The 50,970-nt window shown below is 69.9% G+C and carries 48 protein-coding genes and 3 pseudogenes; 18 read left to right on the top strand and 33 right to left on the bottom strand.

The annotated features are described in order from the left end of the window. Positions 1-329: 329 nt before the first annotated feature. From ETD83_RS07785 to ETD83_RS43555, 8 genes are read right to left on the bottom strand one after another with little or no spacing between them, the layout of a single operon-like run. Positions 330-764, bottom strand: coding sequence for a RidA family protein (locus ETD83_RS07785; RefSeq protein WP_138644378.1), 435 nt, complete (start codon positions 762-764; stop codon positions 330-332). A gap of 7 nt (positions 765-771) precedes the next feature. Continuing rightward, positions 772-1,515, bottom strand: coding sequence for an SDR family oxidoreductase (locus tag ETD83_RS07780; protein ID WP_138644377.1), 744 nt, complete (start codon positions 1,513-1,515; stop codon positions 772-774). A gap of 41 nt (positions 1,516-1,556) precedes the next feature. Then, positions 1,557-3,047 (bottom strand): aldehyde dehydrogenase, encoded by a 1,491-nt coding sequence (locus ETD83_RS07775; protein WP_205717543.1) that lies wholly within the window; start codon positions 3,045-3,047, stop codon positions 1,557-1,559. After that, entirely contained in the window at positions 3,044-3,868 is an 825-nt protein-coding gene (locus tag ETD83_RS07770) for an alpha/beta fold hydrolase (RefSeq protein WP_138644376.1), read from the bottom strand. Before ETD83_RS07770 ends, ETD83_RS07775 begins: the two co-directional genes overlap by 4 nt. 1 nt (position 3,869) lies before the next feature. Further along, complete coding sequence (locus ETD83_RS07765; protein ID WP_138644375.1) at positions 3,870-4,262, bottom strand: hypothetical protein; 393 nt, start codon at positions 4,260-4,262, stop codon at positions 3,870-3,872. Next, a complete protein-coding gene (locus ETD83_RS07760; protein ID WP_171064070.1) occupies positions 4,259-5,461 on the bottom strand; it encodes an acyl-CoA dehydrogenase family protein in 1,203 nt (400 codons plus the stop codon). The genes ETD83_RS07765 and ETD83_RS07760 overlap by 4 nt, the downstream gene beginning before the upstream one ends. Next, positions 5,448-5,771 carry a copper amine oxidase gene (locus ETD83_RS45875; protein ID WP_205717542.1) on the bottom strand — a complete coding sequence of 108 codons (324 nt, stop codon included), beginning with the start codon at positions 5,769-5,771 and terminating at the stop codon, positions 5,448-5,450. The genes ETD83_RS07760 and ETD83_RS45875 overlap by 14 nt, the downstream gene beginning before the upstream one ends. Continuing rightward, complete coding sequence (locus ETD83_RS43555) at positions 5,753-6,274, bottom strand: flavin reductase family protein (protein WP_138644373.1); 522 nt, start codon at positions 6,272-6,274, stop codon at positions 5,753-5,755. The genes ETD83_RS45875 and ETD83_RS43555 overlap by 19 nt, the downstream gene beginning before the upstream one ends. Positions 6,275-6,346: 72 nt before the next feature. On the opposite strand from ETD83_RS43555, the gene ETD83_RS07745 reads away from it, so the two are divergent. After that, the gene (locus ETD83_RS07745) at positions 6,347-7,033 is read left to right on the top strand and encodes a GntR family transcriptional regulator (protein ID WP_138644372.1); all 687 of its coding nucleotides are present in this window, start codon (positions 6,347-6,349) and stop codon (positions 7,031-7,033) included. A gap of 16 nt (positions 7,034-7,049) precedes the next feature. Here ETD83_RS07745 and ETD83_RS07740 read toward each other — a convergent pair whose 3' ends face one another. The 6 genes from ETD83_RS07740 to ETD83_RS07715 form a co-directional block, all read right to left on the bottom strand. Continuing rightward, positions 7,050-8,153, bottom strand: coding sequence for an ABC transporter substrate-binding protein (locus ETD83_RS07740; protein WP_171064069.1), 1,104 nt, complete (start codon positions 8,151-8,153; stop codon positions 7,050-7,052). Between the two features lie 111 nt (positions 8,154-8,264). After that, a complete protein-coding gene (locus tag ETD83_RS07735; protein ID WP_138644370.1) occupies positions 8,265-9,182 on the bottom strand; it encodes a branched-chain amino acid ABC transporter permease in 918 nt (305 codons plus the stop codon). Then, on the bottom strand, positions 9,175-9,900 hold the full coding sequence (locus ETD83_RS07730; RefSeq protein WP_171064068.1) for an ABC transporter ATP-binding protein: 726 nt from the start codon (positions 9,898-9,900) through the stop codon (positions 9,175-9,177). The genes ETD83_RS07735 and ETD83_RS07730 overlap by 8 nt, the downstream gene beginning before the upstream one ends. Continuing rightward, positions 9,897-10,673 carry an ABC transporter ATP-binding protein gene (locus tag ETD83_RS07725; RefSeq protein WP_138644369.1) on the bottom strand — a complete coding sequence of 259 codons (777 nt, stop codon included), beginning with the start codon at positions 10,671-10,673 and terminating at the stop codon, positions 9,897-9,899. The genes ETD83_RS07730 and ETD83_RS07725 overlap by 4 nt, the downstream gene beginning before the upstream one ends. Next, entirely contained in the window at positions 10,663-11,607 is a 945-nt protein-coding gene (locus ETD83_RS07720; RefSeq protein WP_171064067.1) for a branched-chain amino acid ABC transporter permease, read from the bottom strand. The genes ETD83_RS07725 and ETD83_RS07720 overlap by 11 nt, the downstream gene beginning before the upstream one ends. 569 nt (positions 11,608-12,176) lie before the next feature. Continuing rightward, on the bottom strand, positions 12,177-14,489 hold the full coding sequence (locus tag ETD83_RS07715; protein ID WP_138644367.1) for an ATP-binding protein: 2,313 nt from the start codon (positions 14,487-14,489) through the stop codon (positions 12,177-12,179). Positions 14,490-14,731: 242 nt separating this feature from the next. Here ETD83_RS07715 and ETD83_RS07710 point away from each other — a divergent pair, with 242 nt between their 5' ends. Further along, positions 14,732-14,947 carry a hypothetical protein gene (locus ETD83_RS07710; protein WP_138644366.1) on the top strand — a complete coding sequence of 72 codons (216 nt, stop codon included), beginning with the start codon at positions 14,732-14,734 and terminating at the stop codon, positions 14,945-14,947. Positions 14,948-14,988: 41 nt separating this feature from the next. On the opposite strand, the gene ETD83_RS07705 is transcribed toward ETD83_RS07710, so the two are convergent. The 11 genes from ETD83_RS07705 to ETD83_RS07660 form a co-directional block, all read right to left on the bottom strand. Continuing rightward, complete coding sequence (locus ETD83_RS07705; protein WP_138644365.1) at positions 14,989-15,492, bottom strand: hypothetical protein; 504 nt, start codon at positions 15,490-15,492, stop codon at positions 14,989-14,991. An 18-nt stretch (positions 15,493-15,510) separates the two neighbouring features. Beyond that, entirely contained in the window at positions 15,511-15,699 is a 189-nt protein-coding gene (locus ETD83_RS07700) for an STAS domain-containing protein (RefSeq protein ID WP_138644364.1), read from the bottom strand. A gap of 50 nt (positions 15,700-15,749) precedes the next feature. Further along, the gene (locus tag ETD83_RS43550) at positions 15,750-15,977 is read right to left on the bottom strand and encodes an amidohydrolase family protein (RefSeq protein WP_205717541.1); all 228 of its coding nucleotides are present in this window, start codon (positions 15,975-15,977) and stop codon (positions 15,750-15,752) included. Beyond that, the gene (locus ETD83_RS43545) at positions 15,929-16,543 is read right to left on the bottom strand and encodes an amidohydrolase family protein (RefSeq protein WP_329602694.1); all 615 of its coding nucleotides are present in this window, start codon (positions 16,541-16,543) and stop codon (positions 15,929-15,931) included. Before ETD83_RS43545 ends, ETD83_RS43550 begins: the two co-directional genes overlap by 49 nt. Positions 16,544-17,309: 766 nt before the next feature. Next, positions 17,310-19,394 carry a S9 family peptidase gene (locus ETD83_RS07690; protein ID WP_205717539.1) on the bottom strand — a complete coding sequence of 695 codons (2,085 nt, stop codon included), beginning with the start codon at positions 19,392-19,394 and terminating at the stop codon, positions 17,310-17,312. A gap of 114 nt (positions 19,395-19,508) precedes the next feature. Continuing rightward, positions 19,509-20,876, bottom strand: a complete 1,368-nt coding sequence (locus ETD83_RS07685; protein ID WP_138644362.1) for an amidohydrolase family protein — start codon at positions 20,874-20,876, stop codon at positions 19,509-19,511. After that, positions 20,873-21,718 carry an ATP-binding cassette domain-containing protein gene (locus ETD83_RS07680; RefSeq protein WP_230420752.1) on the bottom strand — a complete coding sequence of 282 codons (846 nt, stop codon included), beginning with the start codon at positions 21,716-21,718 and terminating at the stop codon, positions 20,873-20,875. Before ETD83_RS07680 ends, ETD83_RS07685 begins: the two co-directional genes overlap by 4 nt. Further along, the gene (locus ETD83_RS07675) at positions 21,715-22,803 is read right to left on the bottom strand and encodes an ABC transporter ATP-binding protein (RefSeq protein WP_138644361.1); all 1,089 of its coding nucleotides are present in this window, start codon (positions 22,801-22,803) and stop codon (positions 21,715-21,717) included. Before ETD83_RS07675 ends, ETD83_RS07680 begins: the two co-directional genes overlap by 4 nt. Continuing rightward, complete coding sequence (locus tag ETD83_RS07670; protein ID WP_205717538.1) at positions 22,800-23,594, bottom strand: ABC transporter permease; 795 nt, start codon at positions 23,592-23,594, stop codon at positions 22,800-22,802. Before ETD83_RS07670 ends, ETD83_RS07675 begins: the two co-directional genes overlap by 4 nt. A 41-nt stretch (positions 23,595-23,635) precedes the next feature. Further along, complete coding sequence (locus tag ETD83_RS07665; protein WP_138644359.1) at positions 23,636-24,604, bottom strand: ABC transporter permease; 969 nt, start codon at positions 24,602-24,604, stop codon at positions 23,636-23,638. Further along, positions 24,604-26,202, bottom strand: coding sequence for an ABC transporter substrate-binding protein (locus tag ETD83_RS07660; RefSeq protein WP_138644358.1), 1,599 nt, complete (start codon positions 26,200-26,202; stop codon positions 24,604-24,606). The genes ETD83_RS07665 and ETD83_RS07660 overlap by 1 nt, the downstream gene beginning before the upstream one ends. Positions 26,203-26,818: 616 nt before the next feature. Here ETD83_RS07660 and ETD83_RS07655 point away from each other — a divergent pair. Beyond that, on the top strand, positions 26,819-27,970 hold the full coding sequence (locus tag ETD83_RS07655; protein ID WP_138644357.1) for a C45 family autoproteolytic acyltransferase/hydolase: 1,152 nt from the start codon (positions 26,819-26,821) through the stop codon (positions 27,968-27,970). 60 nt (positions 27,971-28,030) lie between these two features. Beyond that, positions 28,031-29,371 carry an aminotransferase-like domain-containing protein gene (locus ETD83_RS07650; protein ID WP_230420755.1) on the top strand — a complete coding sequence of 447 codons (1,341 nt, stop codon included), beginning with the start codon at positions 28,031-28,033 and terminating at the stop codon, positions 29,369-29,371. 13 nt (positions 29,372-29,384) lie between these two features. Here ETD83_RS07650 and ETD83_RS07645 read toward each other — a convergent pair. From ETD83_RS07645 to ETD83_RS42290, 3 genes and pseudogenes are all read right to left on the bottom strand, one after another. Beyond that, positions 29,385-29,618, bottom strand: a pseudogene (locus ETD83_RS07645) (leucine zipper domain-containing protein); the annotation flags it as partial. Between the two features lie 258 nt (positions 29,619-29,876). Then, the gene (locus ETD83_RS07640) at positions 29,877-30,248 is read right to left on the bottom strand and encodes a hypothetical protein (protein ID WP_138644355.1); all 372 of its coding nucleotides are present in this window, start codon (positions 30,246-30,248) and stop codon (positions 29,877-29,879) included. A gap of 15 nt (positions 30,249-30,263) precedes the next feature. Further along, the gene (locus ETD83_RS42290) at positions 30,264-30,437 is read right to left on the bottom strand and encodes a hypothetical protein (RefSeq protein WP_171064065.1); all 174 of its coding nucleotides are present in this window, start codon (positions 30,435-30,437) and stop codon (positions 30,264-30,266) included. Positions 30,438-30,945: 508 nt separating this feature from the next. On the opposite strand from ETD83_RS42290, the gene ETD83_RS45265 reads away from it, so the two are divergent. The 14 genes and pseudogenes from ETD83_RS45265 to ETD83_RS07570 all read left to right on the top strand — a co-directional run bounded on the left by ETD83_RS45265 (position 30,946) and on the right by ETD83_RS07570 (position 45,322). Further along, complete coding sequence (locus tag ETD83_RS45265) at positions 30,946-31,065, top strand: acyl-CoA dehydrogenase family protein (RefSeq protein WP_268920423.1); 120 nt, start codon at positions 30,946-30,948, stop codon at positions 31,063-31,065. A 389-nt stretch (positions 31,066-31,454) separates the two neighbouring features. Next, complete coding sequence (locus ETD83_RS07630; RefSeq protein ID WP_138644354.1) at positions 31,455-32,978, top strand: FAD-dependent monooxygenase; 1,524 nt, start codon at positions 31,455-31,457, stop codon at positions 32,976-32,978. An 85-nt stretch (positions 32,979-33,063) separates the two neighbouring features. Next, positions 33,064-33,402 (top strand): TcmI family type II polyketide cyclase, encoded by a 339-nt coding sequence (locus ETD83_RS07625; protein ID WP_138644353.1) that lies wholly within the window; start codon positions 33,064-33,066, stop codon positions 33,400-33,402. Next, positions 33,399-34,671, top strand: a pseudogene (locus ETD83_RS07620) (beta-ketoacyl-[acyl-carrier-protein] synthase family protein). Before ETD83_RS07625 ends, ETD83_RS07620 begins: the two are co-directional and overlap by 4 nt. Further along, complete coding sequence (locus tag ETD83_RS07615) at positions 34,668-35,936, top strand: ketosynthase chain-length factor (RefSeq protein WP_138644352.1); 1,269 nt, start codon at positions 34,668-34,670, stop codon at positions 35,934-35,936. Before ETD83_RS07620 ends, ETD83_RS07615 begins: the two are co-directional and overlap by 4 nt. A gap of 53 nt (positions 35,937-35,989) precedes the next feature. Further along, the gene (locus tag ETD83_RS07610) at positions 35,990-36,259 is read left to right on the top strand and encodes an acyl carrier protein (RefSeq protein WP_138644351.1); all 270 of its coding nucleotides are present in this window, start codon (positions 35,990-35,992) and stop codon (positions 36,257-36,259) included. Between the two features lie 27 nt (positions 36,260-36,286). Then, on the top strand, positions 36,287-37,072 hold the full coding sequence (locus ETD83_RS07605) for an SDR family NAD(P)-dependent oxidoreductase (protein ID WP_138644350.1): 786 nt from the start codon (positions 36,287-36,289) through the stop codon (positions 37,070-37,072). 89 nt (positions 37,073-37,161) lie between these two features. Further along, complete coding sequence (locus tag ETD83_RS07600; protein ID WP_138644349.1) at positions 37,162-38,115, top strand: aromatase/cyclase; 954 nt, start codon at positions 37,162-37,164, stop codon at positions 38,113-38,115. A gap of 6 nt (positions 38,116-38,121) precedes the next feature. Continuing rightward, positions 38,122-39,624 carry an FAD-dependent monooxygenase gene (locus ETD83_RS07595; RefSeq protein WP_138644348.1) on the top strand — a complete coding sequence of 501 codons (1,503 nt, stop codon included), beginning with the start codon at positions 38,122-38,124 and terminating at the stop codon, positions 39,622-39,624. Between the two features lie 27 nt (positions 39,625-39,651). After that, positions 39,652-40,716 carry a glucose-1-phosphate thymidylyltransferase gene (locus tag ETD83_RS07590; RefSeq protein ID WP_138644347.1) on the top strand — a complete coding sequence of 355 codons (1,065 nt, stop codon included), beginning with the start codon at positions 39,652-39,654 and terminating at the stop codon, positions 40,714-40,716. Continuing rightward, complete coding sequence (gene rfbB, locus ETD83_RS07585; RefSeq protein WP_138644346.1) at positions 40,713-41,702, top strand: dTDP-glucose 4,6-dehydratase; 990 nt, start codon at positions 40,713-40,715, stop codon at positions 41,700-41,702. Before ETD83_RS07590 ends, rfbB begins: the two co-directional genes overlap by 4 nt. Beyond that, entirely contained in the window at positions 41,689-43,239 is a 1,551-nt protein-coding gene (locus tag ETD83_RS07580) for an acyl-CoA carboxylase subunit beta (RefSeq protein ID WP_138644345.1), read from the top strand. The genes rfbB and ETD83_RS07580 overlap by 14 nt, the downstream gene beginning before the upstream one ends. Before the next feature lie 60 nt (positions 43,240-43,299). Then, entirely contained in the window at positions 43,300-43,566 is a 267-nt protein-coding gene (locus ETD83_RS07575) for an acyl-CoA carboxylase epsilon subunit (protein ID WP_138644344.1), read from the top strand. Then, positions 43,535-45,322, top strand: a complete 1,788-nt coding sequence (locus ETD83_RS07570) for an acetyl/propionyl/methylcrotonyl-CoA carboxylase subunit alpha (RefSeq protein WP_138644379.1) — start codon at positions 43,535-43,537, stop codon at positions 45,320-45,322. The genes ETD83_RS07575 and ETD83_RS07570 overlap by 32 nt, the downstream gene beginning before the upstream one ends. Positions 45,323-45,366: 44 nt before the next feature. Here the strand turns inward: ETD83_RS07570 and ETD83_RS07565 are convergent, their stop codons facing one another. The 5 genes and pseudogenes from ETD83_RS07565 to ETD83_RS07545 all read right to left on the bottom strand — a co-directional run. Beyond that, positions 45,367-45,939: an NADPH-dependent FMN reductase gene (locus tag ETD83_RS07565; protein ID WP_138644343.1), complete on the bottom strand. Its 573-nt coding sequence runs from the start codon at positions 45,937-45,939 to the stop codon at positions 45,367-45,369. 20 nt (positions 45,940-45,959) lie between these two features. Next, positions 45,960-47,120: a DegT/DnrJ/EryC1/StrS family aminotransferase gene (locus ETD83_RS07560; RefSeq protein WP_138644342.1), complete on the bottom strand. Its 1,161-nt coding sequence runs from the start codon at positions 47,118-47,120 to the stop codon at positions 45,960-45,962. A 19-nt stretch (positions 47,121-47,139) separates the two neighbouring features. Next, positions 47,140-47,769 (bottom strand): dTDP-4-dehydrorhamnose 3,5-epimerase, encoded by a 630-nt coding sequence (gene rfbC, locus ETD83_RS07555; RefSeq protein WP_138644341.1) that lies wholly within the window; start codon positions 47,767-47,769, stop codon positions 47,140-47,142. A 689-nt stretch (positions 47,770-48,458) separates the two neighbouring features. Then, positions 48,459-49,979 (bottom strand): annotated as a pseudogene (locus ETD83_RS07550) (MFS transporter); the annotation flags it as partial. A 15-nt stretch (positions 49,980-49,994) separates the two neighbouring features. After that, positions 49,995-50,970, bottom strand: a 976-nt coding sequence (locus ETD83_RS07545; protein WP_138644340.1) for a nucleotide disphospho-sugar-binding domain-containing protein, incomplete at its 5' end; no start/stop codon positions are given.

The raw sequence follows: 50,970 nt of genomic DNA, 5'->3' as shown, positions 1-50,970 counted from the left end.
AGAGGTGTATAAGAGACAGCCTCCCGGGGCGAGCGGCCCGGCGCTCTTCTCGGGGGAGACAATGGTGAGCCAGTATTCCTTCACGGACAACAACAACGCTCTCGATCCGAACGGCAACCACGCTCCTGAGTGGCGGGTCAACTATCTCATCACCGAAGAGACCCAGCCTGCTGCGCTCACACACGCTGACCTGCGCGCAGGCGGTGAAGCAACGTCGTCACATCGTGCTGGTCATGGCCACCCTGACCGGCTGGTGTTCATTGAGCACGCATCTTTGTTCCTCCGCCTCGTGGCTGGAGTCCCTCGCGGTGCTCCGCGACATGGCGCCGTCAGCGCCGCGGGACCACGGCGATCGCGGAGACCTCGACCAGATAGTCGGGGAGACCCAGACCGGCGACGATGACCAGGGTGTTGGCCGGGTAGTCCGCTCCGTCGAAGAAGCTTCGGCGCACCGCGGTGACCGGTTCGCGATAGGCGCGGTCGGTGATGTAGGTGGTGGTCGCGACGATGTCGCCGGGCCCGCCGCCGGCGTCGGCGAGCACGGCACGCACATTCTCATAGACCTGCCTGGCCTGTGCCTCGGGGTCGGCCGGCCCGATCAGCCGGCCGGCCGCGTCACGCGCGACCTGGCCGGCGATGAAGACCATTCCTCCGCACAGGACGCCGAGAGAGTAGGCGAATCGCGGCGCGTCGTGACCGTCTGGTCCGTACGGTCGCAGCAGCCGCCGGCTCGCGCGTGCGTCGGATGACTCTGGTGAGCTCATAGGAGACTCAGAATTCCTGCATCTGCGGCCGGATGACCAGTTCTGACACGTTCACCCTGCTTGGCTGGCCGACGGTGTACACCACCGCGGCGGCCACGTCCTCCGGCTGCAGGAACTCCATGTTCTGCTTCAGCGCCGCGATGCCGCCCTGGGCCTCCTTGTCGGTGATGTGGGTGGCCAGTTCGGTGTCCACGGCGCCCGGGATGATCACGGTGACGCCGATGCCGTCCTTGAGGACCTCGAGGCGGATGGATTCCGAAAGGGCGGTGACGGCCGCCTTGGTGGCGGCGTAGACGCCGCCGAGCGGGCGGCTGCGGCGGGCCGCGGTGCTGGAGATGTTGACGATCGCGCCCGATCCCTGGGCCTTCATGACTGGGAGGACGGCGTGGGTCGGGAAGAGCACACCGTGCAGATTGACGTCCGTCATCTGGCGCCACTCGTCGGTGAGTCCGCGCTCTATCCGGCTGAGCAGCATCACGCCGGCGTTGTTCACGAGAACATCGATACGCCCGTGGCGGTCCACGACGTCCTTGATCATCGCGGTGGCCTGGTCCTCGTCGGTGACGTCGCACGTGCAGGTGTCGGCGATGCCGCCGTCCTGGACGATTTCCTTGGCGACCGCGACGAGCCGGTCCTCCCGCCGTCCGGTGACCACGACGGTGGCGCCCTGGGCGGCGAGCGCCTTCGCGGTGGCGTGGCCGATGCCGCTGGAGGCGCCGGTGATGACGGCGACCTTGCCGGTGAGGCTCATGATTTCCTGCTTTCTTGGAGTGTTGAGGAGGGGCGCGCCGGTCAGACGCGCATGCTGAAGGGGTCGCCGATGTCCTCGGAGAGGTCGGCCATCACGTTCTTGACACGCAGGTAGTCGTGGAGCGAATCCAGACCGCGCTCACGGCCGAACCCGCTCTTCTTGTAGCCGCCGAAGGGGGCTTGCGCCGCGTTGGTGCGGTAGGTGTTGATCCAGACCGTGCCCGCCCGTATCTCCCTCGCGACGCGCACCGCCCGCGACAGGCTGCGGGTCCACAGTCCTGAGGCCAGGCCGTACTGGGTCGCGTTGGCGATGTGGATGGCCTCGTCCTCACCGTCGAAGGGCAGCACCGCGAGGACGGGGCCGAACACCTCCTCGGACGCGACCTTCATGTCGCTGGTGACGTCGGCGAACACCGTCGGCTGCACGAAGTACCCGGTCGGCAGTTCCGGGTCGTCGACGGGCCCGCCGCCGGCGAGCAGGCGTGCGCCGTCGCCCTTGGCGGCGGCGATGTAGTCGAGGATGGTGTCGTACTGGAGCTGGTTGGCGACCGGTCCCATCTCGGTGTCCGGGTCGAGGGGGTCGCCGAGGCGGATGGCGGCGGTGCGCTCGCCGAGCCGCTCAAGGACGGTCTCGTAGATGGGCCGTTCGACCAGCAGCCGCGAGCCGGCGATGCAGGTCTGCCCGGCGGCCGCGAAGATGCCGGCCAGCGCTCCGGGGATCGCGGTGTCGAGGTCGGCGTCCGCGAACACGATGTTCGGGGACTTGCCGCCGAGTTCGAGCGCCACGGCCACCAGGTTCTCCGCGGCCGCCTTGGCGACCAGGCGTCCGGTGCGCTGCCCGCCGGTGAAGGAGATGAGATCGAGATCGGGATGCGCGGTGAGTGCGGCTCCGACACGCCCGTCACCGGTGACGACGTTGATCACCCCGGGTGGGAAACCCGCCTCCTCGGCGAGCCGGGCGAGCTCGAGGGTGGTGACCGACGCGTGCTCGGAGGGTTTGATCACCACGGTGCAGCCCGCGGCGAGCGCGGGTGCGAGCTTGTTGGTCAGGAGCTGGATCGGGGAGTTCCAGGCGACGAGGAGCGCGGCGACTCCGGCGGGCTCGTGCAGGGTGAAGTCGAACAGATTGGCGTTGTCCAGGGGAATCGTCTGCCCGTAGAGCTTGTCGGCCTGCCCCGCCAGGAAGCGGTAGTTGCGGGCGGCGAAGCCCATCTGCCGCGTCGTCTCGCGGATCACCTTGCCGTTGTCGGTGGTCTCCAGCCTGGCCAGGTGCGGCGCCTCGGCGTCGATGAGGTCGGCGAGCCGCAGCATGAGCCTGGCGCGTTCCCCTCCGTTCGTCTTGCGCCATGTGTTCTCGAAGGCGGCCCGGGCACTGCGGACCGCGTGGTCCACATCGTCGTCGGACGCCTGTGAGAGGCTGGCCCACGGCTGCCGGCGGTACGGATCGATCGAGTCGAACCGCTCGCCGGTGGAGCCGTCGACCCACTTGCCGTCGATGAGCATCCGATACGGATCGGTGTCGGGGCGGTTCACCGTGTGCTCTCCTCGGTCGCGTTCAGCTCCAGGTGGTTTTTGGCGAAGCCCGGCCACAGCTCGTCGATGGCGTCCATCAGCCGGGCGGGCGCTTCGACGTGCGGAAAGTGTCCGACGTCGGAGAGGCCGTGGAAGACGGCGGGGCCGCCGATCTGCTCGCAGGTGCGACGGCCGAGCTCCGGTGGGATGGACCAGTCGTCGAGGCCGTGGACGGCCATCAGGGGCGTCGTCATCGTCGGCAGATCGCTTTGCAGGTCGGTTCGGGCGAACGCCTTGATGTCGCCTTGGACGACGTCGGGCGGGCATCGCAGGACGTCTCGGGAGATCTCGTCGACCCGTTCGGGGCTCGTGGTGGGGCCGCAGATCAGCCGGAAGTTGACCTCCATCCAGTCGGTGGGGTTGATCGCCACGAGATCGAAGGCGTTTCCGCCCCAGGCGGCCGATGGGCACCCGGTGCCGTCCAGCATGATCACGGCCGCCACCGAGTCCGGCCGGGCCCGGGCGAGGCTGAGTCCGAGGCCGCCGGCGAACGAGTGGCCCATGAAGACGTAGCGGCGGTGACCGAGCGCGGCCATGAGACCGTCGACGTACGGGATGTGGTCCGCGTAGTCGGCGATGGCGGCGCCGTCGGGGCGGCGTGCGCTCTTGCCGTGGCCGGGAAGGTCCAGGGCGATGACGGAGAAGTGGTCGGTGAGGCGGTCGCTCACGTACCGCCACGACAGGGTGTCCTGGCCCGCCCCGTGCACCAGGGCCAGCGGCGGGCGGCCGTTGTCGAACTGTTCGTAGTACAGGCGAGCACCGTCGATGTCGAGGTAGGACATGTCAGTTCCTCCGGTACGCGTCGGCCAGTGCGTCACCGAGTCGCCAGATGGTCTTCCACAGGTCGAGCAGCGCGACGGAGTCTCCCTCGAAGCGGAGCAGGTGATACCGCCACGCGCGGTGCAGCCCGCCGTGCAGGCCGGCCAGGATCGGTTTCCACTCGTCCGCGGTACCGACGATCCGGATCTGCTTGAGGTCGGCGCCGTCCTGGCCGTCGCCGGCCCGGCGGACGGTTCCGCGGTCGACCACCAGGAGCAGGTCCGGCCCGGGGGTTTCGCTCAGGCCGATGCGCGCCGACCTCCACCGGTCTCTCTGGGGATCCGCTTCCAGAAGGACGATGGCACGGTCCAGCAGATCACCGGTGAGGTGATGCGCGTCGGAGACGGCGGCGCTCACGACCGGCTCCCGACGGCCTCCGCCTGCAGCGGGTTGACCGGTGCGACCGGGAGCCCGAGCGAGGTCTTCCCGAACAGGTCGAGCGCGTCCAGGTTGTTGTAGGGCTGGATGGTGGCCGCGCGCACGTCCCGGTAGATGCGGGCCAGCGAGGACCGGTTGTAGAACGCCGCGCCACCGGCGATCTGCATGACCTTCTCCATGATCGCCACGGCGTTGTTGGCGCCCACGTACTTGGCCATCACGGCCCTGCTCATCCCGCTCTGGACGTCGAGATCGGTGAACAGGTGCCCCGACGTCATCTCCTGGGCGACATGGCGGATCGTGGCGCGGGCGGTTTCGGTGAGCACCGTGATCTCGGCCATCAGCGCCTGGATCTGCGGCTGGTCCGCAAGGCCGCGCGGCTCGATGATCTGCTGCCGGAGCCGTTGGACTCCGCCCAGTGCGGTGCCCAGGTACGTGGCGGCGAACGTCGGCTGCGCCCATCCCCAGACCGTCTTGAGGAGGGTGCCGTCCAGGGTGCCGACGGGGTACCGGTGAAAGACCGCTTCGTCCGGAACGAAGACGTCGTCGAACAGCACATCGTTGCTCTGCGTGGCCCGCATGCCGAGCGTGTCCCAGGTGCGCAGGATCTCGAGTCCCGGGGTTTCGGCCGGAAGCCGGTAGAAGATGATCTGCGGGCCTGCCTCCGGGTCGTCGAAGCGGGCCATGCTGGAGAAGTGCGTCATCACCGAGGAGCCGGTGCCGAAGATCTTCTTGCCCTTGATCCGGTACCCGCCGTCGACGCGGACGGCCGTGCACCGCGAATCGCGCAGAAGCGGCGCTCCGGGCTCGGCCGACAGCACGGCGTTGATCACCTTGCCCTCGGCACAGTCACGGAGCCACTGTTCGAGCCTGGGCCGCGGATCCGACCGCCACATGCTGGCCAGCTGGCCGATCGGCGAGACGTGCATGTTGACCACGAGAGCGGTCGCCGCGCATCCCATGGCGAGCCGTTCCTGTGCGGCGACCAGGTCGTTGAGGTCGGCGCCGAGCCCGCCGAGTTCTTCTGGGACGGTCAGCCGCAGGTATCCGGCTTCGCGCATGCGTTCAAAGTTCTCGAAGGGGAAGGTGTTGTCGCGGTCGTGTTCGTCGGCGCGTTCGGCGAAGTCGTCGGCCAGATCCGCCGCGAGTCGCACGAACCGCTGTTCACGTGAGGTCAAGAGGGTCTCCATGGGCATTCGTGTGGGCGGATGCCTCGCCGGACGTGGCCGGGAGGTCAAGGGCGGGGTGGCGGTCGAAGAAGCCAACGGGTTCGAGGGCGGATGCGGCGTACTCGACGGGCATCACCGGCCAGTCCTCCGTACGCGGAACGTGGGTGCTGCCGAGGGCGCGCCGGAGAACGAGGTCCTGGTCTTCCAGCGGCCGGACGACCGCAGCGAGGTCCTCGATCCGCCGGGGTACGGCTGCTGAGTGACGGTCATATCGGTCCTCTCCTTCTCGGGCTGCCGGCGTCAGGCCACGAGGGTGCACCGGCCGTAGGAACCGCTGAAGAACAAGAGCGGAGACCCCGGCCGGACCTGGCAGCTGAGCACCCGGCCGATAACGATCTTGTGGTCGCCGCCGCGATGAACGGCGTCGACCTCGCAGACGATCGAGCCGAGCGTTCCGGGAAGTTCCGGCAGGTGGTGCTCGTCCAGTGAGCAGCCCCGGTCGGCGAAATGATCGGCGCCACGGCGGGCGAACTCCCGGGACACCGCGGCCTGGTTCTCGGCGAGCAGGTTGACCCGGAACATTCCGCGGTCGATCACCGCACGCGACGTTCGGCTCGTCGACGACAGGCAGACCAAGAGCAGTCGGGGGTCAAGCGACACCGAGGTCAACGCGTTGAGGGTCATTCCGTACGGCACGCCCTCGTGGAATGTGGTGACGACGGTCACTCCGGTCGGAAAAGAGCTCATTGCCTCGCGGAACTCCTGCTCCTCGGGCGAGCTCTGTCTTTCGTTGGATGAACTCATGCGGCTGACCGATGTCATCGATCCTCCCAAGCTGTATGCCGTCAGTATACAGGGTGCGTCCCGGCGTGCAAGCCCCGGTATACTGTCTGTATGACGATCGGTGAATTCCCTGCGGGAAGCGGTTCTCACGAGGAGCCCAACCTGCGTGAACAGGCATATGACCGCATGCGCGAGCAGATCTTCACCCGCGAGCTGCCGCCGGGCGGGCTCCTGTCCGAGGTCCGCTTGGCCAAGGCGTACGGAATCAGCCGCACACCGGTGCGCGAGGCCATCAAGCAGCTCGCCCAGGTGGGTCTCGTCAGGCTGGTGCCCGGTCGCGGTGCCTTCGTGACCGAGCTCGCGCCGCACGATGTGGTCGAGATCTATGAACTGCGGGAACAGCTGGAGTGCTATGCGATCCGGATCGGAGCCCGCCGGCTCACCGACGAGCAGATCGCGGAGTTGGAGACGCTGGCGGACGAGGCCGACCGGCTGCGCGACGCCAACGATCTGAAGGCGGCGTTCGAACTGGCGGTGGCGACCCACCGCCGCTTCACCCGGGCGGCCCGCAACGTCCGCCTGGCCCGGATTCTGGAGCAGTTGGAAGACGAGTCCCGCCGGGTGTCGCATATGACCTTCATGCGACCGGGCCGGCTGGCCGCGGCACTGGCGGAGCACCGGGACATCCTCGCCGCGCTGCGGGCTCGCGACGGGGACGCCGCCGAGACCGCGCTGCGCGTCCACCTGCGTGCCGACCGGGATGCGGCCGTGGACCAGTTCGCGCCGGACACGTACTGAACCGACCCCGGATCGATCAACCCGCCGAAGGTGAGGGCGCCGGCGCGTTCTGCGACGAAAGGACCTCGGTGAGGGTGAAGGTCCCGGTGGGCGTCCATCGAACAATCATGTTGGACTCACTGGCCAGGCCCCTGTGGTTGGCCGGGGAGAAGCAGTACCGGCCGAGCACGCCTTCATATCCGCAGGTCTTCTCGATCTGCCGCGCAAGGGACTTGCGGTCGGTGCTGCCGGCCGCCTTTGCCGCCTGGGCGATGATCGCGACGGTGTCGGCGACATAGCCGGCGACCGTATCGGGGCGCTTACCGCCATGGGCCTTGACATAGGCGTCGGCGAACTGCTTCGCCTTCGCCGCGCCGGCCATTCCGGAGGGCACCTGATCGGGGATCAGAACGGGGCTGGCGTCGGAGAACAGGCCGCCCGGAGGCAGGTTCGGAGCCGCCAGGTGCGCGATGTCGTAGTTGACCGAGGCGTGGCCGGCGAACACCGGCTGCGCCATCCGGAGTTGCGCCATGCCCTTGAGGACCGCGATCAGGTTGGCGCCGGAGGAACAGGAGTAGACGACATCGGGCTTCGCCGCGCGAATCTTGGTGAGCTGCGCGGTGAGATCGGTGTCTCCCTGCTGGAAGGACTCGCTCGCGACGACCTTGAGGCCGTATTTCGGCGCGGCCTGGTTGATGGCGTCGGCATAGCCCTTGCCTCCGGCGTCCGCCGTGTAGATGCAGGCCACGCGCCGCCATCCACGCTTCTGCATGAACCGTGCGGGCACGTCGCCGACGAGCGTGACCCTCGGAGCGTCGACCAGGAACAGCGACGGCGTGGTCTTCTCGGGAAACGGCGTGATGCAGAACATGGGGGTACGGGACGCGTCGGTGAGCCGATGCGCCGGATCGCACAGCTGTGTCGGGGTCGGCCCGACGATCGCCGACACCTTGTCACGGAGGAACTCGCGTGTGATCTTCACGGCCGTGTCCGGGCTCGTCCGGGAGTCTTCGACGCGCGTCCGCACCCGTATGCCGGTGTCGCGCTCGGCCTGGGCGACGGCGAGTGTGAACGCCTGCCGCTCCGCGGTGCCGACCGGCGCGAACGGCCCGGTGAGGTCGAACATCGCGCCGATGTACACCGTTCTCCCGTCCTTTTCCGATGACGATTGACCGGCCGCGGAGCAGCCGACGGTGCCGGCGACCACGCAGGCGCCAACGGTGAGCAGGGCGATTCGAGACATGACGGACTCCTAGTCTGTGACGGAGTGAGAGGGCAGAGGGGCCTCGCGGCGATCATCGGAGACGCGGACGTTGCGGACGCGCCGCCGTAGGCGGATCGAGTCCTTGCCGAGCAGGACCAGCAACAGCAGGGCCAGGGACACGACGTCTTTGAGGTCGGAGGAGATGTAGCCCGCCGTGAGGGATTCCGTCAGGCCCAGGAAGAGTCCCGCCACCGTCGCGCCGAGAAAGCCCCAGCCGCCCAGGGCGGCGGCGATGAAACCCTTGAGCGACAGCAGGAATCCCGACGAGGCCCCCATCGCGGCGACGGGTCCGAGGAGGACCCCGGACAATGCCCCCAGAGCCGCGGCGATGATGAGGCCGACCGTCCGGACCGCGGTCGGGTGGATCCCCACCAGCATGGCCCCGGTGGGATTCTCAGCGCAGGCGCGCATGGCCTTGCCCCAGCGAGATCGCCCAGCGAGCACGAGCGCGGTGATGAGAACAGCGGTTGCGGCGACGATGAGGAGCTGCTGACGCTGCAGACTGGCCCCGAGAAACGAAACGGGGGGACCTGGCACGGCCGGCGCGAGCTGCCGCGGCTCCGGGCCGAACCCAAGGCTCAGCAACTCGTCCATCGCGAACGCGAGGGCGAGCATGACCAGTGTGCCGCTGAGCTCGGTCTGCCGCGCGATACGCCGCAGGATCAGAACGTCCACGGCGAACGTCACCGCTCCCGCCGACGCGACCACCACGACGACGGCGGGCGCCATCGGCCAGCCGCGCTCGGTCAGGGCGTTCGTCCCGAGGACCCCCAGCACGACCATGGAGCCGCTGAGGAAGAACAACTGGCCGGACACCTTCCGCACCAGCGCCCAGGTCAGTGACAGCAGCGCGTAGGCGGCACCGGCGACCACGCCGGTGATCAGGAACTGGGCGGTTTCAGACACTACCCCGTCCTCCCAGGTAGGCGTGGATCACCATCGGGTCGCTCATCAGCGTCCGCGCGGAGCCGGTCACGGCTATCCGGCCTCGCTGGATCACCGCCGCCCGGTCGCTGACTCCCAGGGCGAGCGCGGCGTTCTGCTCGATGAGGACGATGCCGATACCGTCATCGGCAAGCGCGCGCATGGCCTTCAGGATCTGTCGGGTCATGCCGGGCGAGAGCCCCAGCGAGGGCTCGTCCAGCACGAGATAGCGCGGATCGGCCATCAACGCACGGCCGATCGCCGTCATCTGCTGTTCGCCGCCCGACAGCGTTCCCGCGGAGCGCCGGAGCAAGGACGCCAGCGGCGGGAATATGTCCATGACGAGGGGCAGACGATCCACGGCGTGCCGACGGCCATGGCGGAACCCGCCGAGCTCAAGGTTGTCCGCGACGGTCAGGCCGCCGAACAGACCACGGTCCTCAGGCACCAGGGCGATGCCTCGGCGCACCCGCTGCGACGGGGCGAGACCGTCCAGCCGGTCCCCGTCGGCCGTGACCGAACCGGAACGCGGCTTCAGCAGGCCGGCGACGCAACGCGCGAGAGTGGTCTTTCCGGCCCCGTTCGAACCGAGAAGGCAAACGACCTCACCACCACCGACGTGCAGGTCGATGCCGTGCAGTACGTCCGCCGCTCCATATCCGGCGACCAGATCGCTGATCTGCAGCACGGGGGCGTTCATGCCGGCGTCCCGAGGTACGCGTCGACCACGGCCGGATGAGAGCGGACCACCGCCGGCGGCCCGGACGCGACCACTCCACCGCCGGCGAGAACGAGCACCTCGTCACACAGCTCCATGATCAGTTCGAGATGATGCTCGATGATCAGCAACCCGACGTCCCCGGCCGCGACCTGGCGCAGCGCATCCGCCAGGGCGCCGGTCTCGGTGTCGTCGAGCCCGGCCGCGGGCTCGTCGAGCAGCACGAACCGGGGGTCGCTGGCCAGCACGCGGGCCACCGACACCAGCCGCTGCTGACCCGTCGTGAGCGCGTGGGCCGGCGTATCGGCCAGGTGGCCGCATCCGACGAGGTCCAGCGCGTGCATGGCGCACTCGTGGAGACGGATCTCCTCGCGCCGATGGGACGGCAGCCGCAGCGCCGCGGACACGAGGCCCACCCGCCCGCGGACGTGTGCACCCACGAGCACGTTGTCGAGGACCGTGAGCTCTTCGAGCAGCCGGGCATGCTGGAACGTTCGCGACAACCCGGAACGGCACAGGGCATCGGGTGATCGTCCGGTCGCCCAGGCGCCGTTCAGCCAGATGTCACCGCCGTCCGGTGTGAGAGCTCCGGTCACACAGTTGATCAGGGTGGACTTGCCCGCGCCGTTGGGACCGATCAGCCCGACCACCTGACCCGGGTTCAGACGGAAACTGACGTCGCGAAGAACCTGGAGACCGCCGAAGCTTCTGGACAGCCGGGCGACCGTCAGCCCGCCTCGTTCGTCACCGCTCATCAGCGGTCCTTTCCGATGGTCCGGCCGTCACGGCGGCCTGCGCGGGCCGTGTCAGAGGCCGGATTCGCCATAGGCGGCCGAGTCCGGTGCCGGCCGCCGCCACGAGGCCCTGCGGAAGGAATCCGGCGAAGAGCAGCAACAGCAGCGGCGTGAAGAGTGCCTCCGGTTCAGAACCGAGATCCACGGTCTCGGGCAGGAGCTGCAGGACCATGAGCCCGACGACCCCGCCCCAGGGGCTTCTGGGTCCGCCGACGATCACCGCCGCGAGCAGGAGGATCGACTGTCCGACCCCGAACTGCTCGGGTGTCAGGAACTGGTTGTAGTACGCGTACAGCCCCCCGGACAGCCCCGAGCACAGGCCGCTGATCACGAAGGCCGTGCTCTTGGCCGTCGTCACGCGAACTCCCACTGAGCGGGCGAGATCCTCCCCGGCCGACAGCGCCTCGAAGGAGCGCCCTTTACGGCTGCGCTGGATGTTCGCGACCAGCACGCCGGCCACGATCACGGCGGCCCACGCGACCGCGTAGAAGGCGGTCTCACTGGCGACGTCGATGAATCCCAGACGCAGATTCCCTTCCATCGCGATCCCGTCGGCTCCGCCCGTGATCGGCTCGGCCACGACCGCGATCCGCTGGAACATCAGCGCGAGCACGAGTGTGGCGAGCGACAGGTAGAGGCCGCTGAGGCGCAGGAAGGGCGTCAGCGCGCACGCGACCGCACCGCCTGTGACGACCGCGGCGCACAGTGCGAGCTCCGGCGGAGCATCGAGCCGGACGCTCACCGACGCGGCGGTGAACGCCCCCACCCCGGCGAGCGCACCCTGTCCCAGGGAGACCAGCCCCGCCCGGCCGACCAGCAACGACAACCCCACCGCGCTGACGCTGGAGATCGCAACAGGCACCAACAGCGGGATCACCCACGTACCCAGCGCCATCGGGGCGACTGCGGCCACGAGCCCCAGCGCTACCGGCGCCCGCCAGCTCGGCCACGCCGGCCGCGCATCCGAGCGCCCGCGCCGCTCGGCGGCCGGGCCATCTATTCGGGTCATACATCCAGCCTGTATCCAGGCGGTATACCCTGTCAACCCTGCGATGACGTGCAGATCTGAGCAAAGAGGGTCCGATGCGTGCGAGGTCGCCCTCCGTCCCGGCTCGGCGGACGACGCTTGAGAGGCGACGCTCAGCCGGGAATGGAACGCGGCCCGGGCGGGTCATCGTCGCCCACGGCACGCTCGTACGGACCGGTCAGTGGCCGTCGTGTGTGCGGGCGCTTACTTCACGCCGGCGGCACTCTCCACGAGGCGCGTCCCGGCGCGACCGCCGTCCGGCACCCCGGCGAGTCGAGGAAGGCCCGGACTACCTCGACAGAGAATCTGGCGGCCGGGCTGCTCATCAAGTCTGACCGGCCGCTCACGAAGAGTCGCCAGATGGCCGACGGTCTCGTCCACCGCCGCGCCGGGGCCGCGATCCGCTTAACCCGGTGACCCGGTCGTAGCCGTGATCTTCAGTCGGCCTCGCTGTTCTTCGTGGCCCAGGAGGCGATCTGCGCCCGGGAGGCGAAGCCCAGTTTCTCCAGGATGTGTTCGACGTGCCCTTCGGCGGTGCGCTGGGCGATCACCAAGGTAGCCGCGATCTCCTTGTTGGTCATGCCCTGAGCGACCAGGCCGGCGACCTGCTGTTCCCGGGAGGTGAGGGCTGACGGAGCACGTGTCGTCCGCCGGGATCGCCGCGGGCTCTCGTTCAACGCGTAGCCGATGGCCTCGTCGGGGCCGAGAATCGCGCCACGCTGGAAGGCCGCGGCGAAAGCCTCGTCACCGAGCGTTTCGTGGAGATGAGAATCGCAGGGATCGTGGAAGTCCACGAACGGTGGAGTCCGGGGCATCGAGGTCCCCAGCGATCGCCAAAGTGTATGCGCCGCACCAAGAAGCGTGGCCGCGTGTTCATGCTGCCCGCCGGCCGACGCGATCCACGCCAGCACCTCCACGCACTGAGCCGTATTCCACTGGTCGTTGCTGTGCCGTTGGAGCCGCAGGCTCTCCCCGATCGTCGCGACCGCTTCGCGCAGGTCACCGCGCCGGTACTCGTTGAAGCCGAGTGCCCATAGCGCGAGAGGCCGGTACAGATGCGTGCCGTGGTTCTCGCAGATCGCGAGGGACTCCTTGCAGAACGCCTCAGCGCGGTCGGTTCTCCCGGAGGCAGAGGCGGCCAATGCCATTCGGTACAGCGCTACCGCGCAGGCACCGGGAGGCTCACCGATCACCCGATAGCGGCGCACCGCCTCTTCTTGCAGCGAGATCGCTTCTGCGTAGTTTCCCTTGAACAGTTCAGCGACGCCGAACAGTTCCATGGCATGTGCTTCCGCGGACGGGTCACCAAGTTTCTTCGCCAAATCGGCACAGTCCCGCAGAAGCAGTTCGGCCCCAGACAGATCACTCTGCAAGAGGGCGAGCCTGCCGGCGACCCACAATGCCTTCGCCCGCGCCGCCGTCGGTGTTGAATCTTTCTTGAGTGCCAGGCTAAGCCAGTGAAGACCCTCCCCCAAAATGCCATAGTAAATCCAGTAGGGCCAGTTCGCGGTGACCATCCGGAACACGGTCTGTGCCTCACCGGGCTCGGTCAGGCAAAAATCCATGGCCGCCCGGATGTTGGCGTGATCCAGGCGTAGTCGCGCATACCAACGTAGCTGGTCAGGGCCGAACCGTGCCTCTTTCGAGCGCATGACCACCCATTGGTAATGGTCGCGGTGCCGACGGCCGAGCGTCGTCTCCTCACCGGACTCGGCCAGCATCATCCGGCCGTACTGACGGATCGTCTCCAGCATCCGGTATCGCGCACCGTCCCGGCGCACCAACGATTTATCGACCAAGGCGGCAACCAGCTCGAATATGTCCTCGGATGCGATGGCGTCCCCGCCGCAGACCTGTTCCACGGCCGGCAGGTCGAACCCTCCGGAAAAGATCGACAGCCGGGCCCACAACGTCCGCTCGCCGGGCGAGCACAGGTCATGGCTCCACTCGACCGTCGCCCGCAGCGTCTGCTGGCGTGGCATCGCCGTTCGGCTGCCACGCGTCAGCAGCCCGAAACGATCGTCCAGGCGGTCAATGATCTGCACTATCGACAGAGACCGCAGGCGCACCGCCGCCAACTCGATCGCGAGCGGTATCCCGTCCAACCGCCGGCACAGACGTGCCACCGCTTCCCAGTCGCCCTCAGCAAGCGCAAGGTCCGGCACAGCCTCCGCGGCCCGCTCCATGAACAACCGCACGGCCTCGGACTCGTCGAGGTGGCGCTCCGACATAGGCCGGTCGGGTGCCGGGAGGGACATCGGAGGCACATCGAGAACGGTCTCACCCCCAACTCCGAGTGGCTGCCGGCTGGTCACCAGGATGCGCACATTGGCCGCCGCGCTGAGCAACCCGTCGGCCAACGCCGCGCACACGTCCAGCAGGTGCTCACAGTTGTCCAGCACGATGAGCAGGTGCTTGTCGGAGACGAAATCCACCAGCGAGTCCAGTGACGGCTGGACCGACCAGTCCGCCAGCCCCAGCGTCGCGGCGACCGTCGGAGCCAGCAGTTCCTCGTCCTGCAACGGTGCCAGGTCTACCAGCCACACCCCGTCCGGGAACGCGCGTCGCAAGTCAGCGGCCACCCGTCGCGCCAACCGAGTCTTACCGACGCCACCCGCCCCAACGAACGTCAACAGTCGCGTACGGCCCAGCAGACGACGCGCCTCCGACAGCTCCCTCCGGCGGCCTACGAAGCTCGTCACCTCGACTGGAAGATCACCACGGTATCGAGGCGTCGCGCGAACGGACATCTCGTCACCAGCCTACGCCCAATCGGCATATCCCCAGGTTATCCCCCAATTAGCCATGGGGACCGGTGCGAGCAACGTCGCGCCCGCACCGACCGGGCTGGCGCCCTGAACCCAAATTGATCAACCTGGAGGGACCCCCGATACCCGCTCTCTGGACCACATCCCCCGGTTGTCGCCCATCCGGCGGCCGACACCTCCGGTACATCGCCCGCGCGCTGCGCGGCAGCAAGACCACGGTCGACATGCGAAGCCTGGGCCCGATCTTCGCGGCGTCCCTGCCCGAGGTCGCGTTCATCCGCGATTGGCTCGGGTCCGGCGGTCTGCGCCCGCATATCAAGCTCGCGAGCGCGATAGACGTCGAACCGGAGGTCGGCGCGGAGGCGAGAAGGATGGCCGACGCGTGGGCCGCCTACGAAAGCCGCCTCACCGCGATCAAGCGCCACGGCGACAGATCCTGACCTGTCGGCGGTTCTGATCCAATTGTTGTGAGCCGTTCACATTACGTGGATAGATCCCGTTGCGCGTCCTGGGCGTTGGGTGCGGCGGCCCGCACAGCCTCGGCATACGCCCCACCGCGGTCGCGGCACACCATCTCGGGGCCGGGGTGCTCACGCAGCCAGGCGGCCAGGGGGGTTTCCAGGTCCAACAAGATCGTGGCGTACACATGACCCTTACGAGTGGCGAAATCGTCGACCCCCAGCACCCGCGGAGCCCTCGCCCGCGGCTGCTGGGGCCGACGACGCAGCAGCCGCAGCAGTGTGTTGGAGCTGACCGGAATCGCCAGATACTTGGGCAGCCGCGCGGCCGGGCGTCCGGCCAACACCAGCATGAGCCGCTCGAAGACGCGCCGGAGCTGCGGGGTTCGGCGGGCGAACCGCTCGGTCAGCCCGTCGATCTGTTCGGTGAACGTGCGCCGCAGGCACGCGTCGGCCGGGTAGCGAAACGCAAACGACGCTGCGTGATCGTTCACAACAAGTTGATCAGAACCGTGCGTGTCGGTCACGTCCGGTTGGCGAGCGGGTCATAGGAGATCGCGCAGGGCGCGTGCGGCTTTGTCCACGGCCTTGGTGAGGGTGTGCAAATGGGTGGCGAGCAGGTTGGCGACCTGCCGGGCCGGATTGAGCAGGATCAGCCAGCCGCCGAACCGTTTTGCCTGCTTCCAGGCGGCAATGATGGCGCGCAGTCCTGAGGAGTGACCCGTGTGCTCCATTGTGCTGGGAGGCGGAGCTGATGGCCAGCCGCCCGCTACCTTCGCACGGCTTACTGGAGTTGTCCGGCGAGGTAGGTCGCGAGGGGGTTCCGCAATGTGGTGATGTCGCGGGTCGGGTCGCCGTGCACGATCAGCAGGTCGGCGTCATGTCCGGCGTGGATGCCTCCTTTGCGGTCTGGCAGGCCGCATGCCTCGGCGGCGACCGACGTGGCGGCTCTCAGGGCAGCCGTCACCGACAGCCCGGCGAGCACGTACTCCTCCAGAGTGAAGGGCAGCAAACCGTGAGGTTTGGCCGGGGCGATGCCCCGTCCGAGCCTGCCACCAACCGGGCTCTGCCCTGATGAAGCCGCACGGCGGTCTCGCGCAGAGCGGCCTGGGTGATGCCGGCGCGCGCGGCCACGGCGATGATCTCCGGTGGGACCACGACGTCGGGATCGGACCCGAGCGTGGTGCAGAGGGCGATCCCGGAATCAGCCAGCGCGGTGAGCAGCGTGTCGTCGATGCGGACGCCGTCAGGAGTCAGGCAGGTGCAGTGCTCGATGCCGTCGACGCCTGCGGCCAAGGCCTGTCGGACCGCGTCGAGGGCGTGCGCGTGCGCGGTGATCGGCAGCCCGACCCGGTGGGCCTCGTCGACCGCCGCGTGCACCCCCGCATCGGTGAACTGGGGGCTCATGGTGTCGGTACCGGGCGTCAGCACACCGCCGCTCGCCATGATCTTCACGATGTCCGCGCCGCGTTCTGCCCGCAGCCGGACCGCCGCCCGCACCTCCGCCGCACCGCGCGCCTCCCCGCCCAACGATGCGCAGTGTCCGCCCACGCTGGTGATCGGCGTCCCGGAGGCCACGACCGCCGGCAGCCCGGGTCTGTCGCGTGAGCCATGACACGTTCGAGCGCCCCAAGGGTGCTGTCGGCGCACAGGTGCACGTGCGCGTCGATCAGGCCGGGCAGTGCCGTCCCCTCATAACGCCGCGTCGTCCACCCATCGGGGGCCTCCGTGCCCTGCTGAACTCCGACGACCCGTCCGTTCTCCACCAACACCAGGGCGGGTGCGTCCAGCAAACGTTCGCCGTCGAAAACCTTGTCCACACCAATCGCAAGTCTGCTCACTCCGGTGACGGTAGTGGGAGGTCCCGAGGCGCCGCGGGTCGTGCAGAGCAATCGGTACTGATCATGTGCTTTCTGGCGGTATCTGCGTGCTAGCCGCTAACACGACCGGCAGGGCCGGGGGCGCTGCAAGTCGCCCAGGCCCGCCCCCACCTTCCGACGGGCTCCGGCCCGGCCATGGGGCTGCCCTCGACGGTGGGGCCGCCTGGACGGATTCACCTAGATCGACGTCAATGCGGTCTTGGCGCAGCCAGACGTAGATGGTCTGACTACCCGGCTGGGCCGCTGCTGCTCGGCTTTTGGGAGGGTGCGACGGACGACGGCGCTGTTGATGCCGTCTGTGTGGCATTCGCTCCGATCGCCGCCAGTAGCAGCATGAGCGGTGGCACAAAGGCCCCCGCGCTGACGCTTCAATGAGCCATCCTGTGGGGTATTCCCATGGTCAATGAATAATCGCAGGTTGCGTAGACAACCGAGTTTTCGAGCCCCACCCGTGGTCTCCGTCTTCAGCGTCGACCCCGCCGCCTGATGTGCTGGCCGTCAGCGGTCGCCATCCGGGGCTCTTCGGGATGGTGACCATCGATGCCGCGCGAGGGCCGAACGCCTTCTCTCGCGCAGGATCCGATATCGCTGTCGATGTTAGGGTGCCCGTCGACGGTCTTCGCGTCGGGGGGCATGTGTGTCGTGAACCACGACACGATACGGGTAAGGAGATCGACGATCGCGGGGTAGGCGCGAACGCCGTGCCCCTCCTGCGGATAGATCGCCAGGACCGACTCCACGCCGCGGGCCAGCAGCGCCTGGTGGAACTCCCTCGCCTGACCGGGCGGCGTACATTGATCGTTCGCTCCCGCGACGTTGAGGCACGGTGTTCGGGCCTTGCTGGCCCGCAGTACTGGGCTGCGGGCGTGGGCCATCGTGCCCGGCTCTTCGGGATCGGAGCGCAGAAAGGTGTTCCCCCATCCACCTATATTGCTGGTGAAGGCCTGGCTGTACCAGTCGGTGATGGGGGAGATCGGCACCGCGGCGGCGAACCGCTGGTCCAGAGTGACCAGCCAGGACGACATGAAGCCACCGTAGCTCGCGCCGATCAGGCCGATCCTGGAACGGTCGGCCACGCCGCGTTCGGCAAGCGCGTCGATGCCGGAAAGGATGTCGTCCGCGTCGGCGCCACCCATGTCGCCGATGACCTGACAGGCGAACTCCCGGCCGCGGCCCCCACTTCCGCGGGGGTTCGGGTTGAGCACCGCGTAACCCATGGAAACCAGCAGCGGTACCCAGAGGGACTTCATCGACCATGCGTTGCGGAAGGCCCAAACCGGACCACCGTGGATGTTGACCACCAGCGGGAAGGGACCATCGCCCGCCGGACGGCACAGTATTCCTTCGATCCGCTGACCGTCCGGCGCCGACCAGGTGACCGCTTCGGCGCTCCCCGCGAGCGACGACAGATGGTCTGAGCCGGCGTGGTGCGTCGTCGCGAGCACATCGCCGGTGCCGCCGCCGAGCAGCGCGACCTGGGGCGGCAGGTGGTAGGCGCTCTGCGCGACGAGCACCCTGCCGTCCGAGGTGAACGCCCCCTCGGGATACAAACCGCCGCACGACAGTTCGGTGGAGACCAATTCTGTGAGAGCGCCGGTCCCGGCTTCGACGATTCCCGCGACCGAGTCCAGATGACGCTGGCCGAGATAGCCCAGCCGGTCGACATCGATCCACTGGGTGCAGGTCACATCGGTGTGCGCGGTGTTGACACGGGTGCTCGTCTTCGACGCCAGGTCGATGATGACGAGGTCGCCCGCCAGGAGCCCCCGGTCACTGCAGACGGCCTCCACGACGCTGGCGTACCTGCCATCAGGCGACCCGGCTGGCAGCCCGAGTTGGAATTGGCTGCGTACCAGTTCGCGGCTCTCCCCACCAGTGGTGTCGATCGATGTGAGGACCGATCTATACCAGGCGTCCTCGTCCGGTGCGTCCGATGTCACCGCCATCACGGTGGACGGACCGCCCCACCCCGCTTCCCAGCAGTTCATTCGCTCGGGCGAGAGTCGCGATAGGTCCCCGGAGCCCACGGTGTAGAGCCAGAGGCTGCGCCAGGCCGATCGCGTGCCCTCTTCGATCAGGGGATGCCAGGTCGGCAGGTCATCGATCGGACTGTTGGACATGGCCCCCTGGGCTGCGGCCTGGTCGGCGCCGAGGCCGGCCACGCCCAGCAGTATCTGCCGCCCGTCCGGGGACCAGTGCGCATATTCGACCGAGCCTGGGACGGTTGGCGCGGCGACCGCCTCACCGAGGGAGCCGATATCCAGCAGATAGAGCTGGAACACGTCGGGCTCGGCGCGGTCGGACAGGAACGCGAGGGTGGCGCCGTCCGGTGAGAAACGCCCCCATCGAGCCGAGCCGGTGGCCGTGGTCACCGCGGTCAACCGGCCTTCGTTCACGGTGTACAGCGCGGTCCGCGGCGCACCGGCGAGGTCGTCGAGGACCGAGCCCGTCACGACGACGTGCGCGCCGTCGGCGGTGATGTGCGGCTCCGCCACATCGTGCGGCCGGCCGAACGCCGCCTTGTGCTGGCGTCGTAGATACTCAGCCACCGCCGCGAATTGTGGGGTATCCCGTAGGTCGCCACGCACGAGCAGAAGTCCCTTCGTTGACAACGGACTGGCAGCGGGTCGGGGCGCCGCGTGGCTGGATCCGGCAGGTGCGAGCTAGCGCGTCAGCACCGGATGCTCGGGAAGGCGGTCGTGGTGGACGAACTTGCCATCCTTCACGATGTGCGCGATGCGGGCGTAGTTCTCGGGGTCGTCGAGGGGGTCGCCGTCCAGGATGAGCAGGTCGGCCCGCCTGCCTGGCCGGATGGTGCCCAGTTCGTCCGCCTTGCCGTACGCCTCGGCGATGTTGCTCGTCGTCGCGAGCAGCGCGTCCATCGGTGTCAGGCCGTGCTCGCCGGCGGCCCTCAGCCAGAAGATGTGCGAGCGTCCGAGGTGCGTAGGCACATCGGGAATACCGGCCTGGAACGGCCCCCACATGGGACTCGTCTCCGCCGTCGGCCCGTAGACCCCCATGTCGTTGGCCAGTAGCAGCTTGGCGCCCGCCTTGACCAGGTTCCGGTCGTTGGCCTCCTTCACGACCATGACCTCGCCCCAGGCGTTGTTGCCGTGCCAGTGGGGCTTGCGCTCCTGGAACGCGGCTGTGTGGCGACGCGTGTAGAAGAACGCGGCGCACGGTAGTCGCCGCTCAACGATGAGGTCGAGGGTTTCCTGCGGCATCGGCCGCAGGCCAGTGACATCGCCATGCTGGAGCAGGTCGACGCCTGCCTCGATGGCGAGCTTGAGGGCCTCCGGCGACTGCACGCACGCCTGCGCGGTCATCCCCGCCGCGTGCGCCTCCTCGACGATCGCGCGCTGCGCGTCGGGCGAGAGCGCGATGAACCTGCTGTGCGCGTGGGAACTCGCCGCGTACTTGACGAAGTCGATGCCCGCGGTGGCGATGTACTCGCGCACGGCCAGGCGGACATCCTCAGCGGACATCCACGTCAGTTCGGCGCCGACACCCTGCTCCCAGTGCTGGTTGATGCGGTCCACAACGGCCGAGCTCAGACCCGCGGCGAGGTCCGGGAAGAAGTCGGGGGAGTAGGGCCCGCCGTTGCCGATGATGTTGCCGGCGCAGAATATCCGGCTCCCGACCGTCTCCCTCGCGTTGATCCGGTCCCGGACGCGGCGCAAGGACTCCAGCGGGCCCCACGTGTCGAACACCGTGGTGATCCCCGCGCGCAGCGCCACTTGCGCCGCCTCTAGAACGAGCTCGTCGTAGCAGCCGGGGTCGTACCTGAGCAGGACGTCGGGATCCACATGGATGAGAAGGTGCACGTTGGCGTCCAACAGCCCGGGGATCAGATACTTGCCGCTGATGTCGACGATTCGCACATCGGAGGGGCGGTCAAGCTCCGTGGCTGACCCGGCCCAGGTGATGCGCTCGTCCTCGACCACCACCGCCGAATTCGCCAGAGGCGCCGATCCGGTGCCATCGATCAGGATGGCACCGATGAATGCGGTCCTGGTTGCCTGAACTGTCATGCGAGGCTGTTCCCTTCGTGACGGGTCGATCCGGACGTGAGGGTGGGGAGGGCGCTGATGAGGTCCCGGGTGTAGGGGTGAAGAGGCCGGTCGTAGAAGCGCTCGACCGGGCCGGTCTCGACGAGCTCGCCACGGTAGGCGACCGCGACGCGGTGGGAGACGTAGCGGACGGCGGTGATGTCGTGCGAAATGAACAAGGCGGCGAAGCCGCGCTCGGCCTGCAGGTCGCGGATGAGGTTGAGGACCTGTGTCTGGACCGAGACATCGAGAGCGGTGACGGCCTCGTCGAAGACGATCAGGTCAGGCTGGGTGATCATGGCCCGGGCGATGGCGACGCGTTGCCGCTGCCCCCCGGACAGCTGGTGGGGGTGCCGGTCGGCGAGGCCGGCGTCCAGACCGACCAGGATGAGCATGTCCTCGACGGCCGCGCGGCGGTCGCGCCTGGGGATCGCGCCGGTCACGGCGAGCGGTTCGGCGACCGATCGCCACACACGCAGGGTGGGGTTGAGCGACCAGTCCGGGTTCTGCAGCACGACCTGGAGGCGCCCTCGCAGGCGTCGGGCCGCGCCCCGGCCCGTGACCGGCCGGCCATCGAACATGACCTGCCCGCTGGTGGGGCGCACCAGGCCGAGCAGGACCCGGCCGAGGGTGGTCTTGCCGGAGCCGGATTCGCCGACCAGGCCGACCGTCTGGCCTGGCATGACGTCCAGCGAGACGCCCTTGAGGGCGTGCAGCGGTTCCGCGTTCCGGCCACGGCCGGTCCGGTAGGTGACGACGACATCCCGCGCCGCCGCCACCGGTCGCGGGCCGGCATCGATGATGTCCGGCTTGTTGGTCCTCACGTCGCGGTCCTCCGCCCTTGCCCGTGGTGGTCCCGGTCGGCGTCGTCGGCTGGATCACGGTCGGCACCGTTGCGGGCCGACGCCGCGGAACGGCTGGCCGTCCCGCCGGTGTGCAGGTGGCAGGTCAGCTTCCGGCCGCCGACGGCGGCGTACACCGGACGCGTACTGCGGCACTCCGGTAGGGCGTCGGGGCAGCGAGGGGCGAAAGCGCAGCCGGGGCATGCCGTGTGCAGCACGGGCGGGATGCCGCGGATCGCCTCCAACCGCTGGCCGGGCTTCTCCGCGCCCGGCAACGCGGCGACCAGGGCGCGGGTGTACGGGTGCGACGGGTGATCGAGCACCTCGGCCGTGGGGCCGTGCTCAATCACCCGGCCGCCGTACATGACGGCGATCTGTTCGGTGTGCTGGGCCACCGCGTGGAGGTCATGGGTCAACAGCAGCAGCGCGCATCCCACCTCGCGGCATCTGGACACGAGCAGTCGCAGGATCTGCTCCCGCAGCGTCGCGTCCACAGCCGCGGTCGGCTCGTCCGCTATCAGTAGCCGGGGACGCCGCCGCAGCGCCATGGCGATGCCGACCCGCTGCGCCATCCCACCGGACAGCTCATGCGGGTACGACCGCAGCACCCGTGACACGTCGCTCAGCCCGATCTCCTGCAGCAGCTCGGCGACGGGCCGCTCATGCCGGTCTTCCCGCCGACCGCGGCAGGCCAGCTCCATCTGCCGCCGAATCCGCATGGTGGGGTCCAGCGCGGTGACCGGGTTCTGGAACACGAAACCCAGGACGTCACGCCGCAGCGCCCGCAGCGGCTCACCGTCCACGGCGCCGGAGCCGTACACCGGCCGGCCGGCCAACGACAGCCGCCCGCCGACGTGCAGAGCGTTCGAGGCGAGCAGCCGGCCGGCGGCCATCCCGAGTGTGCTTTTCCCGGACCCGGACTCTCCGACCAGCGCCACGATCTGTCCTGGCGCCACGCTCAACGTGGCCTCGTCCAGAGATCGCAGACGGCCGTGCCGGGTCGCGTACTCGACTACCAGGTCGCTCAACGCCAGCACCGGGGCGGACGGGTCCGTTTCCGGATTCATCGGCGCACCTCCACACCACGCACGTCCAGCGCGTCGCGCAACCCGTCGCCGACCAGGTTGACGGCCATGATGGCCAGCGCGAGCAGGGCACCGGGGATCAGGACCAGCCAGGGCGCGATCGGCAGGTACACCGCGCCCTCGTGCACCAGTGACCCCAGCGAGGCGTTGGGGGGCTGCAGCCCCAACCCGAGAAAGCTCAGCCCGCTCTCGATCAGCATGCCGACCGACAGCGCGTACGTCGCCTGGACGACCGCCGTACCGGCGACGTTCGGGAGCACGTGCACCAGCAGGATCCGTACCGGGCCGGCTCCGCCCACCCGTGCGGCCACCACGAAGTCGCGGCCCACGACGGACAACGACGCGGCGCGCACCACCCGCACCATCAATGGGCTACAGATCAACACGATGCTGATCACCGCCCCCGGCGCGCCCGGCCCGGTGATCGCCACCAGCAGGATCGCGAGCAGCAGCGACGGGAACGCGAACAGCACGTCCGCGCCCCGGATGATCAGTTCCGCGATCGGTCCCCGGTAGTACGCCGCCAGCATGCCCAGCGCCACGCCGAGCGCGACGGTCCCCATCACGGCGACCCCCGCCAGCAGGAACGTCGTGCGGATCCCCTCGACCAGCCGGGGCAGCACCGATCGTCCCAGACTGTCCGTCCCCGTCCACCATTCCCCCGAGGGCGCCGCCAGCCGCGGCCCCACGTTCACCGCCGCCGGGTCGCCCAGCGGCAGCCACGGTCCGAGCACCGCCACCGCCAGGAGGCCGAGCAGCACAACCAGGCTCACGCGGGACAGGAGATCACCGTGAAACGGCATGCGCGGCCTCGTCATCTCCGGTGACCTTCCCGGACCCGCGGATCGACCACGGCGTAGGTGATGTCGGCCAGCATGTTGATCATGATGAAGGCCGCCGACGCGACCAGTACCAGTCCCTGCACCGTCGCGTAGTCACGGCCGCGGATCCCGTTCAGCACGGCCTGCGCCAGGCCCGGCAGGGAGAACAGGTTCTCCACGATCACGGCACCGCCCATGAGGTACCCCACATAGGTGGCCAGGACCGTGATCACGGGAATCGCGGCGTTCCGCAGAACGTGGTGCCGGATCACATGGGCCATGCGCTCTCCCCGCGCGAGGGCAGTGGTGATGTGCGGAGCGTTGAACACCGCTGCCACGGCGTCGCGTCCGGTCCGCACCACCAGCGCGATTCCGAAAACACTCAACGTCAGGGCCGGCAGGGCCATCGCCCGCAGGTTCGCCACAGGATCCTCCGCCAACGGCACGTGACCGCCGACCGGCAGTCCCAGGGCGAAACGCGAGAAGAGGAACACCAGCAGGCTGCCGAGCACGAAGTCCGGGATGCTCATCGCGGTGGACCCCGCCAACCGGCTCAGCCCTCGGCCGAACCGCCCCCGCGAGAGACCGGCCAGCACCGCCAACGGCACACCGACCAGCACGGTCAGCGACAGTGCCAGCCCCGCCAACTCCGCCGTCACGGGCAGCCGGCGGATGAGCTGGTCGGAGACCGGCTCGCCCGTGCCCATGGACACGCCCAGGTCCCCGGTGGCCACGTGCCGCAACCACTCCAGGTACTGCACCGGCAACGGCCGATCGAGACCGAACTCCGCCCGCAGCGCCGCACGCACCTCCGGTGACGAGGTCGGACCGAGAACGACCTCGGCGTATCCACCCGGCACCAGGTGCACCGCCGAGAACACGAGCACGGAGATCGCCAGCAGGGTCGCCGCTCCGGTCGCCAGGCGGCCGGCGAAATATCGCGCTCCGCCGGTCAAGGTCATCACTTCACCCCGAAGTCGGCCATCCGCCGCAACGGGAGCCCGTATCCCTCGACCGACATGAGGCTGACCGTGGCCTTGTCGGACCGGTAGGCCACGATGGCCTCCTTGGTCACCAGCGGAATGATGTTGGCGTTCTGCGCGATACGGTCACAGGCATCGCCGAACATCCTGGTGCGGCTCTCGTCCGGTGCGGCGGCCAGGCCGCCGTCGATCAGGGAGTACAGCTGCGGATCGGGCTTCACGAAACCCTTGTTGAAGCCAACGAGTTCCGGGTGGTACCAGGCCAGGTCCATGGCCGGATCCGCGTAGCCCGCCGACCAGCTGACGAGAACGTCGAAGTCCGCCTGGCCGCCGCTGTAGGCCCGCTTCATCGCGGCGCCGAGGTCCAGCGGCACGATGCGCACCTTCAGACCGGCGGCCTGGAGGCTCTGCTGGATCACCTGCGCGATCGGTGAGGACATCGCGACCTGCGAGATGGTGTTGATCTCCACCGTCTTGCCGGTGGCTCCCGCCTCGGCCACCAACTGCCGGGCGCGCTGCGCGTCGGGCTTACCCAGGGGAACCGTCGCCGGATCACACACCCCGGCGAACGCCGGTGGCACGGCCGCCGAGGCCCGGCCCACCCCGCCGAGCGCGACGTTCTTGATTCTCTCCCGGTCGATCGACAGAGCCAGCGCCTGCCGCAACCGGTCATCGCTGAAGATCGATGACCTGGCGTTGACGTCGACCCGGTAGTAGTCCGAGGTCGCCTGCACCACCGTCTTGACGTTCGTGCGCCCCTGCAGCAGCCGGACCGAATCCGGCGCCTCGAAGCTGGTGAAATCCACGCTGCCGTCGCGCAGTGCCGCCGCCCGTGCGGCGTCATCGGGCATGATGCGGACCGTGAGCTTGCCGGCCTTCGGCAGGCCGGACCGCCAGTAATGCGGATTCCGCTCGAATGTCCACGACTCGGCCTGTGAGTGGGCGACAGCCTTGAACGGGCCCGTGCCCAGCAGCTCCTTCTTTGGATCGAAGGTTCCGTCCGACAATTCCTTCATCGGAAGTACGGCTGCGGGACTGCCCGCCAATGCCGCGAGGAAGGGCGTCTTGGGTTTGAGCAGCGTCACCTCGACCTGCCCGTCTCCGGTCGCGGTGACGCCGCGAATTCCGACCTGGCCTGCCCAGATCGAGGCCGTCGCGGGGTCGATGAGGCGCTTGAGGCTGCCGACGACGTCATCGGCGGTCATCTGACGTCCGTTGGAGAACTTCACCCCTTCGCGGAGCTCGAATACGTACTTCGTCGGCGAGACCTGCCGCCAGGACTTCGCCAGCTCCGGGACGATTTTCAGCTTGTCGTCGAGGCCGACGAGGTTCTCGTAGGTGAGATGCAGCAGTTCCCAGGACGTGGCGTTTCCGGCGGCGGGCGGGTCCAGCACATCGGCCTCGGCCGCTTTACCCCAGACCAACTGCGTGCCCGACCGGCCGTTCGCGGGGGAACCGCCACTGGAGGGGCTGCAGGCGACACAGCCGGCGAACATCGCGAAGGCGACCGGCAACCAGGCCTTGCGCACGTATCCCGCACGAGTCGACGACGTCAATGGCGGCAGTTTTCGCGCCATCTTTCTCTCCTATCGATCGTGGCCGCTCAGAAAGCCACCCGCAGTTCATGTGAGGCCACGTCAATGAACAACGGCGATAACGAGGGCGGCGAATCCAGGGTGCTGAGGAGCTGTTCGTGGACGCTGCGGCGCTGTTCGCGTCGCCGAGCGGGAGACGCGAGAACTATTCGACGAGTGCGTCGTCCTGCGCGGCATGGGCGGGCGCCTTGCCGGTCCGCGAACCGAGGTGGTCGCTTCCCGGCAGGCGCGGCACCTCGCTACGGCATCGCTCGAAGTGCCACAGGATGCTCAGGTCGCGATCGACGCCGGCCGCACGGACGTGGCCGCGATTCCGTCGCCGACGGACCTGGCCCGCGTGACGAACGCAAGGCTGAGGGCGGTCTCCGGGCTGAAGTTCCTTATGCATCCGGTCCCTCCTCGAACCTCGAACACTGAAGGCACCGTAGCCCCATCCCTAATGCCACACAAGACTTATCTTGTACTGTTACAACCTTCCATACTCCAGATGATGTGACAGCACAAGAACAATCTTGTTCGCGCCGGGTGTGTCACCTATGTTTCGGGAAATGTACTTCTGCCGCCTGCCCGGTCGGGCCCTACGGAACGAGTCACCGCGATGAGCGCCACACCCGAAGATTCCGTCGCCGAGAGCCCCCGTGGACCCGAGCTCTTCGCCCCCTCCGAGCACGACCTCTACCGCGGCAGACTGATCGACGTGTCCGGCGACGGGCCGGCGCGCGGCACCGTCCACGGTGAGGCACTCAGAGACCTGATCGCCGAGGGCCTGGACCGCTGGCGGCAGGACCTGGGCGAGCGCACCGGCCGTAGCCCAAAGGCCTTTATGCGGGAGTTCCTCGACTCCACCGGCTTCGTCCGGACCGTCTCCACGTTGAGTCCCGACCTGTACGAGGAGGTCCTGGCGATCGCCGTCGCGAGCAACCAGCCCAAAGAGGACCTGCTCGTCTACAACATGATGGACGAGCAGTGGCGGTTCCGAGACGATCCGAGCACAGGATGCAGCGTGATCGGCACCCTCGTGAGGCACAACTCCACCTACGTGCAAGGCCAGAACATGGACCTACCGGTGTCGATGGACACTTCCCAGGCCATGCTGCGGATAGCCGGCGACGACCATCAGCCCCAGCAACTCATCATGACCGCCGCCGGAATGATCGGGCTGTTCGGTCTCAACGTCAACGGCCTGGCTTGTTGCGTGAACACCCTGGCAATGCTGCCCTCGGCGAGCACCGGCATGCCCGTGGCCTTCATCGTCCGGCAACTGCTCAAGCACGGCGACGCATCCTCCGCGGCCTCTTACCTGATGTCCGTGCCCCATGCTTCCGGCCAGCACTACGCTCTCGCGGATCGGCAAGGCCTGCGGAGTTACGAGTGTTCCGCACAGGGGTGTACGGCGGGGCCGCCTGACGACAAGGTCCTGCACACCAACCATCCCTTGTGGCAGGGAGAAGAGTCCCGAACCGGCGATCAAACCGAGGGTCGCCGGCACTCACCGACGACGTACGCACGGCTGAGGGTCCTCACGGACAGACTCGACGAAGTCCGCGAATCCGGCCATCTGGAAACGCTGCTGAGTTCGTCCGCCAACGGCCTGTGCGTACGACCGACGCCGGAGCGTGCCACGGCCACGTTCTGCAGCGCAGAGTTCACCCTGACATCGCCCCCGGCGGTCCGGGTCGCGCTGGGCAGGCCGGACCGTACCGCCTGGCGACCGGTCGGCTGGACCGCCCGCGCCGCCACGCCGGACTGAGGCCGACCAATGTATGGCGGCATGCCGGTACAAGGAGAAAAACGTACTAAATTGCCCTTCATGATCGAAGCAATCAAGGAGGAGTTGACCGACCTCAGCGCCCGCGGGCTGGCCGACGCGTTCAGCCGGGCCCTACGAGCGGATGCGATCGCTCCCGGGGAGAGACTGCCGTCCATACGCACGGTCGCCCGGGAACTGAGCCTCTCTCCCACCACGGTGAGCGCGGCGTGGCGCATGCTCGCGCGGGCGAACCTCATTCATACCGATGGCGCGCGCGGCACAGTCGTCGCCGACGGAGTCGGGCAGGGACCGGTACGACACCGCCGAGCGCTGCAGTACGAAGGACACTTCGAGATCGACCTCTCCACCGGACTCCCGGACCCGACGTTGCTGCCCGATCTGGGACCTTCGCTGGCACGCATCCGTCGCGGCGGAGCGCTGGAGAGCTTCCTCGCCGAACCGATCCTGCCGCAATTGCGCGACCATCTGCTGGCGGACTGGCCCTCTCGCGCGGAGGTCATGACGATAGCGGACGGGGCCACCGACGCCCTCGACTTGATCGCCATGACGTGCCTGCAGTTCGGTGACCGCGTCGGAGTCGAATTTCCCAGCTACCCTCCGCTGCTGGACCTGCTCGAAGCGACCGGCGCCCGGATCGTCCCCATCGACCTCGACGACAGCGGCCCGGTCACCGCCTCTGTCCACGAGGCCGTCAAAGCCGGGGTGCGCGCCATCTTCCTGCAGCCTCGCGCGCAGAACCCGACGGGCGTCTGCCTGACCCCGCCACGGGCGGAAGACATCGCCGCGGTCCTGAGGGACCGGGACGTCCTCCTCGTCGAGTTCGACCTGTGCGCAGGTATCGCCGCGACACCACTGGTCACCATCGGCGAGCACGTGCCGAGCCTGACCGTCCACATCCGGGCCTACTCCGAGTCACACGGTCCCGACCTTCGCCTCGCCGCGGTGGGCGGGCCGGCAAGCTTGATGGAACCGCTGATCAGGCGACGGCACCTCGGCCAGGGATGGACCAGCCGATTGCTGCAACGGTTGCTGTGGGACCTGCTCAACCACGCCGAGCCCAGGCAGCAGGTCCAGAACGCCCGGCGGGAGTACGCGCAGCGCCGGAAGGCCCTGGTGTCCGCGCTCGCCGACCATGGAGTCCGGATCGGCGGCAAGGACGGCATTGTCATCTGGGTACCGGTGGAGAACGAGGCGGCCGCGCTCATGATGCTCAGCAGCCACGGCATCGGGGTCGCCCCGGGCACCCCCTACCAGATCCGATCGCCCGCCGAACCCCACCTCGCCGTGACCACCGGTTCTCTGCCGGAGAGCCAAGTAGCGGAGGTCGCCGCAGTCCTCGCGCAGGCGGCCAGACCCTCCTTGCCCCGCTCGATCCACTGAGGGACTAATCGGAGATCCGCTGCTCGAGTCGGCGCGGTGTCCGTGACGGGCTGCGGTGCGGGCGGCTGGACCGATCGGTCATCCCGGCGGCGTTCAGCAGTCGATACCGGTCGGCCCACCGCTTGGCCGTGGTCGGCGACACCTGGAACCGCTCGGCCGCCCGCCGCAGCGGCCACCCCTCCTCCACGACGCAACGCGCCAGCTCCAACCGGCCGCGCGGCGTCAGTTTGGCATTAGCGTGGACCACCGAGGACCTCCAGGTCGAGATGTGCATGTTGTGGTGACACACACCTCGCCAGGAGGTCCTCCCTCATTTTCAAGCTCATTCGACCGTGCGGGTTTGTGTATGGGTTAATTGCGGATATCGGCGACCTTTCCCGTAAATCGCCGCAGAATCCTATGACTGTGATATCCGCGTCATGATTGTGATGAAATAGACGAAACGCCCCTGTCCGGAAATCTGGACAGGGGTGTTGGTGGCCTTGCCGGGGCGGTTTGCGCTCGCCTACGAGCGGTCCCGCCGATAAATCGCCCACCGGACGGCCGCATCCACCACCGCCCGCGCCCACGGATGGGTGGGTGTCCAGAACGCCTCCAGCCACGTCGGGGCCAGAAGCCTGGCGTAGTCGTCGACCACCTCGGGGCCGGCGTCCCGCCAGGCGTCCACGCCGCGCACGGCGGCCTCGGCGTCACCAGGGGTATGGCCGCGCGCGATGCGGTTGACGACCAGGTCGGCCGGGTTCACCAGCGGCGCCCCGCGGGACGCCATCCCCCAGCCGACCAGCCGCGCACCCGTAACCCTGATCAGAACGTTCCCGGCGTTCAGATAGGTGTGCAGCAGCGCCGGCCCGGCGATCTGGGGCAACCGCTGCGGCACCACGGCGTAGTCGGATCAGCGGCCCTCGAACCACATCACCTTCACGTCCGCGGGCAGTCGCAAGCCGCCCACTGTGGCGAGCGTGGTGAGGGCGGCGTCCAGGTCCTGGGAGCCGGGCGTGCAGTCCGCCCGCCCCTCCAGATACTCGAATCCGAGCAGCCGCCACCCGCCCGCATCGAGGTCGCACACCAGTTCCGGAGTGACAACCTGGACGTGCGGGTTGACCGCGGCCTCGTGGCCGAGCTGCGCGACCGCGCGCTGGTTGTATCCGGTGCGCCCTTGAGGAACACCCGCCCGGCGCTGAGGTGCACGACGACGGCGAGCACGGAGCGCCGCCCCTCGCCGACCGGCTCGACCTTCACCGGCTGCCCGAGTTCGTCTTGGACGGCGTCGCGCAGATGAGAGGGCAGGCCCTCCCACTCGATGCGGTTCACGAGGGGAGCGCCTGCCACGCAATCAGGGTTGGCGACGTGGTCGGACAGCTTGGTAAACACTGCGCGGTCCATCAGCTCCCGCGGATCCTTGGCGGGCAGGGCCGCCCGGTCGGTGGTGATGGTCATGGTGACCTCCTGCGGCGCACCTCGTGAGTTCAAGGGGACCGCCGGGGGAGTGGCTGGGAGATGCCTGGGAGTCGATCATGCGGGATAGGGCGTATCGGAGACGGGATGAAGCGTGCAAGAACGGGACCATTTCGCGGGTGAGCTGGAAAAACGCAGGTCACACGCTCACCTCGAAGATCTTCACCATCTTCGAGGGCACCTCGGAGATCCAGCGCCTCGTCATCGGCCGCACCGTCACGGGCCTCCCCGTCAGATAGCTGACCCGCACGAACACCCAGCCGCGCTCCGGCACCATCACCCTCCACCTGGACGGTGAACCCGCCCCGATGCTCGGGCAGCCCGGCGTGCGCGGTGTCCGCAATCGGAAGTCGCGTTAGGCGATCTTCGCTGAGGTCGGCTGCGGCGTCGAAATGGTCGGGGCGGGGAGAAGTAATTGTTCTCTTTGGCTGATCAGAATCCGCGGGCATCAACTCGATCTACGGCGCCGGCAGATTTACCTGGCTCTTACAATTGACGCTTTCATGACAATGATATACATAGATCTTGCATAGTCGGCTTGACTCTTCCCGGTCGTGATGTGGATTTTGGTAAGCGGATCCAATGCATTCGCCCCGAGATGTCCGACGATCGAGCGCGGGAGAGTGAGATGAACACGTCCGTGATCATTGCTGGCGCCGGCCCGGCAGGGCTCACCTTGGCCGCGGAATTGCGACTTGCCGGAGTCGACGTCATCGTCCTGGAGAAGCTGCGGGAGCCGACCGGGCAGTCCCGCGGCCTCGGTTTCACCGGGCGGACCATGGAGGTGTTCGAACAGCGCGGATTGCTCTCGCTGCTTCCCGACGTCGAGACCAGCAACGTCGGCCACTACGGCGGCCTGAGCCTGGACTTCGGCGTGATCGAAGACGCCCACTGGGTGGGCAAGGACCTGCCGCAGGCACGCACCGAGGAGATGCTGACCGAATGGGCCGTGGGCCTCGACGCCGACATCAGGCGGGGTCACGAGGTCGTGGCGGTGAGCCAGGACGACCACGGCGTGAGCGTGGAGGTCGACGGGCCGGACGGGCGGAGCCGGTTCTCCGCCGAGTACCTGGTGGGATGCGACGGCGGCCGCAGCACCGTGCGGAAGGCGGCGGGCTTCGACTTCCCCGGGCTGCCCGCGACGCTCGAGATGTTCATCGCCGACGTCAAGGGCGCCGACATCGAGCCGCGCTGGACCGGTGAGACCAGGCCCAACGGAATGGTCATGGCCGGTCCGCTGAACGACGAGATCACCAGGATCGTCGTCTGCGAGAAGGACCACCCGCCGCCGCCCGAACGCCGGACCGAGCCCCCGGGCTTCGCCGAGGTGGCCGCCGGCTGGGAGCGTCTCACCGGCCAGGACATCAGCCACGGCACCGCCGTCTGGGTCACCTCCTTCGGCAACGCCACCCGGCAGGTGACCGAGTACCGCAGGGGGCGCGTCCTGCTGGCCGGCGACGCCGCGCACATTCACCTGCCGGCCGGCGGGCAGGGCATGAACACCGGCATCCAGGATGCGATGAACCTGGGCTGGAAGCTCGCCGCCCAGGTGCACGGCACCGCCCCCGGCGGGCTGCTGGACTCCTACCACACCGAGCGCCACCGGGTGGCGGAGCGGGTGCTCACCAACACGCGGGCGCAGGGCCTGCTCTTCCTCAACGGGGACGAGATGCAGCCCTTGCGTGACGTCCTGACCGAGCTCATCCAGTACCCCGAGGTCAGCCGCCACCTGGTGGGCATCGTCAGCGGGATCGACATCCGCTACGACATGGGCTCGGGCGACCACCCGCTGCTCGGCGCGCGGATGCGCCCCGGCGAAGAGATCAACATCGACGGCGCGCGGACCAGGGTGGGCGAGTTGTTGCACGCCGGTCGCGGCGTGCTGCTGAACCTGACCGGAGACGCCACCGCCTACCGCGAGGCAGCCGGCTGGGCCGGCCGGGTGGACATCGTGACGGGCAAGCCCCAGGCCGAGAGCGAACTGGCGGACACCGAGGGCATCCTGATCCGCCCCGACGGCTATGTCGCGTGGGCGGCGCCGGGATGCGGCCCGGTGGATCGCGCGCTGCGGCGGTGGTTCGGCGCCCCCGCCGCCGACGCCCCCGCCGCCCCCGCGGGCCGTACCACCGTGTACGCCCTTTCACGGGTCTGACGCCCTTGCGAAGACCACCGGCGAGCCCATTCACGGCTCAAATGGCCGCCCGTATGCCGGCACCTTGGGAAGGGAGTGATGCGGCGTGCACAGCACATTGATCGTGGCTCGGCTGAAGCCGGCGTCGGAAGACGAGGTCGCCCGGCTGTTCCGCGATTTCGACACCACCGAAATGCCCGAATTCATGGGCACGAGGCGGCGCCAGCTCTTCAGTTTCCACGACCTGTACTTCCACCTGCAGGACTTCGACTCCGACGACGGCGGCGCCGCGATTCAGGAGGCGAGCTCCCACCCGCGTTTCCGGGAGATCAGTGACGCTCTGAAGTCGTATATCGACCCCTACGACCCCGAAACCTGGCGGTCCCCGAAGGACGCGATGGCAAAGCGATTCTACGAATGGACCGATCGGGGGCTGAGGACGTGAAAAGACGGGCTGTCATCACCGGCATCGGAGTGCTCGCGCCCGGCGGCACGGGCGTCAAGGACTTCTGGACCATGCTGACCGAGGGCCGGACGGCGACCCGCGGCATCACCTTCTTCGACGCGGAGCCGTACCGTTCGCGGATCGCGGCCGAGATCGACTTCGATCCCGCGGCGCACGGGCTGCGCCCTCAGGAGATCCGCCGGATGGATCGCGCGGCGCAGCTCGCGGTCGTGGCCACGCGGGAGGCCGTGGCGCGCGCCGGCCTGGAGCCGCAGGAGGGCGATCCGTGCCGCGTGGGCGTGTCGATCGGCAGCGCGGTCGGCGCCACCACGGGCCTGGACCGGGAGTACCGCGTGGTCAGCGACGGCGGCCGGCTGGATCCGGTCGATCACCGCTACGCGCCCGCGCACCTGTACGACTACTTCGTGCCGAGCTCGTTCGCCGCCGAGGTCGCCTGGGCGGGTGGGGGCGGAAGGGCCGGCCACGGTGGTGTCGACCGGCTGCACCTCCGGGCTCGACGCGGTCGGCCACGCCGAGGACCTCATCCGCGAGGGCTCGGTGGACGTGATGATCTGCGGCGCGACGGACGCGCCGATCTCACCGATCACCGTGGCCTGCTTCGATGCGATCAAGGCGACCTCACCGCGCAACGACGATGCCGAGCACGCCTCGCGGCCGTTCGACCGGACCCGCAACGGGTTCGTGCTGGGCGAGGGCGCCGCGGTGTTCGTGCTGGAGGAGAGGGAGCGGGCCCGGCGGCGCCGCGCGCCGATGATCGCGGAGGTCTCGGGGTTCGCGACCCGCTGCAACGCCTTCCACATGACGGGCCTGCGGCCGGACGGACGGGAGATGGCCGAGTCCATCCGGGTCGCGATGGACGAGGCGCGGGTCGCCCCGGAGGACATCGACTACGTCAACGCGCACGGCTCGGGCACCAAGCAGAACGACAGGCACGAGACCGCGGCGTTCAAGCGCAGCCTCGGTGACCGCGCCCGTCACGTCCCGGTCAGCTCCATCAAGTCGATGATCGGCCATTCGCTGGGCGCGATCGGCTCGATCGAGATCGCCGCGTCGGCGCTGGCCATCGAGCACGACGTGGTGCCGCCGACGGCGAACCTGCATCACCCCGATCCCGAGTGCGACCTGGACTACGTGCCGCTGACCGCCCGCGACGTGCGTACCGGCACGGTGCTCACCGTGGGCAGCGGGTTCGGCGGGTTCCAGAGTGCGATGGTGCTGCGGGCTCCACGCGGGAGGGACGGGGCGTGACCGGGACGGTAGTCGTGACCGGCGTCGGGGTGACCTCGCCCACGGGCCTCGGCGCGGCGGACCACTGGACGGCCACCTGCCAGGGACGCGCCGCCATCGACCGCGTCACCAGGTTCGATCCGGAGCGCTACCCGGCGCGGCTGGCCGGTGAAGTGCGCGGCTTCGTGGCCGAGGAGCACCTGCCGAGCAGGCTGATCCCGCAGACCGACCGCATGACCCGGCTCGCGCTGGTGGCCGCGGACTGGGCGCTGGCCGACGCGGGAGTGTCCCGGGGCGATCTGAACGAGTTCGACATCGGCGTGGTCACGGCGAGCTCGTCGGGCGGCTTCGAGTTCGGCGAGGGCGAGCTGCGGAACCTGTGGAGCAAGGGCGGCCAGTACGTCAGCGCGTACCAGTCGTACGCCTGGTTCTACGCGGTCAACACCGGCCAGATCTCCATCCGCCACGGCCTGCGCGGGCCGAGCGGGGTGCTGGTGAGCGATCAGGCCGGCGGCCTGGACGCCATTGCCCAGGCCCGGCGGAAGATCCGCAAGGGCGCCAAGCTGATCGTCTCGGGCGGTGTCGACGCCTCCCTGTGCTCCTGGGGCTGGGCGGCCCTGCTGACCAGCGGGCGGCTCAGCGTCGCCGACGACCCCGATCGCGCCTACCTGCCCTTCGATGCCCGGGCGAGCGGTCATGTGCCGGGCGAGGGAGGCGCCCTGCTCATCCTCGAGGACGCCGCTTCGGCACGCGAGCGCGGCGTGTCCGGCTGGTACGGCGAGATCGCGGGATACGGGGCCACCTTCGACCCGCGGCCGGGCAGCGACCGCGAGCCCGGCCTGCGCAACGCCGTCCGGCTGGCGCTGCGGGACGCGCGGGCCGACCCCGGCGAGATCGACGTGGTGTTCGCCGACGCCGCCGCGACGCCTGAGCTCGACCGCGCCGAGGCCGAGGCGATCGCCGCGGTCCTGGGGCCGCGCGCGGTGCCGGTCACCGCGCCCAAGACGATGACCGGGCGGCTCAACTCGGGGGCCGGGCCGCTGGACCTGGTCACCGCGCTGCTGGCGATCCGCGACGGGCTGGTCCCGCCGACCGCCAACGTCGCGCCGGATCCCGGATACCCGATCGACCTGGTCGTCGGCGCGCCGCGGCGGCGGGCCGTGCGCGCGGCGCTGGTGCTGGCGCGCGGCCAGGGCGGCTTCAACTCCGCGGTCGTCGTCCGCGCCCCGGAGCCGGGTCACGCGCGCCCCCCGGCCGTACCCGCGGAACTGGCCGACCCACCATGACCCCCTGCTCACCCATGAAGCCCATGAACCCTCGACGAAAGGAGGCAATGGAGATGAACCAGACGGAATTCAAGATCGACGACCTCCGGCGCGTGCTGCGCGAGGCGGCCGGAACCCCCGAGGAGGTGGATCTGGAAGACGACATTCTCGACATGGAGTTCGAGGTGCTCGGCTACGACTCGCTGGCCCTGCAGGAGACCGGGAGCCGCGTCGAGCGCGTGTATGGGATCGAGTTGGAGGACGGGGCGATCGTCGACGCCAGGACTCCCCGCGAGTTCCTGTCGACCGTCAACATGCGGCTCGCGGACCTGGACGCGGGCTAGCGATCGGCCCGGCGATAGGAGAGGGCAATGTCAGACAACGGTAAGCGAGTCGCCCTGGTCACCGGGGCCACCAGCGGAATCGGGCTCGCCATCGCGCGGACCCTGGGGGCCGCCGGGTACCGGGTGTTCATCTGCTCGCGGACCCCCGAGAACGTCGAAGCGACGGTCAAGGTCCTGCGCGACGAGGGCCACGAGGTGGACGGGACGGCGTGCGACGTGCGCTCCCGGCACGATGCCGAGGCGTTCGCGCGGGCCGCCGTGGAGCGGTTCGGACCGGTCGACGTACTGGTCAACAACGCCGGGCGCAGCGGCGGCGGCGTCACCGCCGACCTCACCGACGAGCTCTGGGACGACGTCATCAACACCAACCTCACCAGCGTGTTCCTGATGACGAGGGCGGTGCTGAACCACGGCGGCATGCGGAACGGGAACCGCGGGCGCATCATCAACATCGCCTCGACCGCCGGGAAGCAGGGCGTGGTCCTGGGCGCCCCGTACTCGGCGTCCAAGCACGGCGTCGTCGGCTTCACCAAGGCGCTCGGCAACGAGCTCGCCAAGACCGGCATCACCGTCAACGCGGTCTGCCCCGGCTATGTCGAGACGCCGCTGGCGCAGGGCGTCCGGCGGGGCTACGCCGCCGCCTGGGGCGCCTCCGAGGACGAGATTCTGGAGAAGTTCCAGGCGAAGATCCCGCTGGGCCGGTACTCCACGCCCGAGGAGGTCGCCGGCCTGGTCGGCTACCTGGTCTCCGACGGCACCGACTCGATCACCGCGCAGGCCATCAACGTCTGCGGCGGTCTCGGCAACTTCTGACCGGTCGCAACTTCTGACCGGTCGCCAACCGGGCGGCCGCCCGGCAACGACCGGCCCAGGAACCGTACGCAGGAAAGGAGAGAGCAGTCATGCCGCCACCGGGCACCCGCGAGACCGAGCACGAGATCATGGTGCGCGCGCCGGCCGCGAAGGTCTACCAGCTGATCGCCGAGGTGGAGAACTGGCCGCGGATCTTCCCCCCGACCGTCTACGTCGACTCCGAGGAGCGCCACGGCCGGGACGAGCGGATCCGGATCTGGGCCACCGCCAACGGCGAGGCCAAGAACTGGACCTCCCGCAGGCGGCTCGACCCGGACGCGCTGCGCATCGACTTCCGCCAGGAGGTCTCCAGGCCGCCGGTCGCGGCGATGGGGGGTGCCTGGGTGATCGAGCCGTCCTCCGACAGGGCGGCGCCGGAGACCCGGGTGCGGTTGCTGCACGACTATCGCGCCGAGGACGACGATCCCGACAAGCTCGCGTGGATCGACCGGGCGGTGGACGGCAACAGCCACGCGGAGCTCGCGGCCCTCAAGGCCCACGCCGAGCTGGAGCCGGGGACCGGCGGGCTGCTGATGACCTTCAGCGACGACGTGTGGGTGGACGGGCGGGCCGCGGACGTCTTCGACTTCCTCAACGAGGCGCGGCACTGGCCACGGCGGCTCCCGCACGTGGAGAGGGTGTCCCTGCGGGAGGACACGCCGGGTCAGCAGTTGCTCACGATGGACACCAGGACCAAGGACGGCTCGACGCACACGACCACGTCGGTGCGGGTGTGCCTGCCGCACACCAAGATCGTCTACAAGCAGATCCACGTGCCCCCGCTGATGACGCTGCACACCGGGGAATGGGAGCTGACCCCGGAGGACGGCGGGGTGCGGGCGACGTCCTGGCACACCGTGATGATCAACGAGGCGAACATCACGAAGATCCTGGGCCCCGAAGCCGGCCTGCCCGGCGCCCGCGACTTCGTCCGGAGCGCGCTCAGCGCCAACAGCCTGGCCACGCTGCGGCACGCCAAGGACTACGCGGAGCGGCGGGGCTGACCGGCCATGCCCGAGACAGCGTCAGGGACGGACCCGGACACCCGGGTGATCGTCGTCGGAGCGGGGCCGGTCGGGCTGATGCTGGCCGGAGAGCTCCGCCTTGGCGGCGCCGGCGTGGTGGTCCTGGAGCGGCTGCCGGAGCCGACCGGGGAGTCGCGGGCCTCACAGCTCAACTCCCGCACGATGGAGGTCCTCGACCAGCGCGGGCTGGTCGAGGCGCTGGGCGGGACGGAGCCCACCGGCCGGGGCCACTTCGGCGGTCTCGCGCTGGACGCGAGCCGGCTGCCCGGCCGGTACCCCGGCTATTGGAAGATCCCGCAGTTCCGTACCGAGGCGATGCTGGAGGCGTGGGCGGCCGGGCTGGGCGCCGACATCCGGCGCGGTCAGGAGGTGCGGACGCTGGCGGCCGGGGCCGGCGGGGTCGAGGTCACCGCCGACGGTCCCGGCGGGCCGCTGCGGGCGTCCGGGTCCTACCTGGTCGGCTGCGACGGAGCGGACAGCACCGTGCGGCGGCTGGCCGGGATCGGGACGCGGGGCACCCCCGCCTCCCGCGAACTGCTGCGGGCGGACGTGGCCGGCCTCGAGATACCCGATCGGCGCTTCGAGCGCTTCGCCAACGGCCTGGCCATCGCCGCACGTCGCGGCGACGGCGTCACCCGGGTGATGCTGCACGAGTTCGGCCGCCCGGCCGCCCGCCGCGCCGGCCCCCCGGGCTTCGCCGACGTCGTGTCCGGCTGGGCGCGGATCACCGGCGAGGACATCGCCGCCGGCACGCCGATCTGGGTGGACGCGTTCGACGACGCCAGCCTCCAGGCCGCACGGTACCGCGAGGGCCGGGTCCTGCTGGCCGGGGACGCGGCGCACGTCCAGCTTCCGGCCGGCGGCCAAGCGCTCAACCTGGGGCTCCAGGACGCGGCCAACCTCGGCTGGAAACTGGCCGCGCAGGCGTGCGGCCGGGCCCCGGCCGGCCTGCTGGACACCTACCACGATGAGCGCCACCCGGTCGGCGAGCAGGTGCTGGCCAACGTCCGGGCGCAGGCGCACCTGCTGCTCGGCGGCCGGGAGGTGGAGCCGATGCGCGCGGTGATGCGGGAGATGCTGGCGCTCCCCGAGTGCAACGACCGGCTGGCCGCCATGGTCGGCGGGCTGGACGTCCGCTACGGGGACGGCGGCCACCCCCTGGACGGCACGCGCATGCCGCACTGCGAGCTCATGACCGGTTCGGGACGGACCAGCACCACCCGGTTGCTCCGTCCCGCCCGGGGCGTCCTGGTCGACCTGAGCGGCGAGGACGCATCCACCGGCGACCCCGAATCGCCGCAAGCGATCGCGGCGCCCTGGGGGGATCGCGTCCGCGTCGTGCTGGCCAAGGCGGCCTCGGAAGGGCCGCTGCGCGATGTCGACGCGGTGCTGCTGCGCCCGGACGGACACGTCGCCTGGACGGCCCCGGGCGGGGGAGACCTTCGCGGCGCCCTGAACCGCTGGTTCGCGCCGCCCTCGACCACCTGACCCTCGATGAGACACCGGAGTTCACCGATGAAGGCACTCGTCCTGTCCGGGGGGAAGGGAACGCGGCTGCGTCCCTTCTCCCATTCCCTGGCGAAACAACTCGTCCCGATCGCCGGCGCGCCGGTCCTGGTCCACGTCCTGCAGAACATCCGGGACATCGGCGTCCGCGAGGTCGGCATCATCGTCGGGGACAACGGCGAGGAGATCATGGAACTGCTCGGCGACGGGTCCGCCATGGGCCTGGACATCGCCTACCTCCACCAGGAGGCCCCGCTCGGCCTGGCGCACTGCGTGGCCGTGGCGGCCGACTTCCTCGGCGACGACGACTTCGTGATGTACCTCGGCGACAACGTCCTGCCGGACGGCATCGAGGCCGCCGCCCGCGACTTCGCCGAGCACAGGCCCGACGGGCTCGTGCTGGTCACCAAGGTGGCCGACCCCTCGCAGTACGGCATCGCCGAACTCGGCGCGGACGGCTCCGTGGGGGCCCTGGTGGAGAAACCCGCCCGGCCGCGCAGCGATCTGGCGATCATCGGGGTCTACTTCCTGACCGCGGCCGTGCACGACGCCGTACGGGCGATCCGGCCGAGCCGGCGCGGGGAACTGGAGATCACCGACGCGCTGCAGCACATGGTCGACGAGGGCAGGCCGGTCACCGTCCGTGAGTACACCGGCTACTGGGCCGACGTCGGCAGCGTCGACGCCCTGCTGGCCTGCAACCGGACGATGCTGGAGCGCCTGACCTCCGAGGTCCGGGGACGGATCGACGCGGCGAGCAGCGTGCACGGGCCGGTGGTGGTCGAGGCGGGCGCCGAGATCGCCCGCTCCCACCTGGAGGGCCCGCTGATCGTCGGGTCGGGAACGGTCGTCAGCGACAGCTGGATCGGGCCGGGCACGGTGGTGGGCCACGGCTGCGCCGTCCGGGACGCCGAACTGGAGGAGTCCCTCCTGCTCGACGGGGCGAACGTGCACGGCGTCCGCGGGCTGAGCGGCTCCGTCATCGGCCGCGGCGCGGAGGTGACGGCCCCGTGCGACGGGCGCGGCACACGCCTGATCGTCGGTGACCATTCGCGGGTGGAGGTGGCGGCATGAGGATCCTGATCACCGGAGGCGCCGGATTCGTCGGCTCCTGCTATGCCCGCACGCTCCTGGCCAACGGCTATCCCGGGTTCCACGACGCCGAGGTCACCGTGCTCGACAGCCTCACCTATGCCGGCAACCCCGGCAACCTGCCCCTCGACCATCCCCGGCTCACCATGGTCAGGGGCGACATCCGCGACCACGAGCTGCTCGCTCTCCTGATGCCGGGGCACCACGCCGTCGTCCACTTCGCGGCGGCCTCGCACGTCGACCGGTCGCTGACCGACCCCGGCGAGTTCACCAGCACCAACGTGCAGGGCACGCAGATCCTGCTCGACGCCTGCCTGTCGGCCCGGGTGCCGAGGGTGCTGCACGTCTCCACCGACGAGGTGTACGGGTCGATCGAGACCGGCTCGTGGACCGAGCGGGAGCCGCTGCAGCCCAACTCGCCCTACGCCGCGTCCAAGGCGGGCGCCGACCTCGTCGCTCACGCCTACTGGCGGACGCATGGCCTGGACGTGCGGATCACCCGCTGCACCAACAACTACGGGCCGTACCAGCACCCGGAGAAGCTGATCCCGCTGTTCACCACCAGGCTGCTCGAGGGCGAGCCGGTACCGCTGTACGGGGACGGCCGCAACGTGCGGGAGTGGGTGCACGTGGAGGATCACTGCCTGGGCATACAGCGGGTCCTCACCGGCGGTGCCGAGGGTCAGATCTACAACATCGGCGGCGGCACCGCGCTGACCAACCGGGAGATCACCGCCCGGCTGCTGGAGCTGTGCGGGGCGGACTGGTCCCTCGTCCGCCAGGTGCCCGACCGCAAGGGCCACGACCTGAGGTACGCGATCGACGACTCCAGGATCCGCCGCGAGCTCGGCTACGCGCCGCGCCGGTCGTTCGACGAGGGGCTGCGCGAGGTCGTGCGGTGGTACCGGGAGAACGCCGCCTGGTGGCGTCCGGCCAGAACCGGAGGTGCGGCACATGCACCCGCTTGAGCGGCTGGCCGAGCTGCGCGACACCCGGGAGGCGGCCCGCCGGGGCCCGGACCCCGCGGCCACCGATCGCCAGCACGACAAGGGCAAGCTCACCGCGCACGAGCGGCTGGACCTGCTGCTGGACGGGGGCACGTTCACCGAGGTCGAACCGTTCCGCCGGCACCGCGCCACCGGCTTCGGGCTCGCCGACCGCCGCCCGCACTCCGACGGGGTGGTGACCGGCTGGGGCCTGGTGCACGGCCGCACGGTGTTCGTCTACGCGCAGGACTTCCGGATGTTCGGCGGCGCGCTGGGCGAGGCGCACGCCGCGAAGATCCACAAGCTGATGGACCTGGCGGAGGCGGCCGGAGCGCCGGTGGTCGGGCTCAACGACGGCGCCGGCGCGCGGATCCAGGAAGGGGTGACGGCGCTGGCCGGCTACGGCGGGATCTTCCGCCGCAACACCCGCCTGTCCGGCGTGATCCCGCAGATCAGCGTGATTCTCGGTCCGTGCGCGGGCGGCGCGGCGTACTCCCCGGCGCTGTCGGACTTCGTCTTCATGGTCGGCGGCATCGCGCAGATGTTCGTCACCGGGCCGGATGTGGTCCGGGCGGTCACCGGCGAACGGGTGTCCCACGACGGCCTCGGCGGCGCGGCCGTGCACGCGGCCACCTCGGGCGTCGCCACCCTGAGCCACGAGGACGAGGAGTCATGCCTCCAGGACGTCCGTTTCCTGCTGTCCCTGCTGCCCGCCAACAATCGCGAGCTGCCGCCCGTCCAGCCGTCCTCCGATCCGCCGGACCGGCCCGGCGACGCCCTGATCGATCTCGTCCCGGCCGACTCCTCCCGCACCTACGACATCCGCCGCGTGCTCGCGGTACTGGCCGACGACGGCGAGTTCTTCGAGGTGCAGCCCGCCTGGGCGGCCAACCTGGTCTGCGCTCTGGCGCGGCTCGGCGGCCACGTGGTGGGGGTGGTGGCGAACCAGCCCGCGCACCTGGCCGGGGTGCTGGACATCCCCGCCAGCGAGAAGGGCGCGAGGTTCGTCCGCTTCTGCGATGCGTTCAACATCCCGCTGGTCTCCCTGGTCGACGTCCCCGGCTTCCTTCCCGGCGTCGACCAGGAACACGGCGGCATCATCCGGCACGGCGCCAAGCTGCTGTACGCGTACTGCGGCGCGACGGTCCCGCGGATCTCGGTCGTGCTGCGCAAGGCCTACGGCGGCGCCTACATCGTCATGGACTCCCGTTCGATCGGCGCTGACCTGGCCTTCGCGTGGCCGACCAACGAGATCGCGGTGATGGGCGCCGAGGGCGCCGCCGATGTCATCTTCCGCAGGCAGATCGCCGCGGCCGACGACCCCGCGGCCATGCGGCAACAGAAGATCAAGGAGTATCGGGCCGAGCTGGTCCATCCGTACCACGCGGCCGAGTGCGGGCTGATCGACGACGTCATCGACCCGCGGGACACCCGGCCGGTGCTGATCCGGTCGCTGGAGATGCTCCGTGCCAAGCACGCCGAACTGCCTCAGCGCAAGCACGGCAACCCGCCGCAGTAAGCGCCCGTGGCAACGGAAAGCACACGCCCCGGAGCCGTACGCGGAGGGAGGCTTGTCTTTGTGACCCGTCCAGACACCGCCCGGCCCGCCCCTCTCCTGCGGATCGAGGGGGGCAGCGCCCGGCCCGAGGACCTGGCCGCGATCACCGCGGTGCTGCTGCTCCGCGCCCGCCGCGCCACGGCCGAGCGCGGGCGCGCGCGGGACCGCCGGGCGACGGCCGCATGGCGGCCCCCTGCCTTCCAGCCGCCGCACAGCTGGCGGGACGGGCGGCGAGCGAGAGAGGTGCGCCATGACACTGCACAAGGTTCTGATCGCCAACCGTGGTGAGATCGCGGTACGCATCGCCCGGGCCTGCAAGGACGCCGGGATCGCGAGCGCCGCCGTCTACGCCGACCCGGACCGCGGCGCGCCGCACGTGCACGCCGCCGACGAGGCGTACGCGCTCGGGGGCGACACCCCCGCCGCGAGCTACCTCGACGGTGCCAAGGTGATCGAGGCGGCGTCGCGCGTCGGCGCCGACGCTGTCCACCCCGGTTACGGCTTCCTGTCCGAGAACGCCGGCTTCGCACAGGCGGTTCTGGACGCGGGCCTGACCTGGATCGGCCCGCCGCCGCAGGCCATCAGCGCCCTCGGCGACAAGGTGTCGGCCCGCCGGATCGCCGAGCGGGCGGGCGCCCCGCTGGAGCCCGGCACGCGCGACCCGGTGCGGGGCGCCGATGAGGTGCTGGCGTTCGCCGAGCGGCACGGAACGCCGATCGCGATCAAGGCGGCGCACGGCGGCGGCGGGCGCGGGCTGCGGGTCGCCCGTACCCTGACGGAGATCCCCGAGCTGTACGAGTCGGCGGTGCGCGAGGCCGTCGGCGCCTTCGGCCGCGGCGAGTGCTTCGTGGAGCGCTACCTGGACCGGCCCCGGCACGTGGAGACCCAGTGCCTGGCCGACGCGCACGGCGAGGTCGTGGTGGTCTCCACACGCGACTGCTCGCTGCAGCGCCGCCACCAGAAGCTCGTCGAGGAGGCGCCCGCGCCGTTCCTGAGCGAGGAGCAGACCGGCCTGCTGCGCGCCTCGTCCGAGGCGATCCTGCGGGAGGCCGGCTATGTGGGGGCGGGCACCTGCGAGTTCCTGGTGGCGGACGGGACGATCTCGTTCCTTGAGGTCAACACCCGGCTGCAGGTCGAGCACCCGGTCACCGAGGAGGTCACCGGCATCGACCTCGTCCGGGAGATGTTCCGCATCGCCGAGGGCGAGCGGATCGGGTACGACAGCCCGCCGGTGCGCGGGCACTCCATCGAGTTCCGCGTCAACGGCGAGGATCCCGGCCGCGGCTTCCTGCCCGCGCCAGGCACCGTCACCGCCATGCGGGCGCCCGCCGGCCCGGGCGTGCGGCTCGACAGCGGCGTGCAGCCCGGCTCGGTGATCGGACCGGCGTGGGACCCGCTGCTGGCCAAGCTGATCGTCACCGGCGCCACCCGCGAGGAGGCCCTGCGCCGTGCGGCCCGCGCCCTGGACGAGTTCGCGGTGGAGGGCCTGCCCACGGTCATCCCCTTTCACCGCGCGGTGGTCCGCGACCCGGCCTTCGCCCCGGAGCTGTACGGCTCCGACGGCCCGTTCGACGTCCACACCCGGTGGATCGAGACCGAGTTCGTCAACGAGATCCCGCCGCACACGCCGTCACCCGGCGGCGGACCCGATGCTGCGGACGAGCCCCGCGAGACGATCGTGGTCGAGGTCGACGGCAGGCGGCTGGACGTCTCCGTGCCGTCGTCCCTGGGACCGTCCGCCGGGACGGCATCCCCTCCGAAGGGCGGCCCGGCCAGACCCCGGCCCGCCTCGCTCCCGGGTGCGGGGACGGGCGGGGCGGTCCCCGGCGCGGCGCTCACCGCGCCGTTGCAGGGCACCGTCGCCAAGGTCGCGGTCGAGAACGGCCGCCGCGTCGACGAGGGCGACCTCGTCGCGGTGCTCGAAGCCATGAAGATGGAGCAGCCCCTGTACGCCCATCGGCCGGGCATCGTCGCCGGTCTGACGGCCGAACCCGGGGCCGCCGTCTCGGCCGGCGACATCATCTGCGAGGTCCGGGATCCGTGACGGGCAGGGTTCCGTGACGGGCAGGGTTCCGTGACGGGCGGGGGTCAGGACCCGTAGGGGGTTCGTGCCCGCGCCTCGCGGAGGGCACCGGCCCACCAGGCGAGCTGGTCGAGCATGACCTTCGCGGCGCCGTTGCACGTCTCGGGGTCGACGGGGTCGCCCGCGTCGTCGAACTGGTCGGGATAGTTGTAGAAGCTCACCGAGTCCCTGACGGTGACCGCGTGCAGCTCGGCGAAGACCAGGCGGAGCTGCTCCACCGCGCGCAGCCCACCGGCCACGCCCCCGTAGGAGACGAACCCGACCGGCTTGGCCTGCCATTCGGTGAGGAACCAGTCGATCGCGTTCTTGAGGCTCGCCGGGAAACTGTGGTTGTACTCGGCGGTCACCACCACGTACGCGTCGGCGGCGGACAGCCGGCGGCCGACGGCCTCCACTTCCGGGGGCGGGTCCTGGGTGAGCACCGCGGGGAGCCGGGCCTCGGCGAGGTCGAGGACGTCGATGTCCATCTCCCGCCGCTGGCGGGCCTGGCCGAGGAACCAGCGGGCCGCGGTCGGGCCGAACCGCCCTTCCCGGGTGCTGCCTATGATCACGGCGAGTCGCAGCCTGCCTCCGTTCATGATCTCTCTCCTCCTCGGGGTCAGCGGTGCTTCGCGTGTGCCGTGGTGGCGGCACGCTCGACGGCGTCGCGGAACTCGGTGGCCACCGTGCGCACGTCCGCGTCGTCCAGGCTCTGGTGCACCGGGAGCAGCAGGGTGCTCTGGGCCGCCTGTTCGGCACCGGGCAGCTCGGCCCCGGCCCGGTAGGCGGGCACCTTGTGCAGCGGCGGGTAGCGGAACGTGGTGTAGACGCCGCGGCTGAGAAGGTCGGCCGCGACCCGGTCCCTGACCGCCGGGGGCAACTGCACCCAGTAGAAGTAGTACGACGTGGTGTGCCCGGCGGGCAGCCGCGGCGGCAGCCGCACTCCCGGGATTCCGGCCAGCAGGCTGTCGTAGGCCTCCACGGCGGCCCGGCGCCGGCGCTGGAACTCGGGCAGCCTGCGGAGCTGCACCCCGCCGATCGCGGCCGTGAGGTCGTTGCCGATCATCCGGTGCCCGAAGTCGCGCACGTTCAGCTCCCACCACCGGTGGGACACCTTGGCCGACCTCGACCGGCCGCTGAACTGGTCCAGGCCGTGGTAGGCCAGTGCGCGGACCCGCCGGGCGAGGTCGGGATCGCGCGCGTACAGCATCCCGCCGTCCCCGGTGACCAGGATCTTCATGGCGTCGAAGCTCCACACCGCGAGATCGCCGAAGGTGCCGCACGCCCGGCCGTCGATGGCGGAGGTCACTGCGCAGGCCGCGTCCTCGATCAGCGTGATGCCGCGCTCGCGGCACAGCAGGGCGATCTCGTCGATGGCGCCGGGGTACCCCCCGTAGTGAAGGGGCAGGACCGCCTTGGTACGTGGCGTCAGGCTGCGCTCGACGTCCTCGACGGACGGGTTGAGGGTGTGCGGGTCCACATCGCAGAACACCGGCCGGGCGCCGGCGGCGGCCACGGCGTTGGCGGCGCCGACGAAGCTGATGGACGGAAGCACGACATCGTCCTGCGGACCGCAGCCGAGCAGCTCCGTGGCCAGGAAGAGCCCGTCGGTGGCCGAGCTGATGAAGACCACGTTGTCCGGCGGGACGCCGATGTGCCCGGCGAACGCGGCCTCGAAATCCCTGGTGCGCGGACCGTGCCCCAGCCAGTTGCTGTCGAAGACCTCCGCGACGGCGGCCAGCTCCTCCTCGCCGAGGCTGGGCTGGAATACGTTGATCATTATCTCTCCTCGGGGGCTCTCACGGGACTCTCGGGGACTCGCCGTCGACCGGCGCTCCCTGGCGCAGCCGCCGGTAGAGGGCCCGGCAGTCCGCGTAGGACGGCAGCACGCCGGCCTGTTCGGCGGCTTTCAGGGTCGGCGCGGCGGCGTCCTTGTCCGACAGGATCGGCTCGATGCCGCGCGGCCACTCGATCGCCAGATCCGGGTCGAGAAGGTGGATCGCATGCTCGCGCCGCGGCGCGTACCCCTCCGAACACAGGTAGACGACGGTGGCCTCATCGGTGAGCGCCATGAACGCGTGCCCGAGGCCCTCGGCGATGTAGACCGCCCGTCCCGCCGTGGAGTCGAGCAGTACGGTCTCGGCACGGCCGAACCATGGCGAGCCCGTGCGGATGTCGACGACGGCGTCCATGACCGTCCCGCGGACGCACATCACGTACTTCGCCTGCCCCGGCGGCACGTCGGCGTAGTGGACGCCGCGCAGCACACCGCGGCGCGAGACCGAGCGGTTCGCTTGGGCGACCCGCAGCGGCCGACCGGTCGCGGCCGCGAACCGCTCGTCGCGGAACCACTCGTGGAAGGCGCCGCGCTCGTCGGTGTGAATGTCGGGCTCCAGGAGCCAGGCGCCTTCCAGACCGAGCGGTCGCATCCGCCGACCTCCCTTCGTCACTGGACCGTGCGGTCGAGGTGGTAGCGCCGGAACCCGAGTGGCTTCACGCCGGGCATCTCCTGCACCAGGCGCCACTGCGGGCTCTCCGGGTGGGTGTCGTCCATGGCCGCGCGGTGCGCTCGTTCGTCGACCCACTCGGCGTAGTTGAGGACTCGCCTGCCGTCCGTGCTGATGTGCAGATGGGCCGACAGCCCGCCGGCGTGCCCGTCGCTTTCCAGCGCCGCGATGACGGCGTCGGACCACCGCCGCGCCACCGCCGCGTCCCGGGTCTCGACACTGACCGCCACGACGCACCCCGGGGTACGCGAGGTCTCCGGCGCGTGGCTGCGGTACAGGACGTACTCGGTGTAGTCGCCGCCGAGCGACCGGAGCCGCTCGGCGGTGCGCTCGTCCCCTGTCGTCTGCGCGTAGAGGAGGACACTTTCGCCGTCGACGCTCACGAAGCGGCTGAGCGACAGCAGGCCGGGAGGCGGCTCCCGGAGCTCGAAGTCGAGCGCGGTGCCGCCGGCGGTCGGCTCCCCGACCAGCACGGCGCTCGCGTCCTCGCGCGTGACGTCGGGGAGGTCCGCGGAAACGCTCCTCGGGGTCGTGCCGGCAGCGGGGGCCGGCTCCGGGGTCGGTTCGGGAGACTGACCGGGCGACTGTTCGGGGGACTGTCCGGCGCCGGGAGGCGTGGCGCGCAGCAGCGTCACGGTGAGCAGAGCCAGCACCGCGGCGATCGCCGCGCAGATCAGGGCCACCACTTGCAGGCCGTCGGTGAACGCGGCGCGGGCGGCGTCGATCAGCTCGGTCGAGAGGCGGGCGGGCAGCCCATGGGCCACGGAGATCGCGGCGCCGAGCGTGTCCTGCGCGGCCTGCGCGTTCTCGGCCGGAATGCCAGCGGGCAGGGAGTCGTCCACCCGGCCGCGATAGACGGCGGTGCCGACGCCGCCCAGGACCGCGATGCCGAGCGCCTGGCCGAGCTCGTTGCCGGACTCGGAGATCCCCGAGGCGGAGCCGGCCCGTTCGGGTGGCGCGGCCCCGACGATCATGTCGGTGCTGAGCGCCACCACCGGGCTGAGTCCCAGGCCGACGAGCACGAAGCCGGCCACCACGTAGGTCAGGCCGGAGGCGTCCGCCTGGCTCATGACCGCGAATCCGCTCCCGGCCAGCAACATCCCCCCGCCCATCACGTAGGCCGGGCGGATCCGCTGGGTCAGCAGCGGTGCCGCCATGGAGCCGGCCACCAAGGCGACGGCCGTCGGCACCAGCCACAGCGCCGCCTCCAGCGGCGACAGGGCCAGCACGAGCTGCAGGTACTGGGCGACGAAGAAGAACGTCCCGCCCATGATGAAGACGCCCAGCGCCTGCGCGGCCAGCGCGCCGCTGAAGACCCGGTCGGCGAACAGCCGCAGGTCGATCAGCGGATCGGCCAGCCGGGCCTGACGGCGCAGGAAGACCGCTCCGACCGCGGAGCCGGCCAGGATGGCCGCGCCCGCGGCCGGTCCCGCACCGTACTCGGCGATCTGCTTGAGGCCGTACACCACCGCCAGCACCGCGCCCAGCGACAGGGCCGCGCTCGGCAGGTCGAGCCGGCCCGCACCCGGATCGCGGTACTCCGGCAGCAGCGCGCGACCGGTGGCGAGCAGCGGCACGATGGCCGCCACGCCGGGCAGGAACACCGAGCCCCACCAGAAGCGCTGCAGCAGCACTCCGCCCATCAGCGGACCCAGCGCGCTGCCCACGGAGAACGCGGTGATCCAGACCGCGATGGCGATCTTCCGTTGCCCGGGGTCGTGGAACGCGGCCCTGATCAGCGACAGCGCGGACGGCAGCAGCATCGCCCCGGCGATCCCCAGCAACGCCCGCGCCCCGATGAGCAGCTCCGCGCTCGGCGCCAGCGCGGTGAGCACGGACGCGGCGCCGAAGGCCGCCGAGCCCCACAGCAGCAGCCGGCGCCTGCCGATCCGGTCGCCCAGCGTGCCCATGGTGATCAGGAGCCCGGCGATCACAAAGCCGTAGACGTCGGTGATCCAGAGCAGTTGCGCGGCGCCGGGACGCAGGTCGGCGCTCAGCTTCGGCACCGCGAGGTGCAGCACGTTCAGATCGGCGGAGACGACCAGGATGGGCAGCGCCACCACGGCGAGCCCGGCCCACTCGCGCGCTCCCGCACGGCCGGCTCCACCCTGCGCGCCCTCAGAGGTGTCCATGTTCACGGGATTCCCTTAGCGGCGGTACTCAGCCATGAGGTCCTCCAGGATCGGGACGGCGTCGCGAGGGGACGGCGTGGCCGCCAGATCCGCGTACAGCTCATCGGCCCCCTTCCGGAAGGACGGCTCGTTCAGGATGCGCACCAGCGACTTCTTCACGTCGTCGACGGTGAGCAGGCCGCTCTCGACGGTCGGCATCGACAGCCCGGCGCCCCGGGCCCTGACATGCTCGCCCACCTCGACCCGCTCCGCGCCCTCCGTCGGGATGACGAGCTGCGGCACCCGCGCGGGCACGGCCGCGGCGAAGGTGCCGGCGCCGCCGTGATGGACGATCGCCGAGCAGGTCGGCAGGAGCTGGGTGAGCGGAACGTAGTCCTCCACCCTCACGTTGGGCGGGACGCGGTCCACCGAGGCGAGCTGCGCGTCGTTCAGCGTGGCCACCAGCTCCAGGTCGAGGTCGGCGACCATCTCCAGCAGATCCCCGACGGGAACCCCGTAGTTCCTCGCGAAGAAGTGCCGCGAGCTCAGGCCCAGCGTCAGGCAGACCCGCGGGCGGCTCGGCCGCTCGTACAGCCACTCTGGAAGGACGCCCGCGCCGGTGTACGGAACCATCTGGACAGGTACGTAGCGCAGATCGACGGGCAGCCGCATCCGCGGCGGCATCAGGTCGACGGTCCACTGGCCCACGATCAGTTCCTCGTCGAAGTCGTGGCCCAGGCGCCGCAGGGTCGGCTTCATCATGCTCGCCATCGGGTCCAGGGGATCCTCAGGCGGCCGGCTCCGCGGGCTGTCAAGCCGATCGAGGGCGTCGAGCCGGTCGAGCAGCCTGGTCCTCGTCCAGCCCATATGGTCGATGGCCCACAGCACCCGGGCGTGGGCCGCCCCGCATTCGCGCGCCGCGATGGGCGAGGGGAACGACAGCGGATCCCACAGCACCAGGTCGGGCCGCCACGACCGGGCGAATCCGATCAGGTCGTCCACCATCGGCTTG

The organism is Actinomadura soli, assembly GCF_005889715.1.
GTDB lineage: Bacteria > Actinomycetota > Actinomycetes > Streptosporangiales > Streptosporangiaceae > Spirillospora > Spirillospora soli.
This window is presented reverse-complemented; position numbering and strand designations above follow the sequence as displayed.

Coding starts and splice junctions, on each gene's coding strand:
- rfbC (WP_138644341.1), bottom strand. CDS start 47,769: ATGCGACCGCTCGGTCTGGAAGGCGCCTGGCTCCTGGAGCCCGACATT.
- ETD83_RS07720 (WP_171064067.1), bottom strand. CDS start 11,607: ATGGCGCTGGGTACGTGGGTGATCCCGCTGTTGGTGCCTGTTGCGATC.
- ETD83_RS07685 (WP_138644362.1), bottom strand. CDS start 20,876: ATGACAGTTCAGGCAACCAGGACCGCATTCATCGGTGCCATCCTGATC.
- ETD83_RS07710 (WP_138644366.1), top strand. CDS start 14,732: ATGCGAAGCCTGGGCCCGATCTTCGCGGCGTCCCTGCCCGAGGTCGCG.
- ETD83_RS07655 (WP_138644357.1), top strand. CDS start 26,819: ATGAGCGCCACACCCGAAGATTCCGTCGCCGAGAGCCCCCGTGGACCC.
- ETD83_RS07780 (WP_138644377.1), bottom strand. CDS start 1,515: ATGAGCCTCACCGGCAAGGTCGCCGTCATCACCGGCGCCTCCAGCGGC.
- ETD83_RS07590 (WP_138644347.1), top strand. CDS start 39,652: ATGAAGGCACTCGTCCTGTCCGGGGGGAAGGGAACGCGGCTGCGTCCC.
- ETD83_RS07715 (WP_138644367.1), bottom strand. CDS start 14,489: ATGTCCGTTCGCGCGACGCCTCGATACCGTGGTGATCTTCCAGTCGAG.
- ETD83_RS07600 (WP_138644349.1), top strand. CDS start 37,162: ATGCCGCCACCGGGCACCCGCGAGACCGAGCACGAGATCATGGTGCGC.
- ETD83_RS07560 (WP_138644342.1), bottom strand. CDS start 47,120: ATGATCAACGTATTCCAGCCCAGCCTCGGCGAGGAGGAGCTGGCCGCC.
- ETD83_RS07610 (WP_138644351.1), top strand. CDS start 35,990: ATGAACCAGACGGAATTCAAGATCGACGACCTCCGGCGCGTGCTGCGC.
- ETD83_RS07745 (WP_138644372.1), top strand. CDS start 6,347: ATGACGATCGGTGAATTCCCTGCGGGAAGCGGTTCTCACGAGGAGCCC.
- ETD83_RS43555 (WP_138644373.1), bottom strand. CDS start 6,274: ATGACATCGGTCAGCCGCATGAGTTCATCCAACGAAAGACAGAGCTCG.
- ETD83_RS07660 (WP_138644358.1), bottom strand. CDS start 26,202: ATGGCGCGAAAACTGCCGCCATTGACGTCGTCGACTCGTGCGGGATAC.
- ETD83_RS07785 (WP_138644378.1), bottom strand. CDS start 764: ATGAGCTCACCAGAGTCATCCGACGCACGCGCGAGCCGGCGGCTGCTG.
- ETD83_RS07580 (WP_138644345.1), top strand. CDS start 41,689: ATGCACCCGCTTGAGCGGCTGGCCGAGCTGCGCGACACCCGGGAGGCG.
- ETD83_RS07595 (WP_138644348.1), top strand. CDS start 38,122: ATGCCCGAGACAGCGTCAGGGACGGACCCGGACACCCGGGTGATCGTC.
- ETD83_RS07630 (WP_138644354.1), top strand. CDS start 31,455: ATGAACACGTCCGTGATCATTGCTGGCGCCGGCCCGGCAGGGCTCACC.
- ETD83_RS07675 (WP_138644361.1), bottom strand. CDS start 22,803: ATGAATCCGGAAACGGACCCGTCCGCCCCGGTGCTGGCGTTGAGCGAC.
- ETD83_RS07770 (WP_138644376.1), bottom strand. CDS start 3,868: ATGTCCTACCTCGACATCGACGGTGCTCGCCTGTACTACGAACAGTTC.
- ETD83_RS07665 (WP_138644359.1), bottom strand. CDS start 24,604: ATGACCTTGACCGGCGGAGCGCGATATTTCGCCGGCCGCCTGGCGACC.
- ETD83_RS07700 (WP_138644364.1), bottom strand. CDS start 15,699: ATGGAGCACACGGGTCACTCCTCAGGACTGCGCGCCATCATTGCCGCC.
- ETD83_RS07650 (WP_230420755.1), top strand. CDS start 28,031: ATGATCGAAGCAATCAAGGAGGAGTTGACCGACCTCAGCGCCCGCGGG.
- ETD83_RS07605 (WP_138644350.1), top strand. CDS start 36,287: ATGTCAGACAACGGTAAGCGAGTCGCCCTGGTCACCGGGGCCACCAGC.
- ETD83_RS07725 (WP_138644369.1), bottom strand. CDS start 10,673: ATGAGCGGTGACGAACGAGGCGGGCTGACGGTCGCCCGGCTGTCCAGA.
- ETD83_RS07565 (WP_138644343.1), bottom strand. CDS start 45,939: ATGAACGGAGGCAGGCTGCGACTCGCCGTGATCATAGGCAGCACCCGG.
- ETD83_RS07730 (WP_171064068.1), bottom strand. CDS start 9,900: ATGAACGCCCCCGTGCTGCAGATCAGCGATCTGGTCGCCGGATATGGA.
- rfbB (WP_138644346.1), top strand. CDS start 40,713: ATGAGGATCCTGATCACCGGAGGCGCCGGATTCGTCGGCTCCTGCTAT.